Origin of the sequence: Acetobacter okinawensis JCM 25146, assembly GCF_000613865.1 — a bacterium.
Lineage (GTDB): Bacteria > Pseudomonadota > Alphaproteobacteria > Acetobacterales > Acetobacteraceae > Acetobacter > Acetobacter okinawensis.
The window spans coordinates 115344-173014 of the sequence record NZ_BAJU01000002.1 but is presented as its reverse complement, the minus strand read 5'-3'; the positions used below and the strand labels follow the sequence as shown (position 1 = coordinate 173014).

General features: G+C 52.7%; 47 protein-coding genes and 5 pseudogenes (1 of these 52 only partly in view). 22 read left to right on the top strand and 30 right to left on the bottom strand.

Features of this window, described 5'->3' with window-relative positions; genetic code table 11:
• The first annotated feature begins 75 nt into the window (after positions 1-75).
• The 3 genes and pseudogenes from JCM25146_RS16570 to JCM25146_RS16565 all read left to right on the top strand — a co-directional run.
• Positions 76-3266: pseudogene (locus JCM25146_RS16570) on the top strand (efflux RND transporter permease subunit).
• Positions 3266-4462, top strand: a complete 1197-nt coding sequence (locus tag JCM25146_RS02195; protein ID WP_025825557.1) for an efflux RND transporter periplasmic adaptor subunit — start codon at positions 3266-3268, stop codon at positions 4460-4462. The pseudogene JCM25146_RS16570 and the gene JCM25146_RS02195 overlap by 1 nt, the downstream one beginning before the upstream one ends.
• Positions 4459-5957 (top strand): annotated as a pseudogene (locus JCM25146_RS16565) (efflux transporter outer membrane subunit); the annotation flags it as partial. The gene JCM25146_RS02195 and the pseudogene JCM25146_RS16565, both read left to right, overlap by 4 nt.
• A 321-nt stretch (positions 5958-6278) precedes the next feature.
• Here JCM25146_RS16565 and JCM25146_RS02185 read toward each other — a convergent pair.
• The 12 genes from JCM25146_RS02185 to JCM25146_RS02125 form a co-directional block, all read right to left on the bottom strand.
• Positions 6279-7277 (bottom strand): ABC transporter substrate-binding protein, encoded by a 999-nt coding sequence (locus JCM25146_RS02185; RefSeq protein ID WP_025825555.1) that lies wholly within the window; start codon positions 7275-7277, stop codon positions 6279-6281.
• Positions 7274-7891, bottom strand: coding sequence for an ANTAR domain-containing response regulator (locus JCM25146_RS02180; protein ID WP_025825552.1), 618 nt, complete (start codon positions 7889-7891; stop codon positions 7274-7276). The genes JCM25146_RS02185 and JCM25146_RS02180 overlap by 4 nt, the downstream gene beginning before the upstream one ends.
• Positions 7891-11859, bottom strand: coding sequence for a bifunctional nitrate reductase/sulfite reductase flavoprotein subunit alpha (locus JCM25146_RS02175; RefSeq protein ID WP_025825549.1), 3969 nt, complete (start codon positions 11857-11859; stop codon positions 7891-7893). The genes JCM25146_RS02180 and JCM25146_RS02175 overlap by 1 nt, the downstream gene beginning before the upstream one ends.
• 7 nt (positions 11860-11866) lie before the next feature.
• Complete coding sequence (gene nirB, locus JCM25146_RS02170) at positions 11867-14764, bottom strand: nitrite reductase large subunit NirB (RefSeq protein WP_025825548.1); 2898 nt, start codon at positions 14762-14764, stop codon at positions 11867-11869.
• Positions 14765-15156: 392 nt separating this feature from the next.
• Positions 15157-16833 (bottom strand): alginate export family protein, encoded by a 1677-nt coding sequence (locus tag JCM25146_RS02160; RefSeq protein ID WP_025825546.1) that lies wholly within the window; start codon positions 16831-16833, stop codon positions 15157-15159.
• A gap of 33 nt (positions 16834-16866) precedes the next feature.
• Entirely contained in the window at positions 16867-18087 is a 1221-nt protein-coding gene (locus tag JCM25146_RS02155; protein ID WP_025825544.1) for a nitrate/nitrite transporter, read from the bottom strand.
• 1681 nt (positions 18088-19768) lie between these two features.
• On the bottom strand, positions 19769-20596 hold the full coding sequence (locus JCM25146_RS16560; RefSeq protein ID WP_242400852.1) for a tryptophan 7-halogenase: 828 nt from the start codon (positions 20594-20596) through the stop codon (positions 19769-19771).
• Positions 20593-21036 carry an NAD(P)/FAD-dependent oxidoreductase gene (locus JCM25146_RS23235; protein ID WP_242400851.1) on the bottom strand — a complete coding sequence of 148 codons (444 nt, stop codon included), beginning with the start codon at positions 21034-21036 and terminating at the stop codon, positions 20593-20595. The genes JCM25146_RS16560 and JCM25146_RS23235 overlap by 4 nt, the downstream gene beginning before the upstream one ends.
• The gene (fabG, locus tag JCM25146_RS02140) at positions 21033-21752 is read right to left on the bottom strand and encodes a 3-oxoacyl-ACP reductase FabG (protein ID WP_025825541.1); all 720 of its coding nucleotides are present in this window, start codon (positions 21750-21752) and stop codon (positions 21033-21035) included. The genes JCM25146_RS23235 and fabG overlap by 4 nt, the downstream gene beginning before the upstream one ends.
• Complete coding sequence (locus JCM25146_RS02135) at positions 21749-22204, bottom strand: hypothetical protein (RefSeq protein WP_025825540.1); 456 nt, start codon at positions 22202-22204, stop codon at positions 21749-21751. The genes fabG and JCM25146_RS02135 overlap by 4 nt, the downstream gene beginning before the upstream one ends.
• Positions 22198-22632, bottom strand: a complete 435-nt coding sequence (locus JCM25146_RS02130; RefSeq protein ID WP_148298935.1) for a hypothetical protein — start codon at positions 22630-22632, stop codon at positions 22198-22200. Before JCM25146_RS02130 ends, JCM25146_RS02135 begins: the two co-directional genes overlap by 7 nt.
• A 5-nt stretch (positions 22633-22637) precedes the next feature.
• Positions 22638-22937: a phosphopantetheine-binding protein gene (locus tag JCM25146_RS02125; RefSeq protein ID WP_051543907.1), complete on the bottom strand. Its 300-nt coding sequence runs from the start codon at positions 22935-22937 to the stop codon at positions 22638-22640.
• Positions 22938-22953: 16 nt separating this feature from the next.
• Here JCM25146_RS02125 and JCM25146_RS20525 point away from each other — a divergent pair, with 16 nt between their 5' ends.
• Positions 22954-23628: a COG4648 family protein gene (locus JCM25146_RS20525; RefSeq protein ID WP_025825535.1), complete on the top strand. Its 675-nt coding sequence runs from the start codon at positions 22954-22956 to the stop codon at positions 23626-23628.
• Here JCM25146_RS20525 and JCM25146_RS02115 read toward each other — a convergent pair.
• Entirely contained in the window at positions 23570-24298 is a 729-nt protein-coding gene (locus JCM25146_RS02115; RefSeq protein ID WP_025825534.1) for a glycosyltransferase family 2 protein, read from the bottom strand. The two genes, JCM25146_RS20525 and JCM25146_RS02115, sit on opposite strands and share 59 nt — an antisense overlap.
• Before the next feature lie 272 nt (positions 24299-24570).
• Between JCM25146_RS02115 and JCM25146_RS02110 the strand changes: the two genes are divergently transcribed.
• On the top strand, positions 24571-25083 hold the full coding sequence (locus JCM25146_RS02110) for a hypothetical protein (protein ID WP_025825532.1): 513 nt from the start codon (positions 24571-24573) through the stop codon (positions 25081-25083).
• A gap of 100 nt (positions 25084-25183) precedes the next feature.
• Here the strand turns inward: JCM25146_RS02110 and JCM25146_RS02105 are convergent, their stop codons facing one another.
• The 5 genes from JCM25146_RS02105 to JCM25146_RS23230 form a co-directional block, all read right to left on the bottom strand.
• Complete coding sequence (locus JCM25146_RS02105) at positions 25184-25777, bottom strand: alkylhydroperoxidase domain protein (protein WP_025825530.1); 594 nt, start codon at positions 25775-25777, stop codon at positions 25184-25186.
• Entirely contained in the window at positions 25770-26036 is a 267-nt protein-coding gene (locus JCM25146_RS20520) for a carboxymuconolactone decarboxylase family protein (protein ID WP_051543906.1), read from the bottom strand. The genes JCM25146_RS02105 and JCM25146_RS20520 overlap by 8 nt, the downstream gene beginning before the upstream one ends.
• Positions 26012-26407 (bottom strand): hypothetical protein, encoded by a 396-nt coding sequence (locus JCM25146_RS20515; RefSeq protein WP_051543903.1) that lies wholly within the window; start codon positions 26405-26407, stop codon positions 26012-26014. Before JCM25146_RS20515 ends, JCM25146_RS20520 begins: the two co-directional genes overlap by 25 nt.
• A gap of 23 nt (positions 26408-26430) precedes the next feature.
• The gene (locus JCM25146_RS02095; RefSeq protein WP_025825528.1) at positions 26431-27438 is read right to left on the bottom strand and encodes a putative FMN-dependent luciferase-like monooxygenase; all 1008 of its coding nucleotides are present in this window, start codon (positions 27436-27438) and stop codon (positions 26431-26433) included.
• Between the two features lie 277 nt (positions 27439-27715).
• Complete coding sequence (locus tag JCM25146_RS23230; RefSeq protein ID WP_242400867.1) at positions 27716-27958, bottom strand: hypothetical protein; 243 nt, start codon at positions 27956-27958, stop codon at positions 27716-27718.
• On the opposite strand from JCM25146_RS23230, the gene JCM25146_RS23225 reads away from it, so the two are divergent.
• The 11 genes and pseudogenes from JCM25146_RS23225 to JCM25146_RS24750 all read left to right on the top strand — a co-directional run bounded on the left by JCM25146_RS23225 (position 27948) and on the right by JCM25146_RS24750 (position 35295).
• Entirely contained in the window at positions 27948-28283 is a 336-nt protein-coding gene (locus tag JCM25146_RS23225) for a Plug domain-containing protein (protein WP_277909529.1), read from the top strand. The two genes, JCM25146_RS23230 and JCM25146_RS23225, sit on opposite strands and share 11 nt — an antisense overlap.
• Before the next feature lie 98 nt (positions 28284-28381).
• Positions 28382-29269, top strand: a complete 888-nt coding sequence (locus JCM25146_RS23220; protein ID WP_025825524.1) for a hypothetical protein — start codon at positions 28382-28384, stop codon at positions 29267-29269.
• Positions 29194-30237 (top strand): TonB-dependent receptor domain-containing protein, encoded by a 1044-nt coding sequence (locus tag JCM25146_RS23215; protein ID WP_242400866.1) that lies wholly within the window; start codon positions 29194-29196, stop codon positions 30235-30237. The genes JCM25146_RS23220 and JCM25146_RS23215 overlap by 76 nt, the downstream gene beginning before the upstream one ends.
• A 13-nt stretch (positions 30238-30250) precedes the next feature.
• Positions 30251-30466, top strand: a complete 216-nt coding sequence (locus tag JCM25146_RS23210; protein WP_242400850.1) for a hypothetical protein — start codon at positions 30251-30253, stop codon at positions 30464-30466.
• The gene (locus JCM25146_RS16540) at positions 30439-31893 is read left to right on the top strand and encodes a TIGR04028 family ABC transporter substrate-binding protein (protein WP_369347390.1); all 1455 of its coding nucleotides are present in this window, start codon (positions 30439-30441) and stop codon (positions 31891-31893) included. The genes JCM25146_RS23210 and JCM25146_RS16540 overlap by 28 nt, the downstream gene beginning before the upstream one ends.
• Before the next feature lie 16 nt (positions 31894-31909).
• The gene (locus JCM25146_RS16535; protein ID WP_242400849.1) at positions 31910-32626 is read left to right on the top strand and encodes an ABC transporter permease family protein; all 717 of its coding nucleotides are present in this window, start codon (positions 31910-31912) and stop codon (positions 32624-32626) included.
• Positions 32524-32868: an ABC transporter permease subunit gene (locus JCM25146_RS23205; protein WP_369347387.1), complete on the top strand. Its 345-nt coding sequence runs from the start codon at positions 32524-32526 to the stop codon at positions 32866-32868. The genes JCM25146_RS16535 and JCM25146_RS23205 overlap by 103 nt, the downstream gene beginning before the upstream one ends.
• Positions 32869-33540: an ABC transporter permease gene (locus tag JCM25146_RS16530; RefSeq protein ID WP_051543902.1), complete on the top strand. Its 672-nt coding sequence runs from the start codon at positions 32869-32871 to the stop codon at positions 33538-33540. It begins immediately after the preceding gene.
• Positions 33506-34195, top strand: coding sequence for an ATP-binding cassette domain-containing protein (locus JCM25146_RS21860; RefSeq protein WP_369347386.1), 690 nt, complete (start codon positions 33506-33508; stop codon positions 34193-34195). The genes JCM25146_RS16530 and JCM25146_RS21860 overlap by 35 nt, the downstream gene beginning before the upstream one ends.
• A pseudogene (locus JCM25146_RS24755) lies at positions 34078-34419 on the top strand (ATP-binding cassette domain-containing protein); the annotation flags it as partial. The gene JCM25146_RS21860 and the pseudogene JCM25146_RS24755, both read left to right, overlap by 118 nt.
• 150 nt (positions 34420-34569) lie before the next feature.
• On the top strand, positions 34570-35295 hold the full coding sequence (locus tag JCM25146_RS24750) for an ABC transporter ATP-binding protein (protein WP_369347389.1): 726 nt from the start codon (positions 34570-34572) through the stop codon (positions 35293-35295).
• 11 nt (positions 35296-35306) lie between these two features.
• Here JCM25146_RS24750 and JCM25146_RS02055 read toward each other — a convergent pair whose 3' ends face one another.
• Positions 35307-36878, bottom strand: coding sequence for a carbohydrate porin (locus tag JCM25146_RS02055; protein ID WP_025825520.1), 1572 nt, complete (start codon positions 36876-36878; stop codon positions 35307-35309).
• Between the two features lie 600 nt (positions 36879-37478).
• Between JCM25146_RS02055 and glsA the strand changes: the two genes are divergently transcribed.
• A complete protein-coding gene (glsA, locus tag JCM25146_RS02045; RefSeq protein WP_199897670.1) occupies positions 37479-38522 on the top strand; it encodes a glutaminase A in 1044 nt (347 codons plus the stop codon).
• Positions 38523-38724: 202 nt separating this feature from the next.
• Here the strand turns inward: glsA and JCM25146_RS02040 are convergent, their stop codons facing one another.
• The 3 genes from JCM25146_RS02040 to JCM25146_RS02030 form a co-directional block, all read right to left on the bottom strand.
• Entirely contained in the window at positions 38725-39012 is a 288-nt protein-coding gene (locus tag JCM25146_RS02040) for a hypothetical protein (protein ID WP_025825516.1), read from the bottom strand.
• Between the two features lie 13 nt (positions 39013-39025).
• Positions 39026-40216: a glucosyltransferase domain-containing protein gene (locus JCM25146_RS02035; protein ID WP_025825514.1), complete on the bottom strand. Its 1191-nt coding sequence runs from the start codon at positions 40214-40216 to the stop codon at positions 39026-39028.
• 151 nt (positions 40217-40367) lie between these two features.
• Positions 40368-41804 (bottom strand): hypothetical protein, encoded by a 1437-nt coding sequence (locus JCM25146_RS02030; RefSeq protein ID WP_025825513.1) that lies wholly within the window; start codon positions 41802-41804, stop codon positions 40368-40370.
• Positions 41805-42368: 564 nt separating this feature from the next.
• Between JCM25146_RS02030 and JCM25146_RS16520 the strand changes: the two genes are divergently transcribed.
• Positions 42369-43334: a glycosyltransferase family 2 protein gene (locus JCM25146_RS16520; RefSeq protein ID WP_035371774.1), complete on the top strand. Its 966-nt coding sequence runs from the start codon at positions 42369-42371 to the stop codon at positions 43332-43334.
• Positions 43335-43427: 93 nt separating this feature from the next.
• Here the strand turns inward: JCM25146_RS16520 and JCM25146_RS02020 are convergent.
• The 6 genes and pseudogenes from JCM25146_RS02020 to JCM25146_RS01995 form a co-directional block, all read right to left on the bottom strand.
• Positions 43428-44436 (bottom strand): annotated as a pseudogene (locus tag JCM25146_RS02020) (EAL domain-containing protein).
• A 251-nt stretch (positions 44437-44687) separates the two neighbouring features.
• Positions 44688-46631, bottom strand: coding sequence for a diguanylate cyclase domain-containing protein (locus JCM25146_RS20490; RefSeq protein ID WP_025825506.1), 1944 nt, complete (start codon positions 46629-46631; stop codon positions 44688-44690).
• A gap of 238 nt (positions 46632-46869) precedes the next feature.
• Positions 46870-47436, bottom strand: coding sequence for a hypothetical protein (locus JCM25146_RS02005; protein WP_025825505.1), 567 nt, complete (start codon positions 47434-47436; stop codon positions 46870-46872).
• A 374-nt stretch (positions 47437-47810) separates the two neighbouring features.
• A complete protein-coding gene (locus JCM25146_RS21075) occupies positions 47811-47990 on the bottom strand; it encodes a hypothetical protein (RefSeq protein WP_081774710.1) in 180 nt (59 codons plus the stop codon).
• Between the two features lie 105 nt (positions 47991-48095).
• On the bottom strand, positions 48096-48227 hold the full coding sequence (locus JCM25146_RS24385) for a hypothetical protein (protein ID WP_277909528.1): 132 nt from the start codon (positions 48225-48227) through the stop codon (positions 48096-48098).
• Between the two features lie 391 nt (positions 48228-48618).
• Entirely contained in the window at positions 48619-51654 is a 3036-nt protein-coding gene (locus tag JCM25146_RS01995; RefSeq protein ID WP_025825503.1) for an autotransporter outer membrane beta-barrel domain-containing protein, read from the bottom strand.
• A gap of 407 nt (positions 51655-52061) precedes the next feature.
• Here JCM25146_RS01995 and JCM25146_RS01990 point away from each other — a divergent pair, with 407 nt between their 5' ends.
• From JCM25146_RS01990 to JCM25146_RS23195, 4 genes are all read left to right on the top strand, one after another.
• Entirely contained in the window at positions 52062-52649 is a 588-nt protein-coding gene (locus JCM25146_RS01990; protein WP_242400846.1) for a DedA family protein, read from the top strand.
• A 158-nt stretch (positions 52650-52807) separates the two neighbouring features.
• The gene (locus JCM25146_RS01985) at positions 52808-53536 is read left to right on the top strand and encodes a Crp/Fnr family transcriptional regulator (protein WP_148298931.1); all 729 of its coding nucleotides are present in this window, start codon (positions 52808-52810) and stop codon (positions 53534-53536) included.
• 171 nt (positions 53537-53707) lie between these two features.
• Entirely contained in the window at positions 53708-54424 is a 717-nt protein-coding gene (locus JCM25146_RS23200) for a hypothetical protein (protein WP_242400845.1), read from the top strand.
• A 38-nt stretch (positions 54425-54462) separates the two neighbouring features.
• Positions 54463-55566: a hypothetical protein gene (locus JCM25146_RS23195; protein ID WP_242400844.1), complete on the top strand. Its 1104-nt coding sequence runs from the start codon at positions 54463-54465 to the stop codon at positions 55564-55566.
• A 46-nt stretch (positions 55567-55612) separates the two neighbouring features.
• Here JCM25146_RS23195 and JCM25146_RS01975 read toward each other — a convergent pair whose 3' ends face one another.
• Together JCM25146_RS01975 and JCM25146_RS16505 are read right to left on the bottom strand one after the other, a co-directional pair.
• Positions 55613-56905 (bottom strand): NAD(P)/FAD-dependent oxidoreductase, encoded by a 1293-nt coding sequence (locus JCM25146_RS01975; protein ID WP_025825497.1) that lies wholly within the window; start codon positions 56903-56905, stop codon positions 55613-55615.
• Between the two features lie 187 nt (positions 56906-57092).
• Positions 57093-57671 (bottom strand): annotated as a pseudogene (locus JCM25146_RS16505) (NAD-dependent succinate-semialdehyde dehydrogenase) (it continues 811 nt past the right edge of the window).

The window sequence follows — 57671 nt, the reverse complement described above, 5'->3', positions numbered from 1 at the left end:
TCTAAAAGATTTTCAAATAAAAAATTTATAGCGTCAGGCCAATCCCAACCACATTCCATTGAGCACTGGGAAGGCATGAATGCTATAGTCATAACCGCATTGAAACGACCCTACACCTTTGTAGTCCTTTCACTGCTCATTCTCGCGTTTGGTGTGCTGTCAGTATTGCGCGCACCAACCGACGTATTTCCCAACATCAAACTGCCTGTGGTGTCTGTCGTATGGACATATGGCGGTATGCTGCCAGAGGAATTTGCAGGACGCATAACCTATAATTACGAACTGGCTGTGACCTCTACCGTTGAGGGCATCGAGCATATGGAGAGCAGCTCGTATTATGGCCGCAGTATCGTCAATATCTACTTCCAGCCCGGAACGGATATTGGCGAAGCAGAGGCTGAAGTTACGGCTATTTCCCAAACCGTAATCAAGCAGTTGCCTGACAATATTCCCGCCCCCATGGTCATGCGTCTTGATGCATCTTCTGTGCCGGTTCTGGCTTTGCAGGTCACATCGGACAAGCAGACTCCCTCTGATCTATTCAAGATCGCGATGACACGCATCCGGCCCATTCTTGTGACCGTACCCGGGTCTGTTCTGCCACAGGCTTACGGTGGCATGGACAGCTTTATCATGGTCGCACTGAACCAGAAGCAGCTTCAGGCTCACCATCTTTCTGCCATGGATGTGCAGAATGCCTTGCGCAAGCAGAACATCGTCCTCCCCGCAGGGGACCAGAAAATCGACCGCACGGACTGGATGGTTCAGACCAATGCCACACCACGCTCGATGCAGGAACTGGGCGATATTCCTGTTAAACGCGTAGGAAACTCCGTTATTTATGTGCATGACGTCGCCAATGTGTACCGTGGCGGACACCCACAAACCAACCTCGTGCTTGTAAAAGGCAAGCAGGGTGTTGAGGTCATTGTGATGAAAAGCGGTGATGCCTCGACCCTTGATGTTGTGTCCAGAACCAAGGCGCTATTGCCGCGCATCCAGCAGCTTGTGCCACCGGACGTGCATATTTCGGTCATGAGCGACGCCTCGGTTTTTGTTAAAGACGCCATCCGCGACGTGGTGCGCGAAATGCTGACAGCCGCAGTGCTGACTGGTCTGGTCGTGCTGCTGTTTCTGGGATCATGGCGCTCTACCATCATCATCGCCACATCTATTCCCCTGTGCATTCTGGCAGCCATTATCTGCCTGTTGTGGTCGGGGCAGACCATCAATGTCATGACATTGGGGGGGCTTGCACTGGCTGTGGGTATTCTGGTGGACGACGCAACGGTCATGATCGAGAATATCGATACGCACCTTGAGATGGGCAAAGACCTTGAAAATGCCATCATAGATGCCGCCAATCAGATAGTCATTCCCACACTCGTTGCCACTTTATGCATCTGCATTGTGTGGACTCCACTCTTCCGCCTCAGCGGTGTAGCGGGCTGGCTGTTTATGCCCATGCTGAGGCCATTGTTTACGCCATGCTGGCATCATTCATCCTGTCACGCACACTGGTGCCGACCATGGCCAAATACCTGCTCGCAGGGCAGGTACATCCCGGCCTGCATGGTGACGAGCACGAGGCACTCCCCAAAGGATTCTTTGGACGATTCCAGAACAAGTTTGAACACGCCTTCCATGCCTTCAAGCTCCGTTACGGGCGGGTTCTGGAACGTGTGGTCAACCAGCGCCGCAAATTTGTTCCGCTATTTCTGGGGCTATCTGTCATATCCACGGTTCTGTTTACAGTGGTGGGGCAGGACTTCTTCCCCGAGGTCAAATCCGGCGCGCTGCAGATGCACATGCGTGTGCCCCTTGGTACCCGGATAGAAACTACAGGACGTATCGCCAGTCTGGTGGACGACCGCATTGAGCAGATTCTACCCAACAAGGTGGAAGGGATTATCAACAACTGCGGCTTACCTGAAGGCCCGCATAATCAGGCCTTTATTCCCACCCCCTCCATCGGCACGCAGGATTGCGACCTGAGCATTACGCTCAAGGACGAAGTCTCCCCCGTATGGGATTACCGCGCCCTGTTGCGGCGCAAGCTTTCGGCCAGCTTCCCCGGTACGGTCTTTACATTCCAGCCGGCTGACCTGACCGAGAAAATTCTTAACTTTGGCTCGCCTGCACCGGTGGATATCCAGATTTCCGGTCCGGATATCCGTGACAACTACCGCTATGCCCGCCTGCTGGTTAACCGCCTGAGAGGCATACCCGGAGCGGTGGATACGGTCATCCAGCAGACCATGCGCACGCCAACACTGTTTGTGCAGGGTAATCGCACCTTCGGGCAGGCTACCGGCATGACAGAAGGAGACATAGCCAGCAACGAACTGATGACCCTGTCCGGCAGCCAGACGGTGGACCCACAATACTGGCTTGACCCCAAAACCGGCATAACATTCCCGCTGAATGTCTATGTCTCGCAGGACCAGCTGACGCACTACAACAACCTGCTGACCATTCCTGTTGATAAAGGTGATAACGACCCCGAGGGCAAGGACATGCAGCTTCTGGGGAGCATCAGCACCATTACTCCTGTCGGCACACCTGGTCAGGTGTCCCATTACAACTCCATGCCCGATATAGATATTTATGTATCCACCGAGTTTACGGATCTCGGGTCGGTTCTGGCACAGGTCAAGCGGGACATTGCTGCGACAAAGGGCGACCTGCCACGCGGTGTTGCCGTGGACATTCGAGGGCAGGCCACCACCATGCATGGCGCATATGTGGAACTGATAGCGGGCCTTATAGTGTCAGTCGTGCTGATCTACATGCTGATTGTGATCAACTTCCAGTCCTGGATTGATCCTTTCATTATTATCTCGGCCCTGCCCGGAGCACTGGCAGGCATTGCGTGGAGCCTGTTCCTGACCCAGACGCGCCTCTCCGTTCCTGCGCTAACGGGTGCGATCATGTGCATGGGAACAGCCACGGCCAATTCCATTCTGGTCGTGTCCTTTGCCAAGGAGCGCTTTGCCCTGCACCGCAGTGCTGTGGTCGCAGCGGTCGAAGCAGGAATAGGTCGTATCCGCCCCGTTATCATGACAGCTTCAGCCATGATTATTGGCATGGTGCCAATGGCGATCAGTAATTCGCAGAATGCTCCTCTGGGCAAAGCTGTTATTGGCGGGCTGATAGTCGCGACCTTTTCCACCCTGCTTTTTGTTCCCTGTGTTTATGCAATTTTCCATCATCGTCCGGAAAAGCCATCCAGCACGGATGTGACCGACCGGCAGGAGGCTGTCTGATGTCTGTTCCTAGCAAAGGCAGAATTTTTGTTATTCTTCTTCTGGCTGTCATGGTGGCGGATATTGGATACCTGCTTGTCCAGCGCGCCCGGAATGCCGTGCGCATCCAAAACGACGCAGTCTATGACCGGATCCCCGATGTGGCTCTGGTACACCCCAAGCCTGCACCACCAACCTTAACCATGACTTTGCCTGGCACAGTCAGCGCATGGTACGAAGCGCCTATTTATGCGCAGGTCTCCGGCTACGTGAAAATGTGGTACCGCGATTACGGCGCAGTTGTTAAAAAAGGTGACCTTCTGGCCGAAATCAACACCCCTCGGCTGGATGCGGAATATGCTCAAGCTCAGGCAGACCTCAAGGTTGCACAGGCCAAATATGGTCTAGCGACTATAACCGCCACACGCTGGCGGGCCATGGGGCAATCTCAGGCTGTGTCCGGTCAGTCCGTATCCGTACAGAATGCGAACGAGCAGTCGGCCAAGGCAGAACTGGAAGCAGCCGAACACAAGGTTGCCCAATATCAGGCCATGATCCACTTCAAAAATATTGAAGCCCCATTTGATGGTGTGGTTATCGCCCGTAATATCAATGTGGGTGATTATGTCGGGGCCGGCAGTGGCAGCATGAACGCAAACGGCACAGCCAGCGAGCTGTTTACCGTAGCCGATACCCATGCCATGCGTCTGTTTGTGTCCGTGCCGGAAACATTTTCCTCGCTCCTGCGGCCGGGGCTGGTGGCAAAGGTTACGGTCCCCCAGTTCCCCAACACTGTGTTTGAAGCCAAGTTCCTGACCATTGCAAAAGGCTTTGACCCAAACACGCGTACTGTGATCACGGAATTCTCGATCGACAATGCGGAGCAGAAGCTGTGGCCCGGCAGTTTTGCCTCCGTCACCCTGAGTGCTCCAGCTGACAAGGGGGTTTATACGATCCCTACCGGCGCACTGGTGTTCCAGGAACATGGCATGCAGGTGGCCACTGTCGACGCACAGGACACAACACATTTCCACAACATAACCGTGGGGCGGATGTCGGACGCCTATACGGAAGTCAGTGCCGGACTCTCTGCGGATGACAGGATCATCAACAACCCACCCGCAGATCTGATGGAAGGCGGTAAAGTCCGGTCCGTAGAGCCTGAAAAAGGATATCTCAGCACACCAGCCGCAGAAAAGGAGGAAGATGACGAATGAAACAGATCCTCTCGCATTTCCGCACATTGTCCCCGCGTCGTCTGACGGCGCGGGGTGGTCTGCTGCTCTGCCTGACAGCACTGAGCGCATGTGACCTTGCACCAGCTTATAACCCGCCACACTACGTTGTGCCTGTATCGTGGCACGGGCAGGGACTCTTCAAGGATGCAGCACCCGGCACCATTGCTCTGAAGCCTGACTGGTGGACGCTGTTTGGGGATACCACCCTCAACGGGCTGGAACAGCAAGCGCTTGCCAGCAACGCGGACCTTCAGGCCGCAGCGGAGCGCTTTTCCCAATCCCGCGCAATAGTCATGGAAGCACGCTCAGAGTTGCTGCCACATTTTGGTATGGCATTTGGTGCCAGCGACAACAAAAGCTCGACCGATCGACTGTTCCGCTTCAAAGGCCCCATCACAGCAACGGACGAGTTCTATTCAGGTCTTGCAAGCTGGGAGCCGGACATCTGGTCGGGTATCCGTAACCGGGTACGGGTGCAGAAATATTATGCGCAGGAACAGGCTGCAGACTATGCCGCCGCACGACTGAGTTTGCAGGCAGAACTGGCAACAGACTACTTTGCCCTGCGCGGGCTGGATGCCCAGCATGCCATTTACACGCAGTCCATCGCCTATTACCAGCAGGCACTACACGTAACCCAGACCCGGCTGGATAATCAGGACGCAACCGGCATTGACGTGGCCAGAGCGCAGAACCAGCTTTACATGACACAGGCCCACCTGCTGGATGTGCAGGCCCAGCGTGAGGTGCTCGAACACGGTATTGCCGTGCTGGTCAATGAGCAGCCCTCCACATTCCATATCGCACCCGCCGATGACCTGACCAATATAGAACCGATTGTACCCACCGGCCTGCCATCTGAGTTGCTCGAACGCAGGCCAGACATCGCCTCAGCAGAGCGGCGCATGGCACAGGCCAACCGGGCTATTGGCATTGCCCGCGCCGCGTTTTATCCGCATGTGTTCTTCAGCGCCAATGGCGGGTTTGATTCCAATGGGTTCAACCTGGCTAATCTGGCCAACAGCATGTGGTCTTATGGCGCATCGGTTTCCATGCCCCTGTTTGAAGGCGGGTTACGCCGCGCGCAATTGCAGCATTCGTGGTCTGTTTACCGTGAAACACTGGACAATTACCGCAAAACGGTTCTCTCCGCTTTTGGGGATGTCGAAAACGGGCTTTCACTCACCAATCGCTTGCGTGCAGAATCCGAACGTCTGGCACAGGGAGTGGCAACAGCACAAAAAGCACAGACGCTGACAATGACACTGTATAAAGGCGGTGCAGACAATTATTTGGATGCGCTGATCGCACAGGTCAACACGCTGGATGCGCGGATCGACCGTGTGCAGGTACAGGCCCGTGCCTTACAGAGCACTGTTGGCTCATCCGCGCTCTGGGTGGAGGATGGCGTCAGAATGACCTGCCTACCCCCGATGCCACAATGACATTCGGGGTCATGCAGTATTCAGGCTTGCAAACCCCCAAGGATACACTGCAACAGCTTAGCAAATACTAAATTGCCTTCCGCAAACCTTATGTAAGCACTTTATCCGGTAGAAGCGCCCTAGTGTCTTCAACCGGATTTTCCTTAACCACGTCCAAAACCCATAAGGCTGCCTGATATCAAAACTCCATACTGTCTGTCTTGATAAAATCTACTCAGCTTACCTTCATATACCGACATGGTAGGCTCATGGTTACATGAGGTGGCCATGGTATACTGGGGAGTGTGCCAGACAAACAGAAGATACCCCCTGCATTCCAGCACAGACAAAATGCTTCAATCGATTGGACTTTACTTAAAAGTCTCCAAATTTGTAGAACGTGGCACCGACAATGAAGCATTCCATTTTGTTTCCAGAATCTTGTATTCCTCTTTATCAATCCAGTCCAACCCCAGCATGTCATCCAGCATCCACGTAACATTTTCCTTTTTGCCGGAAGCACGCATATAATACGTTCTTTCAGCCATATCCTCACCACTTAGAGCCCTCAATGTTGCTTCCTCGGGTAAGTCCAGTCCTTTGTTTTCCAGAGATGCAGACAGATCATGCGCAATACTCTGTCTGTTTTCCACGGCATGTAACGGTAGCATTGCATCGTCCAAAGCACTGACGAGTGCATGACATACGTGGTGGTTGTCATACACCACTTCTGGAACAACAAGCTGTTTTTCAATATGGCGTGGCATAACGGTCTCCGATCCCCCGGCCAGAAATGCAAGATTACGCAAACATGCTTCCGTTCCCCATGGGGGGCCTACACATCCACCATCCACTGACCCTTCAATCAAGGCATTTATAATATCTGGTGGTGGCATAACCTGAATCTCAACGTCATGCTCCATATGAACACCTATGGATAACAAGAAGCGCTTGAGAATCAGAAAATGTGTTGAATACATATGCACGACCGAAAGTCTGGGACGGCGGCCAATTGTGGCACGCCATTTTTCAAAAGCCTCCCGCCCCTCCTCCCCCACGGGCCACAAACCCGTTAATGGGTTGTTGCCGCGCAATATGACCGTGTTTCCACCGTAGCTTAGTGTTTTAAGTGGTTTTAGGGAGGACGTATGACCACGCCGTCCCAGAGACGTCATCATCGCCAGAGGGGCAAACATGATTGCCGCATCGAGCGTCTTCCATACCAGACCATCTGCAATATTTGCCCATGAAGGAGAAACCACCAGTTCAGTCTCAAGACCATGGTGTGCAAACAGGCCCGCATTATGCGCAATCATAACTGGCGCACTATCGGAAAGGCGCAGCAACCCAATACGAAGAGGTCTGGTCATGGTGAATCGCTTTTCTGTTGAGCGGCAAGGTACTGCATGGCAATGGTCACAATACGTTGGGATGTCTGCATCGCCCGCCCCCTGAACCAGCGATAGGCCTGCATCTCATTCGTTTTTTCATTTTTCATGAAAAGCTTTTTTGCCTGATCTATAATTTTCCGCTCTTCAATTTCCTGCTGTGCGGCATTCAGTTCTGCCCGCGTGCGCTGGAAACGTGCGTACAGGGCAATGGCCGCCCGCAGCAAAGGTTTGACATCGTCTGGAGGGGCATCCAAAACATTATAGGAACATACCCCCGTATCAAACGCGGTTTCCATCAGATTAACATCATCTTCATCTACAAAAAGCGCTATCGGCCTTTCCAGCGCGGGGACGGATAGCGCACGCACACTGTCCAGCGCATCCCGGTCAGCCCGTGCCATATCTACCAGCACAACATCGGGGTAATACTGGTGCACGGCATCAATCAGACTCATGCCAACGGGGACAGACTGAACGTGCAGGGAAGGATCGGCCCGCAGCGTATCAGACAACGCCTTTGCCCGTCTTGGGTTTGCATCCGCGACCAGAACATTAATAGGTGCGCGTGCAGAAGATAAGGCAGGTTTATCCATTAATAAATATCTCGCAGGTAACGCCCACCTCTGGTCAGTCCGGCCACATACTCATCAGCCTGACTTGCAGGCATATCCCCATGCCGCGCAACAATCCGGCGCAATGCGGCATCCACATCACGCGCCATACGCGCCGCATCTCCACAGATATAAAGGAAAGCCCCTGCCTGCAACCAGTTCCAGAGTTCTGCACCCGCCTCTTCCATGCGGTCCTGCACGTATATCCGCTTGGGCTGATCGCGCGAGAACGCGGTATCCAGCCGTGTCAGGCACCCGTTTTGCACAAAATGGGTCAGCTCCGTCTGGTAGTAAAAACTCTCCTGCGCGTGCTGCTCACCAAAAAACAGCCAGTTCCGCCCTGTAGCCCCGCAGGCTTCGCGCTCCTGTAAAAAACCACGGAACGGGGCAACCCCTGTGCCCGGGCCGATCATAATCACATCCATCCCGTTATCGGCAGGCAAACGGAAGTGGGTGGTCGGCTGAACAAAAACAGGCACATCCGCCCCGGCAGGCAACCCGGCAAGCCAGTTTGTGCACACTCCCGGCCAAGGGTCGTTATTGATGCCAACAGTCAACTCCACCACCCGCCCCGATACCAGAGGAGAAGATGCCGTGGAATAAAGCCGGGGCTGCATCCTGCGGAACAGGGACGGCACGTCCTGTGCGGTGACGGCAAGCCTTGCGCTCGACAACAGTTCTGGCAGGTAACCACCTTCGGTTCTGCCCAATGCATGCAGCATTGCGGGGTTGGGCCGCGCCAGGTCGAAGTGCCGCAACAGGGCATCATGCAACCCCACAGTGCCCGCTCCCTTGAGTGTGACGGGTGTATCCTCCGGCAGGTTCAGGGCTGCCAGCGTAATTTTGACCACCTCTATGGCGTTGCATGGCCAGATACCCAGTGCATCACCCGGCCTCCAGTCCAGAGCACTTTTACCCAGGTCCAGACCAATGCGGCGTGTATCCTTACTGGCAGCGCCCTGACACAAGCGCTCATTCAGCACCAGACGGGCAATAACCGGCGCGTCCCTTGTGCCAACTCTGGGTTCAGCTGGAACAGTTGCCACCCCACCCGCGGCTGGCATTGCAGAAGAGGTGGATGCCTTGTCCAGCACACTCAACAACTGACCACGCCAGACTTCTACCGTATCCTCAAAATCAGGCTCGCAATCCATACGCGGCATTATCATATGCGCGCCAAGTTCTTGTAAACGCTCATCAAGCGCGCGCCCAAAACCGCAGAAACTCGCATAGGAGGAATCCCCCAAAGCCAGAACAGCACAGGACAGATCATTCAGGGCATCCTTGCGGGCTCGCAGAATATCCCAAAACGATGTTGCGCAGTCTGGCGGGTCTCCATCCCCAAACGTGGAGACAACAAAAATCGCCTTACCCTGCCCAAAATCCGCATCTTTACAACCGTCCAGACAGGCAAGTTCCACCACGTACCCTGCCTCACGCAACCATGATGCAACAGTGGCGGCCAGAGCCTCCGCACGTCCCGTCTGCGATGCCCACCAGACCCTTATCGCCTGCCGCCCCACAAGGGCCGCCTGCGGCACAGGCTGAATCGCTCCTTCCCCCACGCGGCTGTACAACCCTGCCAGCAAACCGCTCACATAACTCCGCACACCAGTTGGCAAGGGTGCGTTAGCTGGTACATCTGGCACCATACCGGGTTGCGGCGGCACCATACGCAACCCTTCCAGAAAACCCTTCAGCCATATTCTGCTCTGTTCAGGCAACTCTGGCTGAAGAGCAGGTTCATCCAGAGCAAAATGGCGTATCAGGGTATCAAGCGGCATAGGGGCTCTTCCTTCTTCCTGACCGGTTGGAGGTGAGACGGACGCAGCGGGCGCAACCCGCTCCAACCTAACGGCACAGAGCTTGAAGCCCGGCTGAAGAGAGAGCGGGTCCACGTCGTCCGCAGTTACCGCGTTAACGGCCATGTCCGGGCCAAAGCGGTCATTCCAGTGGAATGGTGCAAAACATTGCCCTGCCTGCACACGATCACTGACCTGAGCAGGCAGAACCAGATGTCCACGCCGGGAGGTGACCTTAACCTGATCACCGGCCTGTAACCCAAGGGACTGGGCATCCTGCAAAGACACTTCCACAAACGGACCGGGGTTCAGGCGGTTAAGACTGGCAACACGGCCCGTTTTGGTCAGGGTGTGCCACTGGTGTTGTAATCGGCCACTGTTGAGCACAAAAGGGAACTGCTCATCTGGCCATTCCTGCGGCCGCATCCATGGCCGTGCATAAAAAATCGCACGCCCATCCGGGGTAGGAAAAACCGGCAACTCCTGCCCCGCAGGCACATAGCGCACCGGATGGCGGGCCTGTACATCACCCACAGGCGCAGGCCACTGCACCGGACCCTGACGCAGACGTTCATAAGTCACGCCAGCACAATCATAACCGGTTTTGGGGTTTGTAAACCTGCTGGCCTCGGCAAACACATCGGCAGCAGAGGTAAAGGAAAAACCCTCCTCAAACCCCATTGCACAGGCAACACGGGCTATCAGTTCCCAATCGGCCAGTGCCTCCCCCGGTGGAGCAACAGCCTTTTGTGCCAGCGTCATGGTCCGGTCGGAATTGACCTGCACACCATCCGCTTCCGCCCATAAGGCGGCGGGGAGCACTGTATCAGCAAATTTTGCGGTTTCACTGTCGGCAAAAGCATCCTGCACAACCACGTAATCCGCTTTTTCCAAAGCCCGAATAACATGCGCACGGTTAGCGACTGTTGCCACGGGATTGGTGCAGATAATCCAGCAGGCTTTGATCTTCCCTTCTTCCATGGCACCGAACATGGCAATTGCACCATTGCCCCCCACATCACGCAAGGTGCCGGGGGGGAGGCGCCACTGGCTCTCCACAAACGCTCGATCTTCAGCAACCAGCGCGCTGCGCTGGCCGGGCAAACCTGGCCCCATGTAGCCCATTTCGCGCCCACCCATGGCATTGGGCTGCCCGGTCAGGGAAAACGGACCGCAACCAGGTTTGCAAAGAGTGCCAGTTGCAAGGTGCAGATTGCACAATGCGTTGGCATTCCACGTTCCTGCCACACTCTGGTTCAGCCCCATGGTCCAAAGGCTCATCCACTCTCCGGCCTGTGCAATCCAATGTGCGGCTGTCAGAATATCCGCCGCGGGCAGGCCCGTTATCTGCGCAACATGGTGGGGTGTATACTCAGCAAGAAAAGCAGGCATAACCTGCCATTCACGCGTTGCCTGTGCAATAAATTCTTGATCTATGGCGTTATTTTCAACGAGAATATGCAAAATGCCATTCAGCAGAGCAAGGTCTGTTCCCGGTCGTATGGGCAGGTAAAGGTCAGCTTTTTCCGCTGTAGCTGTTCTGCGTGGGTCTACAACAATCAGCTTTGCGCCCGAGCGCTTGCGGTCCATCAGGCGCAGGAACAGGATAGGGTGACAATCGGCCATATTGGAGCCGATAACAAAAAACAGATTGGTACAGTCAATATCCTCATAACTGCCCGGTGGTGCATCTGCCCCGAGCGAGAGCTTATACCCCGTCCCAGCCGCTGCCATGCACAAGCGGGAGTTAGATTCTATATACTGGCTTCTGATATATCCTTTTGCCAATTTGTTAATAAGATACTGCGCCTCCATCGACATTTGACCAGAAACATAAAAAGAAATGGCATCTGGTCCATACGCCTCCAGAATCTTACGTAATCTTTTCGCTGTTGCTGCAATCGCCTGTTCAACTGGAACCGTTATGGCCTCTGCTGTGCGCAGCGGGCGCAGCATTGCTGTTTTTAAGCGCTCCTGTGCATAGAGCGGTTTATCACACGAACTGCCCTTGGTGCACAGGCGACCGGCGTTGGCAGGGTGCGCTGCATCCCCGCGCACCCTGCCAATTTTTCCATCCCTAACGTCCAGAATAATACCGCACCCTACACCACAATACGGGCAGACAGAACGGAATTCGGATTCAGGCATAGCCACGTCAGGCAGTTGTCAATTCTGGTACGCCCTGATCGGCCCGTACCCTGATTTGCACCTTGCCCTCAACCAATCGTGCATCCCATGTGCGCAGCCTTACCGCAGCATCCTCCAGACACTGTCCATCTTCCAGACGGAAATGCTGCTTATACAACGGAGATGCCACAACGCGCTGCCCCCTGATCTCCCCTATGAGTCCACGACCAATAATATTGGCATGCGAAAACGGGTCATGGTTATCCAGCGCGTACACACATGCAGGTTTATCCTGCGTCTGTGGCACATAGAACAGGGCGACCTGATTGCCCTCACACCATGCAACCACACCAGATTTTTCTACAAGATCGGTTTGTGCACATAGCTCCGTCCATGCCTTTGGACCTACAGAAGTTCCTTTCTCAGGCAGGTTGGCCGCAGGCTTGACCTGATCGCGCTCAGCCTCGGTACGAATATTGGGGTCTGGGCGTGCATCGTTTACAAATGTGCGGAACCGCTTGAGTTTATCTTTATCGCTCAGCGCATCACGCCATTCGCAATGGTAGCGGTCCACCACCAGTTGCATCTGGCGCTCCAGTTCCTCTGCAATACCAAGACTATCGTTGATGATAACGTCTTTAAGATAATCCAGACCACCCTCAAGATTTTCACGCCAGACAGAAGTCCTCTGAAGCCTGTCGGCTGTGCGGATATAGAACATGAGAAAACGATCTATATATTTTATCAGTGTTTGAGAATCTATGTCCGTTGCAAACAGTTCCGCATGGCGCGGCCGCATGCCGCCATTGCCACAAACATAGAGGTTCCAGCCATTTTCTGTTGCGATGACCCCCACATCCTTGCTCTGTGCCTCTGCACATTCACGCGTACAGCCTGAGACTGCGAACTTGAGTTTATGAGGCGAGCGCAATCCCTTGTACCTGTTTTCCAGATCAAGGGCTTTTCCAACACTATCCTGCACACCATAGCGGCACCATGTGCTGCCCACGCATGACTTTACGGTACGGGTAGATTTGCCATAGGCTTGCCCTGTCTCAAACCCAGCATCCAGCAGTTCACCCCATATTTCCGGCAACTGGTGGAGTTGTGCACCGAACAGGTCAATTCTCTGTCCACCGGTAATTTTGGTGTACAGATCATATTTTTTAGCCACCTGACCAAGCACAATCAGCTTGTCTGGTGTAATTTCTCCTCCGGCAATGCGCGGCACAACCGAATAGGTGCCATTCTTTTGCATATTGGCCATGAACGTATCGTTCGTGTCCTGCAAAGGAATATACAGCGGGTCCGTTATGGGTTTATTCCATGCAGAAGCCAGAATGGAGCCAACGGCAGGTTTGCAGATGTCACACCCCAGACCACCATTGCCGTACTGCTGCATCAGCTCTTCAAATGTCTGGATACCATGCACCCTGACGAGCGAATACAGCTCCTGCCGGGTGTGGGAAAAATGCTCGCACAGGCTACGATCAACCGTAATACCCCTGCCTTCCAGCTCTGTTTCAAAAACACTTTTCAAAAGAGCTGCGCAGCCTCCACACCCCGTGCTGGCTTTTGTGGTCTGCTTAAGCTCTGCAAGGTCCGTGCACCCGGCATCTATGGTCGCGCAGATCGCGCCTTTGGTCACATTATGGCATGAGCAGACCATGGCCGTATCGGGTAGGGCATCTGCGCCTAACAGTTCTGCCCCTTCTCCACGTGGCAGAATCAGCACCGCCGGATCAGCCGGGGGTTTAATGGCATTCTGCACATATTGGAGAATGGTATCGTAATAGGAATTATCGCCCACAAGCACGGCACCGAGCACCTGCGTACCATCACCCGACAGCACAAGGCGTCGGTAAGTGCCATCTGCTTCACCAATAAAGCGGTAACTTCTGCTCCCCGGCGTGGCGCCATAGGCATCTCCAATGGAGCCAACATCCACACCCTGCAATTTCAGCTTGGTGGACATATCCGCACCGGTAAACGCGGCTTCCTCGCCCGCCAGAATAGCAGCGACCGTACGGGCCATGGCGTAACCCGGTGCAACCAGACCAAAAACCTGCTCCTGCCAGGACGCACATTCCCCAATGGCAAAAATAGCTGGGTCTGACGTGCGGCAGCTTTGGTCAATCACAATGCCTCCACGCGCAGCCACCTCCAGACCGCAGTCGCGGCCCAGTTGGTCCTGCGGACGAATACCGGCGGAGAACACCACCATATCCGTCTCAAGAGTTGTGTCGTCCGCAAAAATCAGGCGATGTCGGCAGTTCTGCCCGGGCACAATCTGTTTTGTCGCATGCGATGTGCGCACATCAATGCCCAGCGCCTCAATCCGGCATTTCAGGGCATCTCCGCCTTCCTTATCCAACTGAGCGGACATCAGGTGTCCCCCAAGCTGGATAACGCTGGTGTGCAGGCCTAGTATGCGCAAGGCATTGGCTGCCTCCAGCCCCAGCAACCCTCCCCCTATAACCGTGCCATGCCGCGCCCCTTGTGCAGCGGCGCGTATAAAGTCCAGATCCTCCAGATTACGGTAGACAAGCCCTGCCGTGCCGGTATTGCCGGGAACGGGAGGTACAAAGGGCAGGGAGCCAGTAGCCATAATCAGGGTTGTGTAGGGCAAGGTACCTTCCGTGCTCTGCACCACACGCGCCTGACGGTCGATCCCCGTTACGCGCACACCCCGGTGCAGCGTAATACCATGCGCGGCATGAAAATCCTCCGCGTGCAGGCGCAGGGCCAGCGCGTCCTGACCGGTCATGTAATCAGTCAGGTGCACGCGGTCATATGCATCGTGCAACTCCTCACCAAATACATGAATGGCATAATGTTCATGTAGACCGTGCATAACCAGCTGTTCGGCACAATAGTGCCCCACCATGCCATTGCCGATGATAACAAGAGTGCCGGTAGTGGTCATGGTTCGTAACTCCTCGCAATTTGGGGGTAGAGGGGGGCAAAGCCTGCGCATGAGCAGGTGCGTGCGTGCCAGACAGGCTGTAACGCCAGATCAGGAAAAATCCTGCACAGAACAGAAAAATCCAAATAATGGAAAGCAGGATGGGTAAAACACTGCACCATTTTGTAACGGTTCCTGCATTTGCAGTATATGCAAATGCGCCCTGTTCAGGCCAAGGAGCCACCGTTGGCCCCTGAATCACGCGCCGTTATCCTGTTACCGCCGCCGTTGACGGTAACTTTGATGGGATGCTTCTCAATAGTTCCTTACACGAAATAAAATCAATAGGGAACCAGATATCGTAATTATGTCTGACATCCCCTCTCGTTCGCACCAGATACAGATATCATCGGTCAGAATTTGAATTCCATTGTCTGCATGTAAAACATACCACTTTTGGCACCCGCATCATGCATACCGTGAGACGCTGCAAAGCCGGCAAAATCGTGCGTCCATGTCCAGTGTGGCGCAAAGCTCCATGCAATCTGTGCCTGGGGAGAAACGCCAACAAAACCCCCATGCAGATTATCACGCCAGGCATAGGTTTTGCCCGTGCCGTACACGGCATCCTGCGTGCTTTCCCGCCAGAAGGCAGGCACGTGGAGCCTCAGGCGCAGATTGGGCCGGGGTGCTGCCGTAAGCAGTGGACCAACCCCCACAAGGTTCTGCGATGTCAGGGCAAGTGTGACGTCATTATAATAGGGGAGTGCAACATAAGGCGTTGCAAAAGTCCCCACCGCACCATTCTGGCTATGATAATTCCCGCCAGAAAATACATCTGCCTGAATACCAAAAGAGGGTTTTCCTGGCAGGTTTTTTGCATTCCAGCTTATACTGCCGTTCACGGCAAATGCACGGACAGGACGGCTCTGCGCCGCTTTTTGCGCAGGGCGGAACTCCCCTCCCTGAAAAACCCCGGTCAGACTAACATCAAACGGACCGGCATTTCCCCACAAGCGCCCCCCTATATTGTCCCTGCGGGTTGAGCCCGCCTCCGTTTTGCCAGCCTGAGCAAGGGGCAGCGCCGCATTGGCCCCATTAAACAGATAACCAATAAAAAAAACATCCGCAAAAATCTGGCTTTTTTGTCCCATTAAGGAAAAAGACGGCAAAGCGGTCGATGTATAAGCCCCATACATGCGGGCATTATAACTGGTACCGTCTGAAAAAACATCAATCGGCTGTTTATTGGTCTGCATAAAATCAAACAGATCAACACGAAAAGATTTCCACACCGCGTAACCGCGCACACCATCCCATGTCTGCTGCACGTTTGGCAGGTCCCGCGCAGATTGCATGGAAACAGGAGCATCCACAAACACCTGCCGCCCGCCAATGACACCCATTCTGGCCCCAAGCAACTGCCCTTTTACTTCCAGAATACCCTGTTGCAGGTCCAGCCTTTCGCGCTGCGTGCCCGCCTGATACCCATAGTAATTGGAGCCCCCGGCCACACCCCATAAAAACTCCGCGTAGGCACGTACATGCTCCCCCAGATGCAGGTCAGCACCGTACATGTTGCGCAACAGCACGCGATTGGCGTTGGTCTTACCCGCTGTGCCCATTGTCGGCTGATTTTCAAACACATAACGCAAACGCTCCTCCCCGTTCAGGGAGAGCCAGATACTGCCTGTAGTATTCAGGCGTATATATTTAAGGCGGTTGAACCAGTCCTTGTTCCTTTTTTCGGTCGGAACGCTGGCAAGATCGCTCCAGTCCTCCGCCCAGCGGGCCTGCCCAAAACCCGCTACTGTTCCAAAACCGCTGGCAGCCTGTTTACCGGCGTTGAACACCCCCCAATCCTGTGTATGAGGGGGACGTTCCGCAGTTTTAGCCGGTTTGAGCGTATTTTTTTTCTCCACCGCCATAATGGTCTGGCCGGCGGTCTGAGGCGCGGTAGAAGTTGAGGAACTGGCCACCTGGGCCAAAGCTGGGTGCGTAATCACAATACCCACCAGTACAACCGCAGGAGCCGAGACGGACAGGCTACGAAAAAGAGCGCATCTGGAGCGCACGTGGATCTTGTTCAAGGTCACGTGTTATAATCCGTGTCTGAAAGGAAATCAGGAAATGGCGGAAAAGCTGGCTGGATCAGCCCCCTGCGCACTGGCTGTTTTTTTCCAGCTTTTGCGGCAAAGGGAGACACAGACAAGCGCCAGCAGGGCAATGCCGGCAAAGGCCATAAAGCCCAGGTTATAAGAACCTGTAGCCTGCCGTGCGGCCCCCAGAGAGGACGCAAGGTAAAAACCGCCCACCCCACCACTCATGCCAACCAGACCGGTCAATATGCCGACCTGCTGCGGAAAGCGTGTTGGCACAAGCTGGAAAACGGCACCATTGCCCAGACCCAGCACAAGCATGCCGATAAAAAATGCAGGAAACGCGAGCCAGATTGTCGGAAGCCCCAGACCAATCAGGCCAAAAATAACTGTTGCTGCCCCATAGAGCATGCACAGCGCCCGCTCCCCGCCAATGCGGTCTGCAAACGCACCACCCAGCGGACGGATAAAAGACCCGGCAAATACAACCAGCGCAGTACAACTCCCAGCAATTGCGGGAGAAAGTCCGTACTGGTCATTAAAATAGATGGTTAAAAACGAGGCCAGTCCCACAAAACCACCAAAAGTGACCCCGTAGAAGAACATGAGTGCCCAGCAATCAGCTTTTTTCAACACAGGCAACCATGCCACCAGACCAGCACCCGGGCGGCGGGGTGGTTCTTTGGCAAGATAGATAAAGGCGCACAGCACCAGAACAAGCGGCACGGTTGCCAGCCCGAATACGTTGGTCCAGCCATAAAGAGCAGCAAGCCCCGGAGCAAAAAGGGAAGCAAGCGCCGTACCCGAATTACCCGCTCCGGCAATGCCCAGTGCCGTGCCCTGATACTGTGGAGGATACCAGCCAGATGCCAAGGGTAGAGCCACAGCAAAGGAAGCTCCCGCAACCCCCAGCACAAAAGCGACCGGAAAAAGACCGACATATGTATGCGGTGCCAAAACCCACGTCGCAGCAAGACCCGCAATAACAAAAGACTGCATGCCAATGGCAACACGACGTGGCCCATAATGGTCAACCAGCGCACCAGCCACAACCCGCAGCAGTGCCCCGGCCAGCACTGGCATAGCCACCAGCAGACCTTTTTGGCCAGGATTCAGGTGCAGGTCATGTGATATGGCTATACCCAGAGGTCCAAGCAGAACCCAGACCATGAATGACACATCAAAATAAAGAAAAGCGGCAAGAAGAGTGCGGGGATTACCTGCTTTGAGAAAACCCTTATCCATCACCAATACCTAGTGCCGGACTGTACAGTCAGACACGCCCACCACAGGCAAGAAGACCGTCATTGGACTTCAATCGTAGATATTTATTATGACCCTATGGACCGAATGCCAGCGTTGACACCTCCCAGATCTAAGCCAAGGATGGCGGCATATTATTCCGATGTCAAAATGTTTTTCGGGGCAGGCTGCATATCCGGGATATGTCCATATTCCTTTGAATATAGACAACATTCCTGATGCCGGAAAGCTTACGACCACCTCTTCTGCCACGCATAGTATGGGAGATGATCCTCCCGGCCCATGAAACCCCCTCGGTTCAGAGGCCTGTTGTTCCAGACTGCAAAGCACTTTCTAAGCTCACACTTTTAGCCATGCACGCCCATGTGGCTTGCATTAGCCTGCGGGACAAGCCAACGTCTGCTATGTAGCGTTGTTGTTGCTCTAGGAATTCGAGATTTTTGTGTCTCCTTACAAACTGTCATCCTTCTGTTGCTTGCCGTATTTGCGTTTGCAGGCTGCACGCCGCCGGACTTTCGCACTCCGGGGCCATTAAAGCAGGAAAGCGCCTACAACGCCCTTTTCCCACAGTGGGCTGAACTTTGCGCAGTTTCCCAGATTTCCAAAAAGCCCGGTTTTGGCGCAGACATAGCAGGGGGGCCGGGAGGGCATGCCGTACTGTTCCTCCATGGAGCCTGCCTTGACCCCACATCCACCTACCCCATACTGAAAACCTGCCCTCAGGGCGAAACCGGCGTGAGCATGAACGCCCATTTTGTCAACGCAAACTGGGTTGGCGTCTCCGGACGTATGTTTTTTTATAATGGCATTCTCAAACCAGACGAGGGATTGACGCGGGAGGCTTATACAGCCACCCAAAATGCAGCCAAACAGCACGGGCTTTACAGCGCCATCTCTTTTCGGGACTGGGCTTTGGCAGACAAACCACCCGGCACCCCGGCCGAAGACTGGAAATATGAAGTCTCGATCGGCACGGATTATGCAGTCAGTTACGGGCGCGCACGCTATTGCGCACGTCTGCCTGTAACAGCCACCCAGATGACACAGATTGTAGACTTCCTGAACACACGCAACGCTTTGTACCAACATGGTCCCGGAACATTTGAGACCAATGTTTTACAGGATAACTGCAACCACCTTATCCACAACGCGCTCGCGGCAGCAGATTTCTGGCGGGACTTACCGGTTCATCAGTTTATTCTCAAGGCCGCGCTGACCTTCCCTGTGCCCAAAAATGAAGTTCTCAACCTGCTCGATCGTACCAGACGGCATGATCCGGGTGACCTACATGCCCTCTACCATGACCCCCTGACCCGCCATACCCTGCTCCACGATGGGTGGCTACCGGGTGAGCCCGGCGTTATTCTGGACTCCAACACGGTACAAACCCCCAATGCTGTGTATAATACCAGATTATCGCTTATTTTTTACGATGACCCGCTCCTTGGTCATTATAACCAGACCTTCCAGCACTATCTTGACCAACCACGCTACCATGACCTGCATGCAAATCTGCTGTGGTACAGCACACTTTACACACGCATTGCACATGAACGCCGACCACTTTCAGAATGGCTTAAAAAAGAACCTTCTGATTTCATAAATTTTTATAACGCGTACTACATATGGCTAGAGGTGCAAAAAAGCCTGGTTGACAAAGGGCTTACCCTGCTCTCCGCTGCCGCGCCCACTTCCAGCGCATGGCCCCCAGCACCGCCCGGAACGCAGCAAGAGGAGCCTGCACGCGCCAACGCCCAACAAAATCCCCTGCCAGAAGGGAAATAATGGCATCACGCATCCGCAGGATATTGCGCGGGTTAAGGAACAGTGTGCGCAGAACCGGATCGTTAATCCCATAAATCAGCCATGCTACCCGGCGCATTTCCGCACGGGTGCAGCACTCTTCATGTCGGGCGACCTTACGCCCCTCCGCCTGACTCCGCAGCCATGCCTGCGCTACTCTGGCGCCGCGGTAGGCACTCTTCATGGCCAATAGTACACCGGAGGAAAAAACAGGGTCAAGGAACGCAAATGCATCCCCGATCATATAATACCCTTCACCCCAGCTCGTGTTGGCGCAATAGGAGTAATTGCCCGTAGTTGTCAGCTCACCCAGAAGTTCAGCCGGTGCCAGACGTTGCGCAACACTGGGGCTTTGCGCCACCTTTTTCCAGAACAGGTCCGTTTTGAGGCCGGTGTGCGTGCTGAACGCGTTTTTATCCCCGACAAAACCTACGCTCATAATATTGTCCCGCAGGGGAATCATCCAGAACCACCCGTCTTCTACAAGATGGATGGAAATATAGCCTTCCATATCGGCCTCACGCCGCTGCACATTGTGGAAATGGGCAAAAATAGCCGCCGTGGAATTGTTTTTATCCGCATGCCGGGTGTGATGGCGGCGGGCCAGAAACCCATCCCGCCCGGATGCATCCAGCACAAAGCGGGGGGTAAAGGCATATGTCTGCCCGGCCTCGTCCTGCGCCGTCACCTGCGTGGGCTTACGGGGGGCAAAACATGCCTCGTTACGCGTAACCCTTCAAAGGTTTTTACCCCATGCGACTGGGCGTTACGGAACAGAATTTCATCAAACTCGGAACGCCTGACCTGATAGGCGTGAGTGTCCTTCGGGCTGATGGCATATCGGAACGGAAACGCCAGTCGCCCCTCCCCCCGGTCAGAGACAAATTCTGCACCGGGTTTGAAGACCCCGATCTCGCGCACCTTATCCAGCACACCCAGGTCCCGCAGCAAAGGCAAGTTACAAGGCAGCAGGGATTCACCAATATGGAAGCGCCGATGCGGGTCTTTTTCCAAAAGGATGACAGACACACCCTGCCGGGCTAGCAATGTTGCCGCTGTACTACCCGCAGGACCGCCGCCAATAACCAGTACATCACACACGTGGGACGCTGTATCCGAACCGTTCACGCCATTCCTCCATTGACCCCGATAATCTGCCCGGAAATATACGCCGCGCGCTCCGATGCCAGAAAACCAACCAGATCAGCCACTTCCTGCGGCTGGCCTGCCCGGCGTGCTGGAACCATGGCGGCAATGTCTGCCTCCGTCATCACTGCAGCAGTTGCGGGGGAGGCAATAACGCCCGGCGCTACGGCATTGACCGTAATCCCCCTGCTGCCAACCTCCCGCGCAAGAGAACGCACAGCCCCCTCCAGCCCGGCCTTGGCAGCAGCGTAATTCACCTGTCCCCTGTTCCCCATCCGTGCGGTTATGGAGGAGAGCGCAATAATCCGCCCCCAGCGGGTGCGGGTCAAAGGCAGCAGCAATGGCTGCACAACATTGAAAAAACCATCCAGCGAGACGGACAGAACATCACGCCACTGTGCAGTACTCATGCCCGCCATGGTCACATCATCATGCGTGCCAGCATTGTGCACGATTACCTGCGGCACCCCTGCCATCAGCACAGGCTCTAGCGCCTGCCCTGTGGCGCTTCCGTTAGCCAGATCACAGCACCAGACCTCCGCCGAGCCACCACCGGCCTTGATCTGCGCAACAAGGTCTTGCGCCCTGCCAACGGACTTGTGGGTGTGCACCAGAACATGCAGGTTCTCTGCGGCCAGCCGCAGGCAGATGGCCTGACCAATGGGGCTGCTTCCCCCAGTCACCAGAGCGCGCCTCATACCGCTGCATCCGTTGCGGGAGGGATCAGACCAAACATGACTGTTCCCCGCCCCTGTAGCAGCAGGCCCCCCGGCTCGGAATGGATGGTAAAACCGTAAACCATGCCAGCGCTGTCCATCTGCTCGCGCGTCACGTCAATCTGCAACTGACCGTATTCCGGGCAGTCCAGCCTGTCGCACTGGCTCAGCAAGTCCCGCAAGGCAGCCAGATAACCGCCTTTATGGCATGTCTGGCTCCCGGTCAGGGCGCCATGGAGCGCTGCGGCCTGCATGGCCATTTCCGCCCCGACCAGAACATCCAGCCGCCCGCCATAGCGGTAGGGATTGTCCGCACACAAATGCGCCATGGTGTGCGCGCGCAGAACCTCCGTGGACCATGATGAGCACGTTTCGATCAGGCAACTTGCCCCCTGATGCGGAATACGCGCCATAATCTCCGCACGCCCTAACATGGCTGCACCATAACCCGAAGCGAACCGGGCTGGCTGGCCAGATGCACCTCCCCTGTCTGAGCGCTGGCAATCTGCTGGAGCAGCGCCAGCCCCGCAGCCGCAGTTGGCATACGCAAGCTGGCGGAGCCCGGCACAGGCAGGCGCGTCATGCGCGATGCGTCCGGGGTCAGGCGCGCAGGTGTGCGCTCACTGCACAGCAGAACATGCTGGCCACGCAGCAATGTGGCGGCAAACAGCAGGGTAAAATGGCCTACGCATGAGCAGACAGGCACAACAGGCGCATCTGGCAGCAAGGCTGCAAGCTGATGGGCCGCCCACAAAAAGTCACGCCCGCCAATAGCGGCGTCCCCGCTCAGCAGCAGGAGGCGATCTGGCGCATGGACAAGAGAAAGATCAGGCCAGTCATGACCCCATACGCCATCTGGCATAAAACTCATCTTGCTGCGCGGTGAGCCTGAACATACTGGCACAAGGCGCGCAGGGAACTGAATATCTGCCGGTTATCCGGAGCATCCGAGCGCAGGGTAACGCCATAATCCCGCCCAACAAGCAGAGCAATCTCCAGCGCATCAATGGAGTCCAGCCCCAGCCCTTCACCAAACAGGGGAGCTTCCGGCGCAATCTCCTCCGCTGTCACTTCCAGCTGGAGTGCTGCGACAAGACGTTCAGCAACTTCATGCTCAAAAGGCGTTTGTGATGTTGTCGAACTGGTCGTATTCACAGCATGTCTCATATTTAATGCGGGTCAGATGGTTCAGCTAACACATACATCCATGATCGCAAAGCCGACCTGGCTGCAAAGGTACCCCTCTGTACGCCGGGGAGTCGCGGCTGCACTTCTCTCCTGTTCCATTCTGGTAGGGCACACTTCTGCTGCAACGCTGGCCTGTGCCTTTTCACTCCTGTTGCAGTGCATCGCAGCCGCCCTGCTGACCCGGCATGCGGGAGCCTTTGCCCTTATGACCGCCCTTGTGGTGCCGGTTGCACTCTACTGGCCGCCACAGGCTCTGGTGGTCGATCACTGCGCCTTGTATGCGCTCTCCATGGGAATCATGCTGTTTGTTTTTGCACATTCTCTCCTGCCGTCACGCCAGCCTCTGATAGCTGTGGCCGCCAGCAGGGTGCATGGCCCATTACGTGCGGATGTAGCCCTGTACACACATGCGTTGACCATTTTCTGGACCCTGTTTTTTGCTGCAGCCCTGCTGACCCCGGCACTCCTGTTCTGGCTAGGGCCGCAAGGAACATGGCGCTGGCCACAAAGTGGGGGCACCTTTGCTGCGGCCCTAACACTCATGCTGCTTGAGGCAGGCGTCAGGCGCATTGTCATACGCAATTTTAAACACGCCTCACTCAGAACAACTGTTACCGCATTTTGCAGCGCACGCGCCGCAGCCAACCGAACAACAACCTCAGATGCATAAAAAACAGGCGCACATTGTCCCGCACATAATGGAAGTGCGAAATCCCTCCCTGTGCGGCATCAAAATATTGCACTGAGGCGGGTTTATTAAGCACTGGCACGCCGCGCCAGACCATGCGCACGGCCACTTCGGGGTCAAAGTCAAACCCACGCATAAAGCGCGACTCCCTCAGCACCGCCACCATCTGCTGTACAGGATAAACCCTGAAGCCGAACAGGCAGTCCCTGACCGCCCCCTGTGTTTCCACCTGCACCAGTATGTTGGACAGCTTACGCCCCCAGACACGCAAAGCCGGAGCATCCGGCCCAAACATGGGCACACCCAACACCATGGCCTGTGGCGCACAACGGGCCGCCGCCACAAAATCGTGCACGGCGGCAACGGGGTGCTGGCCATCGGCATCCATGGTCAGCACATGGGTGTATCCATGCTGCAATGCCCATTCCGCACCATGCAGCACAGCCTCCCCCTTGCCTCCATTCCGGGGCAGGTGGAGCACGTGCAGCCCTGCATGCGTGGCGAGCATTTTCTCTACCGCTTGCCCGCTCCCGTCCGTGCTGCCATCAATCACCACAACAACATCTGCCCAAACCGCCAGAACAGCCAGCACGGTCCTGTGCAGTAATGCTCCCGAATTATAGGAAGGAACAAGGACAATACAACGAAACATGGAGGATATACCTAAAGCCTGACTCTGATAAAATACAGCAAGGCTCTTCCATATACCGTAATATCAACAAAACCCGAAGACCAAGTTCCCTGCGTGCATGGACCACTCCATGAGGAACCACCTAGACACGCACAAAATAGTCAAAAAACATGGCAGTCATGACATTGATGACCGAACACTCTGGAGAATGGCAGACATGCTGGCGGCCCCTTCCTCCTCTTTATTGTTACGGTCTAGGATAATTTTTAGCCTTTACCAGAAACAGGAAAGTCATGAGTATTTCTTGGGGAGATTTTCAAGCAATTATCCAGCTTTCCGCTGGCCTGAATGTGGCTATTCTCAGTTTTGTCGATATCAGTATCCCTGCGATCAAGGAACGCAGGCGTGTTTTTACCAAGGCACGGCAGGAGCTTGAAATCTACCGTGCAAACCCGCACAAAATCACCACGGAAGACAAAGAAGCCCATGCAGGCATGGTGGGAGAAATAGACCGCCAGCTTTTTGATCTGTGGCGCAATACATCCGAATTTGAAACGGTGGAAGATTCCATGATCAAAACCACAGGTGTCTTCGGTTTTATAGGCGCTATTCTGAGCATCAGCCTGTTATGGTATTCCGGCCTGCATTATGATGATCCCATTCGCATCATCGGAGAGATTTTAACCCTGCTCTCTTTTTTCTCTCTTGCTGCTGCATTTTTTGTCAATTTTCTAACAGCTTCAAAAGCAGCGCATTATACAAAACGCTGCAACGATCTCCGCCAGAAAATGCGTCAGAAATTATAAAATTTCTTTATCAATACATTTATAATTCAAAAATCATTACAGGCGTTTATTCACTGGGCCGATATGGAAGTGAATAAAACGCCATGGTCGACCATATACGCTATTCTGGTGCTGCCTCCCCCAAAGAGAGCATCAGACGGTTTGCCCAGTTAAAAAATGCTGCGGCCTGAATCAGGTCCAGAATTTCTTCTTGGGAAAAACCAGCTGCCTGCAACCGATCAATATCTTTTTTACCAAACTTGTTGCCATTTTCTGTCAATGTCACAGCAGCATGTACAATTTCGGCATTACGCCCATCCGTAATGCTCTTTGTCCCATGCTCCAAAAGAGCATTGACGTCTTTATCATCTTTAGAAAACTGCACGGAGAATCTAGCATGGACGGATGCGCAATAAATACAGCCATTTAAGCGCGATACCGCAGCAGCAGCCAACTCCCGCTCGGCTCTTGGCAAGCCACCAGTTGAATAAAAAATATCCTTATCCAGCCGTGTTCTGGCCCCCAGTACATCTGGATCACGCGCAAGTAGGCGAAAATAAGCAGACTTTGCCCGCGCACGATCCACCAGCCCGTCATAATGTTGCTGGGTCAGGTCCTGTGGGTCCAGCGGAGCAATCCACGGCAGCCAATCAAGCTGGCTGAGCGTAAAAGTGTTAACCGGCTTGGCATCGGGGTAGGAGAGAATGTCAGGCATGATGTGCACTTTCTGTTGTCTGCGCAAAAGACGCCGCTACAAGAACCGAAAAACCCGAAACAATACGAACCTGAAAGCTCAAAAATGCAATAAGCTGAGACAGAACAACAAGGCCGTCTTCATCCCATCCCGCAGCCGCAAGGCGGCCAAGAGCCGCCGGGTTGGCATCGCGCGGGTGCGTGACCAGCAGATGCGCATGCTCCAGTGCTGCCGCCAGTCGTGGACCAAAAACACCTACCTGCTCGGGGGTGCTGTGCACGGTGTGCCGCCCACATCTTCCACACTCAACGGCCCTTGCGGATACGCGCCCCAAGGACCATGCGTGCTGGCCTGTTGCAAAATCTGTTCAAGACTGTGAACAAAAGCAGGAGCAACATCCTGCAAAAGCCCAACATAATGACGCCGTGTTGCAGGCTCCTCATAAAGTCCCGCCACAAACGCGGCAATAACACGCCGCTCCTCCAGACTGACAGACCCTGGCGCTTGCGGGTGTAGCAAAAGCTGGTAGCTCAGTTCGGCCTGTTCCCGCGCGATTGCTCTGCGCTGGTAATTTTTTGCAACCGGACTATCAGGCTCTATCCCGGCAAGCTGTTCAATAATGGTTTGTGTTACCGCAGAATTGTGAACCATATTTTTACACCTTTTCGGGCACATCAGCCACCGTTAGGCTTACCCCACCCCAAAGCGGGTACGACCTGTGTTGCAAACAGTTCCAGAGAACGCAGAATAAAAGGATGTGGCGGGTCAACAGAATGTACCTGAATGCTCACTTCGGTCGCATGCTCCAGGGTGCGGTCCGCAGCCAAAGAGCGCACAACCTCCTCTGGCGTGCCCAGATGCACATCAAATGTGCGCAGGAGGCTGTCTATGCTGCTGTCGTCAATTGTGTGACCGCTGGCACGGAATTTTTCCACCTGCCGCACCAGACCGTTACGGGCAAAATCCAGCGCCTGAGCGCGGTCATCTGCTACAAAAACACTGCGTGATGCCATAATCCGTGGTGCAGCCCCAACAGGCAGACTCTCAAGATACGTTTGCACCAGAGGCAACTGTATATCTGCAAGGCTGGCATTCCCCTGTCCCTGAGGGCGCGGCTGAGTGCGGGAGAGCATGAGCCCGTCGCCGGCCTCCCCTGCCTTTTGCGCCCCGACAGCTGAAAAAGTCGCCTGCCAGCTCCGCTGCTCCAGCCCCTGCCCATCTGGCCATAAATGGTTACGGCCTGGCAGGCTCTCCCCCTTCCATGCAGCTTTGACGACCCCAAGGTTACGGTCCATCAAGGCATGTCGTTGGGCGAACTGGTGACCAAAAGCCTCGTATGAACGCGGTGTACCGCCGGAACCAAACCCGACTTCCAGCCGACCGCCCGACAGAATATCCGTCACAACCGCATCTTCAGCCACACGAATGGGGTCTTCCATGGTCAGGGTCACAACGCCTGTGCCCAGACGAATCCGCTTTGTGCGCGCCGCCACATAAGACAAGAAGGGAAAAAGTGCTGGCAGGCCACCTTCATCACCGTGGAAATGATGCTGGGCAACCCACGCCGTATTAAACCCCAGAGATTCGGCTTTCTCAATCTGCTCAACAGCCAGAGCATACCGCTCACCCGCCGGCACATCATCCAAAAGCCGTGTAAAAAACCCTATGGATTTTACGCTCATGCTCAATAACACCCTGAATAATTAAAAATTTCCATACAAAGAGAATATTCAATTTTATATTTTATGATTTTTCCATAAATTTCATTCCAAATATTCCAATAGACGTATTTTTTACTGAATTCCAAAAAGAACATATCCCCCGGACCATAAGGTGCGTCGGGGCATATCGGATTAAAACCGCACTGAGTCGTAAAAACAACAAAAAACGGATTTTATAAATATAATTTTTTTTAAACTTGACGATAATGTGCAATTATATTCATCCTATTTTTTATAGTTAAATTAGGATATCCACATGAACACGTTGTGCATATGTTGTCCGCCCGAGCATGACCCCAAGGCCGAAAAAACAGATTTTTTGATTATAGTCAGTGGAAAAAATGGCAAACTTAAAACGCAAAAGCCGCATTAAAGCAGGGCTGTCTCTTGCAATCATCTTCCCGTCATCTGCTTTTTCCATCACGGCACATGCGCGGACGACTGCTGTTTCCGCAGCAGCTGTGGAAGAATTGACGGTCACCAAAGACACAACCGATATTCCCCCCGCTTTTCGCACATCCACGCCCCGGCATAGTACAACACGCGTGACTGTCATCACTGGGGCGGAACTGCTCAAAACCGGGCAGACAAACATCATCAACGCGTTGCAACAGGCATCGCCCGAGATCAATGCCCCACCCGGCGGCGGTGGGGGGGGATATTCAACAACCCCAACCCAGACCGTCATCCTACGCAACCTTAACGCGGACGAAACTCTGGTGCTGGTCAATGGCGTGCGCCGCCACTCCAGTGCACTGGGCAACTGGAACTACGGCCCCGCACAGGGGACTGAGCCTGCGACCTGAGCCTGATCCCGCTCAGCGCTATTGACCATGTTGAAATCGTAACCGAAGGCGCTACGGCCCTGTACGGGCAGGATGCAATTGGCGGGGCCATTAACATTGTGCTCAAGAGCGGCACCCGCAACGGCGGCACCGCAAATTTACAAAACAGCGGGTACTATAAAGGCGACGGACAGGGCATTACCGGCTATGGCGATATCTCGCGCACCATTGGTACCAAAGGGGGCGGCATGGATCTGGCGTGGCAAGTCCAGAACCAACTCCCCACCCACCGGGATGGCATCAATCCGTCCTTGGGCGATGTAAACCGGATTGAAGGCGTCAGCCGTACGCTGTCTGAGCTTTTTTCCTTTAACGGACATATGCCCGTTACACGTTCCATCCGGTCATATCTTACGGCAACACTCGCGCACCGACTCACGGACCGTGTGGGGTTTGTGCGTGGTGCAAACAACATCAACAACGTACAGTCCCTGCACCCTAACGGGTTTGAACCGATTGAAACCTTTGATGAAATGGATTTTCAGGTCAATGGTGGCCTGCGTGGCACATTAGGTGGGGGTGTCGCATGGAACACCTATGCTTCTTTTGGTCGTGAACAGGTGAATCAGGAAGCGTATGACGACAACAACCCAACCTTTGGCCCGGAAAGCCAGACACGCTTCAAAATGGGCAAGATCATCAGCACCGAGTTGATTGGCGGCATCAAGTTCTCCAAAAACTTTACTGTTCCGACGCTATCAAAACCTGCGGCTCTGGAATGGGGGCTGGAATACCGGCACAATACCTACCAGATCGGCGCGGGGGATTATCAATCCTGGGCGCAGGGACCGTATTACAATGGCCTGAACTCCCCGGGCTCCACTGGTATAATGGTTTTCAGCCCAGCAATGCGGGTAACTGGTCGCGGGACATTTTTGACGGGCATGTCGGGCTTGATTTTTTTGTCACTCCCAAATGGGAGTGGACGCTGGGCGGCCACGTCGTAAACTATTCCGATACGGTTACCGCGCCCACCGGTTCCATTGGCACACGCTATAACTTTACAAAAACATTTGCAGTACATGCCAATGTCAACACAGGGTATCGCCCTCCCACTCTGGGGGCAATCCATTACGATGCCACATCCTCTGGTCCGGGATATACGACCGTCAACCTGTCCGAAACCAGCGAAGTTGCACGTCTGCTGGGGGCACATGCACCCAAAGGCGAATACTCACGCAGCTACAGCATCGGAATCGATTACAAACCCATACCAAGCCTACAGTTAACGCTGGATGCTTACCGCATAGATATTAATGACCGTATTGAAAGCACAAGCGCTTTTACCGGTTCTACCATGGCAGCGTATCTGGCCGCGCAAGGCGTTGGCAGCAACATTACCTATGCCAGCTACATGACCAACATCGGCAATACGAGCACCAACGGCTTTACCGCCAAAGCCACTTATAAATTCCCCATCAAACCCGCTTATGGGGAGCTGGTAGGTTCCGCACAGATTAACGCAGCCGATACGGAACTGACACATTATGCAGACACACCTGCCATTTTGACTTCCCTTGGGCAGAGCTATTTTTCCAAGGCGGCGGAAACGGAACTGCTCCGTTCCTCCCCCAAGAACAAGGAGTCCTTCTCCCTGAACTGGAGCAAAGGCCGCTTTAACGTGTTTGTGCAGGAACAGCGCTATGCAGGTGTTGCCTGGCTGGTTTATCAGAGTGATCCAAGCAGCTACTGGACGCATGTGCGCCCACAGGTTATCACCAATCTGGAAGTCTCGGCCCAGCTTGGGCATGGCTTTACCGCCACACTGGGTGCGAACAACCTGTTCAATAAATATCCCACCCACACGAACCACAAAGCGTTACAGGAAAGCAGCGGTGTTTTTGCTTACCCCATGACTGCACCCGGTGGTTATGAAGGCGGCTATTACTACGCCCGCATGGGCTACACCTTTTAAAACGATGGATTGCATGCCACTTTTGCGCCGCTCCTTTTGCGCGACACTGGCCGTGTCGGCCCTGTTTGTGGGGAATGTGGGGGGATATACCCCCCCACTGTCTGCTGCCCCCGTGCAGCAGAGCAGAACCCTTCTGTACCTTGAAAAACAGGCCCACAAGTCACTCTACCCCCAGCAGGGGGGTTTTATCCCAATGGTGGCATTCTCGCCCAGATTACCGACCGGCTGACATGGCAGAACACGCAAACACTGTGCATGGAGCCATGGATTGCCACGTCATGGCAGATCAATGCCGATAATACCGTGTATACTTTTACGTTACGTCCCGACGTAACATTCTCCGACGGTACACCTGTCGATGCCGCAGCCGTGGCCCTTAATTTTGATACATACGGCAAGGGCAACAAAGCCCTGCATCTCCCCCCTTCCGAGGTCATCAACAATTATGACCATAGCGAGGTGCTGGACTCGCATACGGTGCGTTTCTACTTCAACAAACCCTCGCCCGGCTTCCTCCAAGGCACATCCGTTATCGGTTCGGGGCTTGTCTCCACCCGTCTTTTGCACAAACCACTGGAACAGTGGGGGGATGGCCGCAATATTATCGGTTCCGGGCCATTTGTTGTGCAGGGTGACGTGCCCGGAAAATCCATAACATTACGTGCCCGCCCCGATTACGCATGGGGCCCACCCGAACTGGCCCCACAGGGCCCCGCAAGGCTGGATGCAATCCGTATTCTTGTTGTACCAGAAGACAGTATTCGCATTGGTGCTTTTCTAAGCGGGCAGGCGGACTTTATCCGGGAAGTGGAAGCCTATGATGAAGGGCAGATCACGCGCAGTGGTAACAGGCTTTACGCCCCTTCCACACGCGGCGTGAACGACAGTGTGGTTTTCCGCCCCGACAACGACAAGGTTGCAGACCGGCGCGTGCGTCTGGCCCTGTTACGCGCAACTGACAGGGAAGAAATCCTGCGCACGCTCTTTTCCCCCCGCTACCCGTTGGCACGCTCCATTCTGGCCTCCGACACACAGGGTTTTCAGGATCACAGTGCCGAACTTGGCTACGACCCAGAACAGGCCAAACACCTGCTGGACGAGGCAGGCTGGCTACAGCACCCAGATGGCTGGCGTTACAGGAATGGCCAGATACTCTCTCTTGGCATTCATGTTTCTGCACCACACCCGCAAAGCCGCAGCATGCTTGTCCTTCTTGCGCAACAATGGCGCAAAGTAGGTGTCAGGCTTGATATTCTGACTGGCAGCCCGGCCATGGTCGTGCTGGATGATCTGGACCCACAAACCACCCCGCTGTATCAGGCCGAAGTCGGACGCGCCGACCCTGACGTGCTCAAAAGTGCCTATTACCCGACAAACCGTAATGTTCTGCTGCAAAAAGGTGGGCAGAGCCAGCATGTCCGGCACTTTACCGACCCCGAGTGCAACCGTCTGCTACTTGCCATTGCCTCCGAGACCGACCCAAAACGGCGGCTGGACCTTGTCGCAGATGTACAAAACGCCATCCTCACCAATGCCTACAGCATACCCATTTTTGAAGAACCACAGGTCTACGCTGGTAGCGCCCATGTCCATGACATGCACTTTGAAGCCGTAGGGCGGCCCGTGTTCTACCGCGCATCGCTCGACCAGCCCTGACAGGATGCAAATTTCCATGATCCGCTACCTGTTTACCCGGTTTTTACATGCGATTTTTGTCCTGTGGGGTGCTTTTACGCTCTCCTTTGTCCTGCTTCAGGTCATGCCTGGAGATGCGGTTCTGGTAAAGTTTCAGGACCCCGAACTGGGCCTGAGCCCACAGCAGATCGCAGATATGCGCGCAACCTATGGGGCGGACGAATCTGCAATAACACAATATGCGCACGTGCTTGGCCGCACCCTGCATGGCAATCTGGGTTATTCTATTGAAACAGGCCTGCCTGTAGGGCAGATGCTCCATGCTGCGTACCCAACCACACTCCGGCTGGCCATTGTCAGCTTTACGGGGGCTCTTGCCCTTGCCGCCATATGCTGCGCTCTGGCCATCCTGCTTTCCGGCAACCCGGTTGGGCGGTATCTGGCCGCAGCAATTGGCGCTATTCCCGGCATTACCAGCGGCATCCCCGTTTTCTGGCTTGAAATTGTTGCCATACAACTGGTTTCCTTCCACTGGAAGCTGATACCCGTTGTCGGGCTATCCGGGTGGAGTGCTGTCCTGCTGCCCGGCCTTGCACTGGCCATTCCCATTTCTGCGCCGCTGGCTCAGGTGTTTATGGCTGCGGCACATCGGTGGAAGCACTGCCCTTTATCGATGTGCTACGCGCACGCGGTGTTTCCCCCTTCAGGATTCTTTACGCCCATATCCTCCCCAACGCCCTGCCCCCGACACTGACAGTCAGCGGGCTTGTGTTTGGTGAAATTCTGGCCGGGGCCGTTGTGACCGAAACCGTGTTCGGGCTGGATGGGCTGGGGCAACTGGCACAGCAGGCCGTCGCCAGCCAGGATGTTGCGGTCCTGCAAGCCATTATTCTGATTTCCGTAAGCGGCTTTGTATCCATCGGCTTTGCAAGTGAAATTATACAACCTCTGCTTGACCCCCGCATAGGCCGCAACGCCCGGCAAAGGAAATACTAGATGCCGCACCACATTACGCCCACACGGCTGGCTGTGGCGCTACCGATTACTGTGCTGGCACTGGCGGCTTTCTGGCCTGCGCTGTTCAGCCCCCAAAGCCCTCTGACTGGCCTGCCAGTGGAATATCTGACTGCTCCTTCATTCCATCACTGGTTCGGTACCGACCAGTTCGGTCGGGATGTGTTTGCACGTGTTGTTTACGGCAGTTTTTCCACTCTTTCCTCCGCTGTGCTCGCGGTCGGCGTAAGCCTGCTATTGGCTATTCCTGCCGGGTTGTTGGCAGGTTTGGGCAGTCCACGTGTAGAACGGGCCATACGGGCCTGTGCTGATATTGTATTGTCCATACCCGAAATTTTTCTCTCCCTCAGTATCATCACCCTCATAGGTCCGGGTGCCATTCATGTTGCACTCGCAGTTGGTATCAGCCAGACCGCCGGCTTTGTGCGCATGATTCATACTGAAGTTGCACGCGTACAGGCGACAGAATACATGGAGGCCGCCATCGGGATCGGCGGGACGTTCAGCCAGGTGGTTCTACGGCACGTATTGCCAAACAGCCTTGCACCCGCGCTAGCTTTGGCATCCCTCAGGCTTGGCACAGCTATTCTGGCAATCTCGACCATCTGCTTCCTGGGGTATGGCCCACCACCACCCACGCCCGAATGGGGCTGATGATTACAGAAGGACGAGATTACCTTTCCACCGCATGGTGGATCACCACGTTTCCCGGTCTTGCCATTATTTTTTCAGCTTGGACTGCAAGCCTTGTCTCCCATGCCATCAGGAGTACGCCATGACCCAGACATGCCTGAGTATCCATGATCTGGACATCAGTTACACCCGCCATGGCAGCACCCATCAGGCTCTCAACCATGTCTCACTCGACCTGCATGCGGGAGAAATGCTGGCCCTTGTGGGGGAATCAGGCTCTGGTAAATCCACTCTGGGGCGGGCTGTGCTGGGTATTCTGCCGCCCAATGCCAGCGTGCAGCACGGTAGCATCCATATTGGCGCGCACAACGTAACCCATTTGTCCGAGCGGGCATGGCGGCAGATTCGTGGCAAAAAAGTCGCCCTGATTCCCCAAGACCCCGCTCATTCACTGGACCGGTGCGCACGATCGGTGCGCAATTGGCGGAAGCACTGCGCCCACACAAGTCGAGTTTCCTCAAGCGCTCTAACACGCGGGCAGAAGCGATCGCCCTGCTGGACCAGATGGGTATCTCCCGCCCGGCACAACGGCTTGGGCAGTACCCGCATGAGTTATCTGGCGGTATGCGCCAGCGCGTACTTATTGCAGCCGCCATTGCCCAGCGCCCAGCCCTGATTGTTGCTGATGAACCGACCAGCGCTCTGGATGTTTCCGTGCAGGTGCAGATCATGGCACTGCTGGCAACACTCCGGCGGGAATTGGGTACAGCCATTTTATTTATCACCCATGATCTGGCACTCGCCAGTGAGCAGACTGACCGTGTGAGTGTTCTCAACCACGGCATTATTTGCGAAACCGCACCGACCAGACAGATTTTTTCTGCCCCCCAAACAGCATACACACAGCGCCTGATTGCCAATCTTCCTGTTTTTCACCAAACGCCAGCCAGTGTGCCAGACCCCGGCGCCCCCACGCCTCAGGACGTGATTAAAGTGGCCAGTCTAGGGTACAGCTATGCCCAGACCACCCGTTCTGGCTACCGGCATGCCATGCAGAATATTACCTTCACTGTTCCCAAAGGAAGAACGCTAGGTATTGTGGGCGAATCTGGTTCTGGCAAAACCACGCTTCTCCGCTGCCTGCTCGGCCTGATTACCCCACAGGCTGGTACAATAGAGCTACTCGGCCAGAACCCCAGCAGGCTTAAAGGGCAGGCTCTGCGCAACCTGCGCCGCAAAGTGCAGTTTGTTTACCAGAATCCGCATGTGTCTTTTGATCCCCGTTACAGTGCACTCAAGGCACTGGAGGAGCCCCTTATCAATAGCGGGCTGCATCACCGCGCACAGCGCCGTAAACTCATAGATGACGTGCTCCAGAAGGTACGCCTCAGCCCCACACTATTGGCGCGCAAGGTGTCTGCCCTGTCGGGTGGGCAGGCACAGCGGCTGGCTCTGGCACGAGCCCTGCTCTGCCAGCCAGAGATACTGATTCTGGACGAAGTTGTTTCCGCCCTTGACGTTTCCATCCAATCCGAAATTCTGACTCTTTTGGAAAATCTCCAGAAAGATCTTGGATTAACCTATATTTTTGTCTCACACGATCTTTCTGTCATCAAACGCCTTTCGCATGAGGTTCTGATTCTTAAAAACGGGGAACAGATCGAGTATGGAAAAACAGAGCAAATATTTTCAAAACCGATGACTGATTATACAAAACGTCTGATTGCCTCCATACCCGGCTTAACCTCATCCCCCCCAAACAGCAGAAAGCCCTGATCAAACCAACACTACAGGGCACTAATCACTTTAAGCCCGGCCAGAACGGCATTCGGAATCACCGATGTTTCTCCCGGTCGCATCATATATTCAAATTCCGGCGTCACCACGAGACCGGGCATAATGGGAATGCCGTAATAAGCCTCCAGAATAGCGGAGTGCGTTTGTGGGGCATTGACATACTCGCCCATAGACATCCCTGCCATCTGCCGCAACTGCTGGCCATAGGTCGTGCGGGGGCTTAACTGGTAATAGGAATACATGACGCCAAACCGATCAAACGGTCGTCCCGGAATAATGCCCAGAAGGGAAGCGCCTGCATAAAACTCGTTGGAAAATGTTGAATTGCTTGGGGTGTTATGAACAAAACCAGCCAGCACATAGCCACCCGCCATCTGATGCTGGCCATGACTGCGATAAACCATCTGATCCGCCTCTATATAAAACGTGTCTCTGGCTTTTTCCTTGTGCTTGTGCACAACTCCTGCAAAAGCAGGGGGAATGGTCCCGATCATATCGGCATAGGGCGATGTATCATGCCCATATCCAATTTTATAATGCCCCGGTAAATTCCGCGCTCCAAAAAAGGGTTCCCACGTCAGTTCCACCGGTGTTTGAATACCGGTGGAAGGTTCACTCCCCCACGCCCAGCCGGTATTATCAGCCGCCTTGGGGCCAATACGATACACTCCTGTTCTTAATATCAGGTCACGCGTAGGCCGTATGCGAAATGTGCCCCCCCATGAGGTTTTGGGGTAAACACTCCAGCCCGCAGGCTCACGGATGGCCATAGGTGCCGAACACATGGTCATAAACGTACAGAGCAGCACTGAGGTCGAATACGTATGCGTCAGTGCAATACGCCCAAGATTGATGTTGATCCGGTTATTCAGGAATGACTTTTCTGCGTAAAGATCAGCCAGACGGGCTGCCGCAGGCCCATGAATACTCCAGACTTCGGTCAACAGAACATTGCGCTCCCCCACATGGTCCCATCCAACCTGACGTCCCTCCCGGTTCATGACAATACCATGCAAAAACCAGCCGTTAAGCGGCTCCCATTTTGTCAACCTGCCTAAGTCAAACAGCATGGCAATACGGACTTCATGTGTATAATCCATGCCTTTTGACAGACCACCACTCATGTTGCCCATGGCCTCCCCCTTATAAGTCAACTCAAAGCTGAATCCATGATTAGCCAGGCGTTCACGCAGCGGTTTGAGTGCGGGCACCAGATTGCCAAATGCCTGTTCGGCCACATAATAACCGGCACTGACATCCCCCCGCCGCAATGCATCCTCATTATGGTTCAATAAGTAGGAAATGCTTTCGGTATTAAACAGGGATTCAAGCCGTTCCTCCGCAATCGGGCGCTTATGTTTTGGCAATAGCACAACGGAAGACGTCTGGTTTTGTCGGGCTGACTCGCCCGACGTGATCTGCTTTGTCTCTTGCGCAAGGACGTGGGAGAAGGTCCCCACGATCAGAACGCCTCCTACCGCAAGAACAATATACGACAGCCCCAGCAGGGACATCGCACGTAAAAAAACGAGTTTATGGGCATGATAAAGGAATTTGGACATGATTTTATCCAAAGCTCTTCCTCTCCACCTCAGATAATACTGAAATAGAGTGACCGGATTTCTGGTTGGAATAAAAAGACGTAATTAAGGCTTATGTGCCACACGCAGTGGAACATAAACCTTGCATTGCCCTTTAGGGTCCGGTGGCATGCGGTATTGTGTTATATCAGACATGTTTTTGTTTTTCTTATGACTGTTTTTTTCTGAATAAAACGGATTTACAAGATTATCAATTCACGATCTTGTCTTCTTTTTGTCATAACAAAAATATTTTGCTCGATTTTATATTATCTTATAGTGCAGGAGTACCTGCCCTTAATCCGATGCAAAAAATTGTAAAAAATTAAATATTATGAAGTACATCTCGAACAATTCAGTGGGAATCACGCTATTATTATTTAATTTTATTCATATTTTGTTAGAAATTTGTATATTTTTTTTACAATATGCGCATCAAGAAAATCAATTAAATATTAACCATCCACAAAGCATCCTTCTAATTTTATTTTTTGAGACTGTTATTATTTTCATAATTCATATATTTTAGAGAACATATATACTTGGAAAAGGTGAGAAACATGATGAACAAGAAAAAAAATTTTGCAACTTTGCACATTTTTGGTTCTGAGCAGTACCTTTTTAACAACTTTCAGTAACAATGCCACAGCGCGAGAGAAAGTCCCTCAGGTTCAGCCCAGTATTATTCAAAAAACAATCGAACAAGCCTATACAAAATTCAAACCTGTTCTGGATGGGCAAAATGCAAGCTACATTCCCTACCTAGCCAAAGCAGATAGTGCTCTTTATGGCATTGCTGTCGTGACTGTTGATGGTCAAATCTTCAAGGTTGGCAATGCAGACCATGATTTCCCGGTAGAATCTGTCTCCAAAATCTTTACGCTGGCAGATGTTCTTCAAAAAAAGGGAAGCGATACCATCCTGCATAAAGTTGGCGTCAACGCGACTGGCCTGCCTTTCAACTCCGTTTTGGCAATTGAACTGAATAACGACAAACTAGGGGGCAGCCCCCCCGCAGGTAACCCACTGGTCAATGCTGGCGCTATTGCAACCGCCAGCCTGGTTGATGGCAAGACGCTAGACGCAAAATGGAAAAGCGTGCTCGATACTGCATCAGCCTTTGCCGGGCACCCACTGCACCTGAATGAAGATGTCTATCAGTCAGAAATGGCCAGTAATCAGCACAATCAGGCCATTGCTGTGCTCTTGCATAGTTATGATGCTCTGTATGCTGACCCAGTAGAAACTGTAGACCTGTACACCCGTGAATGTTCTTACGATGTCAACGCCCTTGACCTTGCCACTATGGGAGCCACACTGGCTAACGGCGGCACAAACCCGCGCACACACCTCCCTGTTGTTGACGCCACAACAAGCGCACATGTTCTGGCTGTCATGGCTACAGCAGGCCTTTACAATACAACAGGTGAATGGCTGTTCAAGGTTGGCTTGCCTGGCAAGAGCGGTGTTGGCGGAGGTATTGTGGCAGTAGTTCCCGGTAAGCTGGCGATTGGTGTTTATTCATCCCAGCTTGATGCTGCGGGGAACAGTGTACGCGGCCAGTTGGCCGTACAATTTATTGCTGAGACCCTGGGAGCTAATATTTTCTCCTCCAAAGCACAGTGAGAACCCACTTTTGAAGACCAGTATATTACGGGATGACAGAACACAAAACCGATACAGATCTATCTTACAGAGTGCCTGATAAAATACTGCAACACAGGCCTAAATACAGGATCAAGCAGGCGCGGATAAAACCACGCCCTGCCCCCGGACCTGCCACACATCAGGGCAAGCCCAACTCACCATCGTCCTCCAAAAGCGGCTGTTACGCTTTAGGGCGAAGTTCCTGCACACAGAACGTATGGTTGATATGAAATACTGCAAAATCAGATGATACATGCACGCGATATTCTGGTTTAAGGCACGTACGAGCGTTGCCCCATTCCTGTGCAGTATGTTCGCGCCCTTCTATGCCGCGCCCACGCAACAACGAATATCCAAAAATATCGTCTTCATGGATTCCCTGACGGGGCATTAACCTGCCAAGCACAGGCATAGCGACAATAGCGTTATGCACAATGGGGGATTGCACCTCATCACCGTAAAGGAACAAGTCATCCCCAGCCTCAAACCCAGCATCTTCCAGAACTCCTGCAATACGTTCTATGTGATATGTTTGAAAATGGGCATTTTCTTTGAGAGCATTTCCATAACTGAAAGAAATGACAAAAAAATACAGTATCGGTAACAACCCGACCCATCGAAACTTCTGTGCAAATGGCTGCAAGAAAAAAAAGACTAGCAAAAATAGCACATGTCGAAAAAGACACAAATGTACGTGGAACACTATAGGGATTTTTCAATAAAAACATAATTCCAGATAAAAGAAATAGAATTGCAAAAGGTATTACAAAAATAAACAAACCTGAGACAATATTTTCCTTTGATTTTTCCTTTAAAATCTGAAAACCCAAGAAAAACGTCACCAGTGTTGATACGGCATACAGAGCAAGAAAAATTGGTTTTGCCCCACCTGATAACAGGGCATTCAACAACCCCAAGACTTCTGCCGCATTATTTTTAAACTGTATCAAAGATACATCACGCAGACTCACAGCCACAGCATGACTGCTTTCAAAATCACCATGCACAAAATAGCGCACTATGACTGCTTTATAAAAAAGCCCAGCTACAACAAGCGATGCAACTTTTATCCCTAAAGAACGCCATGCTCTGGCACAATTTTCATGCTGGCAGTCTGCAAGGAAAACAATGAGAGAGAGCCCTAAAAATGTATTCAAGCTCGGTTGATAAAAAGCCATAATGCTAAAAACAAGAGCAATACATACTCCCAGTTTCCGGCGTATTGACCAGTCTAATGGCAAAGCACACGCAAAGACTGCACAGGCCTGAGCCATAAGCATGGGTAAAGCATCAAACCTGTAAGACAGATTTTCAAGAAAAAAGGGCTGTGCAGCCAGAGGCACACCGCATATGCTTAAAGAAACCCAATCTGGCGAAGATTGGCGCGTTACTCTCTGTGTAAAAAAGACAGCGGAACACGCCAGAACTGCCAAACCAAGAATCTGTCCCAACGGTGCGCAGTCAATAATATTATTCAGACGCAAATCAAGGGCATTCATGATGAAAGTCGAAAATATACGTCCGCTTCGGCTCCAAGTGTACCCATATAACGCACGGGCATTATCATCCATATAATATACATTGGCCAAAAATATGGGGAGCGAAAACAATATATATGACATAAAAACAAAAAAGAAGCTTCTGTTTTTAAAATTATCATTTAGTTTATGCATATATTTATAACTCTAACTCACATTTAAGGTATGTAAAATCGTCTCTGAACACGATCTTATACCCTTTCCATGACAATGCTTTTGGTACTACCAAGGAAAGCCCTTACGTTTCCACTCCGGATCTGTCAGCTCATACTTTGTGGCCGCAGCACTATTTTAGTAGCTCATATAATTCATAATACCTCCCACTGTTGTTGTTAGGGTTTTTCTTGCTGTAGGACACAAAATCCAGCTTGTAGTTTTTGAGAATAAATGAGCAAATACTCTTATCTACCGTGTCATCCACACACCCTCGATACGGTAAAATTACGAACTTTGGTTTATCCATTAAATCTTTCATGTACATATCATTGTAATTATCTTTATAATAAATTTCCATTTGTCCTTGAAAAGAAAATTTTTCAAATGGTTCCAAATTCGCGAGATAATATAGAGAATGGTCTGAATTTATGTTCAAAACCTTTTCGTGACCAACCAACTGGGTAACAAGAGCCGGGTTCTCCCTTGCCGTATGCTTCATACTATTCACATTAGAGATAACAGCCAAGATCATGGAAATTTCGACATATAGAATGAAGGGTATAAGCACAGAAGGATACTTCAACTTACCGTCATGATATAAAATCACGAGCATCATTATAGCTGGGACATAAAACAACGAGAAATAATGTGTATAACCATGGCCCGATAACGCTGTTGCCAGAACCGCAAACACAAACCAAAAAGAAAGAACTTTATATTTTATATCTGAAAAAAAGTATCTTCCTGCCACCCACGATATGAGGATAGGCAGTAAAAATAGCAAATCGCAAAACAAATATGCAATACCAGCAATTCGGTCCCTAAAGCTGGATGCATAATTATGAAGGAAGTGATGCTGCATGAAAAAATATTCAACAATGTTTCCATGATCCATAACAAAAAATGGCAGGAATATCACAAAAAGTGATGAAATTATTCCAAATAAAAACCATGAAATTCTACGAAAATTCAAATTTGTGCAAATGAAAAAGGCACCGGAGATCAGCGCCAATATAAACCCAGATAAATAATTTATATTTGATGAAAATGATAAAACGCATCCTGATAGAAAAAGGTTTATATCTTCATATAATTTTAGGCTTTTTGTAATTAAATAAACAAATAAAGATATCAATGCTGCCTGAATTACCTCTGTGTTTCCGTCAAAGTAATCACAGAACGCTGAGAAAAGGCAGAGAAAAATAAATATCCTCCATTTACTGGCTTTATATACTTTCCCCAGAAAAAAAGAAGTCATTCCAGCACAGGCGAGCGTCAGGAGCATAAAGCGCCCATTAACGAGCGGCTCCACCCGACACCAGAGATAATAAAGCACGTAAACAAGGTAAGGCTTATGATCAAACAGGTAGTTATACGGCAAAAGATGATGTTCAAATATCCCCCGTCCAATAACTGGATAAAAACTGACATCCCAATCATTAAAGGGTGCCAGAAAAAAACTGGATGAATAAACTAAAAATGTCGAAAGAAACAAAAACACGCACATTCTGAGAATGTTTTTTTGTAATTTTGTCTTTTCTGTGATTTTTTTTATCAAATTGTCCATAACCAACCACCCACTCCGTATGGGCGTTCCATACCGAAAAATAGCTTGAAAAGCTATATCATAAGCTAAATTTTTACAAACACTACAACCCCAATAGAGTCTTCACGGTACGATTTTAAATATTCAATACCACTCTCACTCAAAAAATAACATTCTTACCGCATGAACCCCACAGATGAAGAATGATAAATATTAGCCAATCTACGCAATATTGAGCTTTTTAGGGCTCATATAGATTTCAACAATGGGTAACCATGACAGCAGCGCAGTTCGGTACATTCATACGGCACGATAGGCTAAGGCGGCTGCAGGCATGGCCGCAGAACCTTGCGTAGTAGACTGCGCAACGGCTCCAATGGCGCGGAACCTTGACGCATCTGGTGCATAACAGCAGTTGACCGCAGGAATAAAATCCCACGGAATCTTTAACACCACATCTAGGTCCATACCCCCATAAAAATAGGGTCTGTCCCGCTTCTGGTGGATACAAAATGGCGCACACATCCTATATAGAGCCTTAACAATAGTTTTCGATCGCGGTTCTTAAGGGGTTGGCTCTCATAAATGCACACGTTTCCTCCACAGCACAGAGACGATATTCCATCTCTTACGATAGTTGTTCCTTGCTATAACGAGGAGGAGGTTTTTTCTTTCTGTGTGTCCGAGCTCACGTCTCTTCTGAACACCGCTATTGAAGAAAAAAAAATTACAGTACAGAGCCACATCCTGTTTGTGGATGATGGCAGCCGTGACAAAACCTGGAGCCTGATTGAACAGGCAGCCCAAACAGACAATCTGGTGCATGGAATCAGGCTTTCCCGCAACCGTGGCCACCAGATTGCCTTGATGGCTGGCCTGTCCTGCACGGAAACAGATATTAGCGTTAGTATTGATGCCGATTTGCAGGACGATACGGCCTGCATTCCCCAAATGGTTGCAAAATACATGGAGGGGAACGAGATTGTTTATGGCGTCCGCTCCGACCGTTCCTGTGACAGTTTTTTTAAAAGATGGAGCGCCAACAGCTTTTATAAGCTGATGGAAGTTATGGGCATTCAGCAGGTTGCCAATCATGCGGATTTCAGGTTGCTCAGCCGCCGCGCCCTGCACAGCCTCTTACAATTTGAAGAACAGAACATATACCTGCGGGGTATGATCCCTTTGTTGGGGTACAGGAGCACTCAGGTTTTTTATTCCCGCAAGGAACGCTGTGCTGGAGAATCAAAATATCCCTTTTATAAAATGCTCTCACTTGCCATCGAGGGCATTACCTCCCTTACAATAAAACCATTACGCCTGATATCGCTCCTTGGCGCATTTACCTGTCTTTTTTCAATATTTATCAGTATTTTTGTTATTATAAAAAAGTTTTATGGTCATGCTATTCTTGGATGGGCGTCCGTAGAAATTTCAATCTTCTTCCTTGGCGGTGTTCAACTTCTTTGCCTTGGCGTTATAGGTGAATATATTGGAAAAATTTACATGGAAACCAAGCATAGACCTAAATTTTTTATTCAGGACAAAATCTGACCAGACCTGCAACATTGCATAGGATAGCAGCATAGCCCGCCCAATGCCGTACCCACTCCAGATACGGCAACTTCCACCTCAGGCGTGCATTGACTAACTGCCTTGCGCACTTTGTGCCAGAATTTGACGCTTAGCATTGGCGTCCGTCACTCTTTTGACCAACCAGCCAATAAATTTGCGGGATGCCTCAATAATATCCTCTCCGCCGTGGCATTGTTCATGCCATTGTGCTGACTCCGACCCTTCCAAACCCTGCGCTGCCAGCCAGCGCGTTATAAGACATGTATGCAAAGAGTGTTTGCTGGCACTTTGCCCACCCCGAGTGGACAACCAATGATAAGCCAACACACCAAGGTCACTGACCAACTCCGTGCCATACGCACAGGCATGTGTTTTTAGGCGATATGCGTCATACCATTGTGGAAACTGCTCTGGCGGCATGGGAGGCGAAATGCCATAGCCCTGACCGTAGCGGCACCCCAGATGATAAATGGCTTCAATAACATCATCATCTTCCAACCCTTCCACAATAACCAGTTCGTGGAAATCCACCCCCATATCCAGCACGGACTTGACCATACTGAAGGTCTGAAGAGGAGCTGTACGAATGTTGCGCAAAAGCCCCTGATCCACTTTGATAATATCAAAAGGGAGGGAAGAGAGGCGCAAGAGGTTGCTATACCCCGACCCCAGATCATCAATAGCGATTTTAACCCCTGTCGCCTTGAACTTCTGGATGGCTTCATCCTGTATGGCCGGTCGATCATCTGGGTTTCCAGCAGTTCAACCGTTAACTGCTCCGGCTGAATATTGTAGCGCTGCAACGCCCCTGCAACCCAGGCGGGCCCATCCTCATTCAGCAGGTAAGTCGGGGGCATATTGATGGCAAGGTTAATAACCTGCCCATCCTTCTGCCAGCGCTCCAGCAGGGCCAGGCAGTCTTCAAGCCCCATATGGAACAGCCTGTCCAGTTCGTTCTGCCTAGCAGGGACAAAAAACTCCCTGGCTCTATGATGCTGCCGTTTGTATCCTGAATACGGACAAGAGCTTCCACCTCCAGTAGAGCACCTGTACGCAAATTCACAATAGGCTGCACGTACATACGCAACCCATCACTGAACAGCCTGTCGCGTATGTAACAGGACTGTTCTTCAGCAACGCCGGAACCACGCTGGAAGCTGCACCGCAGCCACATCTGTTCCCAACGGTGCTGCAGGCTGCGGGCAAACTGCTGCATCCGCTGTGTTTCAAACTGATTGGGGTACGCGCCAAACAATGCCAGCACGACTGCAACCTGTTCCTCCTCCACGGAAATTGGAATGCTGATGGAAGAGCTGATACCCAATGTCTCCATCATCCGCGCCAGAGCTGGGCATTTGGGTCAGTCGAATAGGAAGCACAGCTCTGCTGCTGCCGTGTCCGCCAAGCCAGACCGGTAACCGTATTACCAAAAACCGACTGGGCATTGACAACAGGCTGCGAAATCTTCTCCCTTAATGTCTGCGTCAAATGCGCACCGACGGTGCCACCACTATGTTCAACCACCAGTTCGCCGGCCGGATTCATACGAAAAAGCAGAACAGCGCGGATGCCAGGCAAGCGGCCCAATGCTTCCACCCCCTGTTCGCTGACATCTGGCCAGACACAACCCGCTACCGGCAAACGGGTTGATAAAAGAGAGAAGTAGTGCTCCTCGATCTTCTGACCCGCCTCAAGCTGTGCGCCTTTATCATCCTGTAAGCGCATTTCTGTTGTCAGCAGAATATGGTACCGGTCATAGGCACGCAGCAGAGCTTTATCCAGACTGTCAATCAACAAACGCCTGTAAATACTATAAGCTTCTCCCAACAATGCGGGCGAAATACCACATAATGTATGAATAACGCCAAGGCGGCGGGCCTGTTGTAGAATTTCCTGTCGCTGTGTCTGAGCTCCTAACAGAAAATCCAGATGGGCTGCCTGCTGGCTTTTCAGCCGCTCAAGCTGCTCTGGTGCCAGAGCGGACAATGCGGTGCGGGCATCAGGAAGTTTTGCAAGGCTGTCATAAAAACATTCAATAAAATTCTGCCGTATGCGGGTGAGGAAAGCCTTGGCCCGGGTCAGCAGTTCCGCCGCTTCTGCACCGTAGGGATTGAATGCAACCTGCTCCACACTCTCCTCAACAGGCAACTGCCGGGTATTGCTGGCCATGCACCACCAGGTTTTGCGCGTGGATTTGTTCTGCTTGGACAAATACATAGCCGCATCCGCACGCCGTAACAGCGTGTCCGGGTCCTCCCCATCCACCGGGTAGAGTGCCAACCCCAGCGTCATACCCACCATGGCAAAGGCATCGTTGGAAATGGGGAAAGGCGTTTCCACCGCCTTGTGCAGAGTGTCCAGAATTTTCGTGGCTTGTGTTACCTGCAAAAGTGGGTCGAGATTTTCCAGAATAATGACAAACTCATCCCCCCCAAGCCGGGCGACATAATCCGTATGGCGCACATGCTCTTGCAGGCGCCGCCCCAGTGTTTGCAAAAGACGATCGCCAGCCTCGTGCCCATACCCGTCATTAACCAGCTTGAAATCGTCCAGATCCAGCATGCCCACAGCCACTGACGAGCCCTGACGTACTGCCCGGGCTATGGCCTGCGGCATATACTCTTCAAGCGCCAACCGGTTAGGCAGCCCGGTCAGCGGGTCATGGCGTGCACGACTTGCTTCCTCATTCTGGAGTTTTTCCAGCCGTTTCTGACCATCCAGCTTATCCAGCGCATGCCCGAGCAGTTCAGACACTTTCTGGCATAAACCAATGCACTGCTCATCAAACATATCGGTCTGGGCAGAAACAAAAGAGATGACCGCCCAGCGCTCCCCTCCGCGCCAGATAGGCACAGCCAGCACAGAGCGCCATTGGTTGTGGCACAGAAAATCATACCACGGCGCGTTTTTCTGGTCGTTCAGCTCATCATTACTATAAACAAGGGTCTGCCGGTCCCACGCTTCCACTGCGACGGGGAACTGGAGAGGGTTGTTATCAAAACTGAACTTCAGGTTAGCAAGGCCCTGCGTTCCCGCTCCCATGCAGGAGAGAACGTGTAACGTGTCGGATTCATCCTTGCGCCCGATCCACACAGCCTGAAAAAGTGCATCATACACCAGATCGGTGCATGTCTTGTCGCACATTTCGCGTTCAGTGGACGCCTGAAGAACCGCGTCCGCCGTATTGAGAAGGGCGCGATAGAGCCTTTGTACCAGATCCGGGCTTGCTGCATTCCCCATAAAACCGACAAACCCTTCCTGAAACCCAAAAACCATGCTGCGCTACGGCCCCAGACTGCCCCACAGCATGGGTGAGTTTTTACTCCCAAAATAAGAAGATTTTATAGAACAATGGCGAAAAGCGATGAATAAAATACATTTATTTTGTGTATATATCGGGAATTAAAAGACCATCTGTTGGCAACTGGGGCTGACGCCCCGTCAGTGCTCTGACTGACCTGCCAGTAAGCCGCTCATGATGACCCTAAGGCTCCAGAGTGTTATGAAGACGATGTCAGGCCTCAGGCTTTTTGTCTTTGGGCATTTCCAGCACCCGGATGCAGCTGGTCAGGATCTTCCCGTTCAGGAAGCTGTCACGAACCATGCGTCGAGACAGATCTGTGGATTTGTGCTGGCCACCCGTGCGGCGCACGTTGTCATCAAGCACCACATTACCGGTTTTGGGGTCAAAATAACCAAAATCACACAGATGCGGGTTTCTGATATCTGCCATAATATCAAACAGATGGCATTTATATTCCCCAATCCAGATTTCCGCTCCCTTGCGGTTGGAAATATCAGGATAGTTGAATGTCAGTCCACGTGCATGAAAAAAGTCAAAAATACCCCCCATCAGACACTGGGTTGCCTTGACCTCGCGCGGATTGAATTCAAAGCCATAGTAAAAATGCTTCTGGTAACGAATCTCGTCTGTAGGCAGGTACTTCTCGTTAAACAGGCCCATGAATTTTTGAAAACCACTGGGGTTGGCCTTTACCTTGACCGGGTCCTCGTGGAAGAGCGCAGTTCCACGGTAATTGAAGAACACGGGAACAATAATATGTTTTGGGTTTTCCCACATGGGAAATCTCCTAAAGACCTGACCAAACAATAAATAATCTGAGTTTGTTACGATTCTACCAGCTTTGACAAGTCAGCCATGCCCGTAACCCTCAACCAAAATCACCAGCACCCAGTATCGGCGCGAGAGGGCACACCATGCAAGTCACCTTCCATAATCCGCCATACACCTTTCCCTTACGCCATGCAGCGTGGCACCATGCACATTCAATTACATTCTTATACACTTTTAGCATAGAGTGTTCATGCCACGGCCCAAATGCACGCTGCTCCCAGAAGGAAAAAGAGCGGGGCAGACAGCAAAAGCATCTGTTGGCAGACTAACGTGCAGCCTCCCTTCCCCAAACTCCGGGCGACCCAAGGGGGCACTCACATTTACGTATGCTCCAAGGCCGCCGCATGATCAGTGCTCGAGGATGCAGCAGGCGGCGGCGTAGGCGATGATGGGCGCATGGCCCCGACCTGCGCCCCTGTTACGTGATGATCACCACTACCAAAGCGCTGGGTCAGGCACTTGACCAGTCTGGCAATCTCATCATCACTCAGGCGCTGCACTGCGATCCGTCAGACAATGCGAGACATCCATAAACCGGGCAACGCCGAGGTCTTGCACTGGCGCGGGCGAGGTATCCGCCATTACGGGGGCCGCACCCACGCCCCTCACACAGCCAGAGCACCAATACCGGACAGCAGGAGATCGCGGCGCATAAACCGCGCAGACTGGTTCAGCCTGATCGCACTGGGCGAGGCACGCCACGAGCCCACACCCAAAGAACGTCTTTCCTGCGTCACAAACACTCACTCCAAAACCATCAGAACCCGAAGCGGGAGCGTGAGACATCCTTGCGGTATCCACCCAACAGACGCTCTGCCTTGGATTTAAGAAACCAAAGCTTACGCCCCGAGGGGTGACAAAGACGAATAACTCCCCTGAAAAGACTATATCAGCCTTAAAAAAGAGCAGCTTTACCCGCCTGCAGCACGATTTTTGGAAAAATATCAGAACAATAAAAATATTCATGTGTTGAAATTTTTGCCTATACAGGAAAAACTGAAGTGTTATATCAAGTACACCTTAAAAGCAGAGCGAATGGGACTTTCCAGATATCCCATTCGCGTAAGCAGTATTCTTTACAATAGTGTCGGGCGTGGTTCTTATGCCTCACGCCGGACCGGGGCACGCCTAAAAGCGGAACGTGACACGCCCATGTGCGCCGCTACTGGTAAACAGCCCGCCATACTGCCCCATATAGGACAGTCCAACGTCAATCCTGTCGGTCAGCTTTACCGCCACGCCAGCATCCACCACTGCGGTATCACGGCTGAGGGCAATGCCTGCAACATCCATGTCATAGGTTTGTGAGCCTGCGGCAAAACGCTCGTGTGTTGTAGCGGTTGTCAGCCCAAAGGCATGCCGGTAACCCAACGTGGCATGCGGTGTAAGCAGCGCACCATACGCATGGAATGTGGAGGAAGCCCGCAACCCAAAGGTTGCAAATGTGACCCCAGTTTGTGTGGCCTCACCAACAAGTGCCGCTGCCCCGCCATGTTCGGTAAAATGACCCGTCCGCTGGCTGACATACGCCACATTGCCAAACGGCTCGAGCATGGCACCACGCATGCGCAGGCGGTACCCCAGCTCCCCAAACCCCTGCGCTGTGCCACCATTGTAATGGCTCGATAACGTGTTACCAAACCCGGGAAACGCCACCGTACGGTTCAGGGACAGCATGTTCCACGTATAACTGGCCCCCAGACGCAGGTTCCACCTGCCCCAGTGCGTGCCACCATAACCGCCCAAGGTCACATTATTGCTCTGACCGGAAGAACTGTGCGTATCCCCCTCCATCATGGATCGGCCGTAACTGAGCACCCCACCCATGCGCCACCGGCCATCTGCCCCCAAGGGTGTATCCACCCCCATAACAAACCCGGCGGTGGAATGGTGCAGGCCCGCAGCATTGCCATCCCCCCCATTAGAACCAAAGCCGCCATAGGCCTCACCCCACAGGGCAGCACGCTCAGGTACACATTCTCCCTCATCCACCACATGACCATGGCGAACCTGCACGACCCGCTGGCCAGTCCCTGCAAAGCCTCCATCACACAAAGCCCCCGCCAGCCTGTCCACCACAGCCTGACGTACGTAAAGGGAATCCTGAATAAGAACCGTGCGCGCCGAAGCATGAATTTCGCCCGACAGGGCATCCAGCGCACCATGGATTTCACCCGCCCCACTAAGCTGAACCACCGCCTGAACAACAGGATTGGCAACACCTACACTTTGCAGACCATTCCCCGCAGCCTGCTGGTTGCGGGTCTGGGCAAAAGCGGAAAAGGGAACACTGTTACGTAGCAACTGCAAATTAACGGAATCGGATGTGTAAAGAAGAGTTGGGCTTAAAAAAGGATACTCACCATACTGGTCGTATTTCACCGTATCATACCGACCTGTCACGCCATTGGCTGCAGTGAGCACTTTATATTGCTCGCCATACTGCAAACGCTGGGAACCCAGAATTTGTACAGTGCCACCCGAAAGGCTGGCTGTCCCCGTTACATGTACCAGTTCCTGTGTGCTGGACACACTGTTGGCCAGCAGGGTGGAACCCGCCTCCATATTCAGGTTTCCCGTAACGCTCAGCATTCCCCCGGTTGCAGTACTGCCGGGCAGCAGACTTGCGCCGGAGTAAACGGTTGTCTGCCCCACACTCCCTTGCCCAGCCAGAACAGCCCCACTGCGTACACTGACCGGACCCGCCACGCTCCCGTCCACCTCAAGCAGACCGGCCTGCACATCCGTCCCGCCGGTATAAGTGTTCTGCCCCGTCAGAAAAGTTGCACCACCAGAGAGCGTCAGCCCACCACTACCCGCAATGACGCCACTATACGTATTAGCCGAACTGCTGCTGTTATCCAGAAGGTTAAGGGTTTTATTCCCAAGGACAATGCTGCCACCACCATTCAGTGAGTTAAGCGCAACGGAAGATCCAGACACATCTGCAATATCCAGAACGCCACTATCTTGCATACTCACGGTCTGGCTGATCGTCCCTGCACCAGAAAGTTTGAGAGTACCAGCCTGAATATCGGTCGCACCCGTATAGGTATTACTCCCTGAGAGCGTGAGAGTACCCTCCCCTGCCTTGGTCAGCCCCCCGTTCCCAGACAGCACGCCCGATAAAAGTGCCGCTTTTCCGTTGGTATCCACCGTAGATTGCACACCACCATCAAGCTGAATGGACATAGCCGTGCTAAGCCCGGAATTGATAAGTCTGATGATCCCACCAGACAACACAAACTCCGAATGTCCACCAGTGCCTTCCTGATCGACCAAAGCGCTGACCGTTTGACCATTGGCCGTGGTATCCCCCAGTTCCAAAATACCACCGGACTGAATGGCAAGCCTGCCGTCTCCATCGGTTCCATCGCTACCAAAGTAGATCTGCCCATTTACGATCAACTGGGCGCCATTGCTGACAAGTGTTGAACCGTTACCACCATTTTGCGAGGACCCGCCATTTACGTAGTAATCATGAGCAACATACAAAAGGGAGTTTGTACCATCGACCGTTATGCTGCCCACCCCATGGCTATATAACCCCGTGGCAACAGTGCCCACAAGAACATGCCCTCCATCGGAAATAGTCATGGTCCCATATGTTATGTGTTCTGTATTATAAACAGAACTGTAGCCATTGGTGTTATCGCCGGTTCCCACCACAAGCAGACTGTCCGCGGTTGTCGTCATTTGCGACCCTGCACCAGAAACAGTCATCTGTCCGTCCCCACCACTCCAGCCGATTTGTGTGACGGAAGAGTACAGGCGCAACTGCCCGCCATCTCCAATAACAAGATTACTGACGCCGGATTGTGTGTAGCCGATAAAAACCTGTCCCTGTGACAAAAGCGTATTGCCTGATCCCACGATTTTAAGTGTTGCTCCTCCATCCACACACAGGGGAGAGACCTGACCAGTAGAACACTTGCCCGCCGAAGACAGAAAACTTTGCTGACCATTGACCGTGTACAGCGCGTTGCTACCAACAAGATTCAGACTGTCATCCGCTCTGGCGGCGCGTAGATTTGTGCCAGCAAATACCAGCATAATGCCCAACATGCGCCCCAACACGACTGGGGAGCACACTCCTGCTGGAAAAATCAGCACCATATTTGTCCTGTTTTTTCCAGCAAAAAACCGTGCACGATCAAAGGTCATGCGCACATTCCTTTATATGCTTAGTTAAATCAGACCATGAATTTATGTTAATTCTAAGCACATATAAAAATATAAGGACCGTTAAAAAAACGGTTATTATAGGTTTTTAAATGTTATTCCTGATTTTATTCCGATAGTTAATAGTATATGAATATGTTTGTTTTCTATTTATTGACATTTTTTGTTTTTAATTTTTAAACTATTAGCTACCATACCTTATACAAACTCATGCAGGTCACATCACCAGCCCCTTCAACAACCTACCAGCATCTGGAAACGCAGCCATGCAACAGAAACCCTTTCCACCACGAACACTCTGGCTGCATCAGCAATACGGAAACACCTGAAAGGACGCTCCCCTGCTACATCATCTGGATACGCTGCTTCAGCACTACGGCTATGGTATCGTGACCCTGCTTGTTCTGATGGAAAGCATGGGCCTGCCCGTTCCTGCTGAAACCTGTATCATCACCGCATCGCTCTACTGCCTCAAAACCCACCATCTGGCTATTCAGGGGGTCGCTCTGGCCGCCATTGCAGGAGCAATTATCGGGGATAATCTGGGTTATCTGATCGGGCGTCATTTTGGCCTGCCCCTGTTGCAAAAGCATGGCGCAAAAATAGGCCTGACATCGGACAGGCTGGTGCTTGGCCAGTATCTGTTCCGCCACCACGGCAGCGCCATTGTTTTTTTGGGGCGATTTGTTTCTGTCCTGCGCGTTTTTGTGGCCCTGCTCGCCGGCGCTTGCAACATGCACTGGCAACGCTTCATGCTGTTCAACGCGCTGGGGGGCACATGCTGGGCAGGGGGATACGCAATGGGCACCTACCTGCTTGGGCGTAAAATATCGGAAGTCTCCGGCCCCACGGGCATGGCCATAGGTGTGCTGACCGTTGTTGGACTGCTCGGGTCTGGCCTCTTCTTACGCAAAAACGAAAAATACCTGACACAACGTGCCCTAACGGAAGAAAAAACCCTCTCCCGCACTGCATAAAACAGACTGGTTGGTGCGCACGCCCTCCCCTGCCTGAAGGTATTTCTGGCGATATTGTGAAACGGTTCCGTTTCGTTTATTTATAAAGCCGACTTCACCCCGCCATCATGGTGTGAGTGTTTACCAGCAGGGAGAGCACACCTTATGGACAGGACCATTTGCAGCATATTCTGCTGCCATGCATGACACTCCATAACGTGCCGCACACTTTCCCTCATCACCGTCAGAGCTGCTCTGGAGCATCTGGCACACAGACCTCTGGTGTTTTGGCACCGGATATTCTCTCGGTGCTTGACCGTATCTGCACCACGATCCGAAAGCCCGCAAAAAGCGTGATATTTCGGCAAGGGGAACCGGCAGATTTTATTTATTTCCTTCAGTCAGGCGCACTACGCATTGATTGCCAGCTTGAAGACGGTCGCAATCTGGTGCTTGATTTTTTATGGCCGGGCAGGTTTTTGGGTATTGTTGAAAACGATGTTTACGCATGGTCGGCCACCACCCTTGTGGACGTACATCTCAAACGCCTGCGCCGAAGCACCGTGCAATCCCTGGCACAGGATTATCCACGCATTATGGACCTGCTGCTCCAGCAGAAATCAGCCTCCCTTATGGCTGCAAAAAACCACATTATTCTCATGTCCTGCCCGACAGCCACACACAAGCTGATCGGCTTTTTACTCGATTACAGCAAACGTCCGGAATACTACAACCCGACCACGCAGGTGCTCACACTGGTCATGAGCCGCAAGGATATTGCTGATTATCTGGGCATGACATTTGAAACAACCAGCAGGGTCTTCAAATATCTGGAGACACATAACTACATTAAAAAAATCAATCACCGGCAGATCCAACTCACCCCTCAGATATTGCAGGTCTCATAAGCCAGCACAGAACAACCACCACAGATTACACACACCAATGCCCGCCTCTGTATGGATGGGTCATCAAATTGGCATATCTACACTGGAGCAATACCCGTTAAATCACTGCTTCGTTACCGGCAAGGCGCTGACAACACATGCGCACATGACCGGCACACGAGGATGGGCCGGGTGAAAACAGTTTTTCCATACAGACAACAGTCTCAACCTTGGCGCTACATGCTGACCTGCGCCATAGGCAGCCTGCTCTGCACACCCCACCTCGCACAAGCAGATAGTAGCACCGAGATTGCACAACTACGCAGCATGGTTCTGCAACTGCAAGCACAGGTCAAAGACCTGCAAAAAAACCAGCAACGCTCCCACACTCCCCTCAACCACCAGCATGGCGGGCAGCCGCAAGGGCGGGCGAACAGATATGGCACAGTAGCCCAGTCATCCGCCAGCTCTCAGGAACGCGCACCCCTCCGCACCAGCAGCCCGCAGAGCGGGGAACTGGCGGGGCCAGTCCGCATTAACGACCAGCCTGTCGCACCTTTTTCGGTCGATCCGGCTCCCGTGGATGTGGCTCAAGACCAGCAAAACGTCAAAAGCATCAATCTGTCCTCTTCCAGTCCCACAGCACTCACCCAGACGGAAGTGGACAGCCTGCCCCCAATTTTTAAAATTGGTTCGGTCTCGGTAAAGCTTGGTGGGTTTGTGGACATGTCCAACATCTACCGCGACAAGAACCTGACCGCTGGCCCCGCCACCCCGTGGGGGGCATTCCCGTATTCCGGCAACCCCAATGCCCATGCATCGGAATACCGCCCGACTGCCCAGCTCAGCCGCTTCAGCCTGCTGATAGAGGGGAAACCGGCAAAAGGCGTAACCGTTGAAGCTATGTAGAAAGCGACTTTGGTGGCTCTGGCAGCAACTCCAACGCCGTGCAGACCAACAGCTACGTACCCAGAATGCGACAGGCCTATCTAGCGGCAGATGACCGTGACCTTGGGCTGCACTTTCTGGCAGGTCAGGCATGGAGCCTGACCACCGGCTACACCAGCACCCTACTGCGCAGGCATGAACAACTCCCACCTGTTGTAGATAGCAACCTTATCCCAGGCGTGACCTTTACCCGGGTGCCGCAGGTACGGTTTATCAAAGACTTTCATCGCAAGTGGTGGCTTGGCCTGTCGGTAGAAACACCACAGGCCACTCTTGGGTTTGATGACTCAACTCTGGATTCAGGCGGCAACATTCCTCCCGCCATGGGACAAACCACAGGGCCACACGTCATCTATAACAGTACAGGCACAGGGATGCTCGACCCTGAGGCCCATTACAGTCTAGATGCCGCACCTGATATTGTGCTCAAAGGTGCTGTCGATACCTCTGTCGGACATTACGAACTGTATGGTCTGGCCCGGCGGTTCAGGACCATTGTCGTCACAGGGGGAAGCAATGGGGGCGTGGGTGGTCAGGCGCACTCCCATGTCGTCTTTGGCGGGGGTGTCGGTGGCTCCATGGCCGTACCGCTGCTGGGGGGCAAAATGCAGCTTGTGGGGGATGTTCTGGCAGGCAAAGGTATCGGTCGGTATGGCCCGGGCCAGCTACCAGACATGACCCTAAGCAGTACTGGCGCACCAGCCCCCCTGCACGAAATTATTGGATCACTCGGGCTGATAGGCCACCCCACCGACAACCTCCTGCTCTACGCTTATGGCGGCGTAGAAGCAGCCCACCGGAGCGTTTATGAGGGAGCGGATGGCAATTACTACGGCTATGGTTCACCCAATGCCAAACTTTCAGGCTGCTCGGTCATGCTGGGAACATGCAACGCCCAGACCCAGTCTCTGGCCTCCTACACAATGGGGGGATGGTGGCACCTGCTGGATGGGCGTTACGGCAGTGTCATGACCGGCGTGCAATACACCTACGTTCGCAAATTCGCTTTCCACGGGGTAGATGATGGAGGCAATGTTTCCCGCCCCACGGCAAACGGAAACACGGTTTTTGTGACATTCCGTTACTACCCCTTCCAAAACTGAGCGCGAGAGAGTTTGTCAGAACCTCAAGCGCCCACCGGTTCCGAAATTAATCCAGTCGGACAGGGGGGCGAATAAATGTTTCGATCCGGTCTGCAAAAATGGACGCAAGCCCGCGCAGAAGACCATACAATTCAACCTGATGTTTTCTATACAGCATAATGTGACCAATTCTGGCAGACAGCCCTCGCATAAAGCCACCACCCAGCACCCGCCCACCGGGCAGCGCCGCCCAGCCATTATAATTACCTAAAGCAACAATAGCGCCCTTGTTCTGGAAAATACAGGACGGCACCTCCTGCGCGTGCTCAATCCATGCGGGCAAATGCTTTGCAAGGTGAATAGCCTGCTGGCGCGCTACCTGCGCCGTTGCAGGCAATGGGTCATCTACAATAAAAGAGCAGTCTCCCATTGCAAATATCCGGTTATCATCAACGGAACACAGGTTGGGCTTAACCTGTATCTGCCCCGAGCGATTGAGCGAGAGCCCACCATACGCCTGTGTCACCTCCGGCGCCTTAACGCCCGCAGCCCATACCCGCAGCGCTGCGGGCACATGCGTGCCATCCTTGAGAATAAACCCGCTCTGGTCAGCCCCCGCCACTCTGGCTGATGTGCGCACCTTAACCCCAATCCGCTCCAGTTCCTGCTGCGCCGCAGCAGAAACAGATTCGGGGAAAGCAGGCAGAATACGTGCACCAGACTGAAGCAGAGTAATACTGAGCTTGGGTGGTTCCTTGCCAAAAGCATGCAAGCTGACCGGGTCCACAATTTCAAGCGACTTATGGAGTTCAGCTGCAAGCTGGGTGCCGGTAGCGCCTCCCCCAACAATGGCTATGTCCAACTGGGATGTATTGGCAAATGCCTTGAGCAGCTCCATACGAAACTTCTCGTTAAATGCATTTGCTTCCACAAGATTATCAATAAACAGGCAGTTTTCCTTAACACCGGGAGTGCCAAAGTCATTGGCGCAGCTGCCTACAGCCAGCACTACGGCGTCATACGTCAATGTCCGGCTTTCCAGCACCGGCGTGCCATCAGATGCATGAAAAGGGCTAAGTGTTACTTGTCTTTTTTCCCGATCAAGGGATACCACCTCACCAGGCCAGAATTCAAAGTGGTTGCCACTGGCCTGAGACATGAAACTGATACGATCATTTTCATTCATGACCGTGCCAGCGGCAAAGCAATGCAGCATCGGCTTCCATACATGGCAGAAACTCTTGTCCACCAGCGTAATACGAGCCTTGCCCTGCCTGCCCAGTGTTTTGCCAAGACGTGTTGCAAGAGCCAGACCGGCCACACCACCGCCGACAATAAGAATTTCAGACCTGGATGACATCGGTTTTACAAACCTCTTTTAAAAACATGCACAATGGAGACCTGACAAAGCAGACTTTGCGTAAGAAAACGTGCCAGAATTTTTTTGAAGCAGGGATTTTTGCGAATACTCTCATAACAAAGTATTCATTGTATTCAGTATATTTTAAAAATACCGGTGGACATAAGTGCCCACCGGGATGTTCCGCTCAGAACGGAGCGTCAATATCAACCGTATTGATCAGCTTGTGGTTCACAAACTCCTTGATCCCCAAGCCAATCAGTTCACGGCCATAACCAGAGCGGGCAATACCGCCAAATGGCAGATCAGCCTTTGGCACCAGAGGATGGTTGATAAACACCATACCCGTACGGATCCGCGCAGCTACACGCGCACCGCGTGCCTCGTCCCGCGTAAAGACAGAACCACCCAGACCATAGGGTGAATCATTGGCAATACGCACTGCGTCATTTTCATCCTTTGCACGGTAAAGCTGCGTTACCGGGCCAAAGAATTCCCAATGCCGGGCCTCATTATTTTCATCCAGACCGGTCATCAGCAACGGCTGGAAAAATGCGCCTTTGCCCGGAACAGGGGCGCCAATGACTTCCACCTTCGCACCATGCCCCATGGCCCGTGTTACCTGATCGTGCAGGTCGTCCTTGGCTGCCTGGGAAGAAAGAGGTGCGAGCGTCGTGGACGGGTCCATCGGGTCCCCTGCCTTAAGCTCTGCCACGCCTTTTTTGTACAGTTCCACAAAGCGGTCATACACGGCATCAGCACAATC

Excerpts from the sequence above, each read along its gene's own strand:
- JCM25146_RS02180 (WP_025825552.1), bottom strand. The coding sequence starts at position 7,891 with ATGGATAAACCTGCCTTATCTTCTGCACGCGCACCTATTAATGTTCTG.
- JCM25146_RS02105 (WP_025825530.1), bottom strand. The coding sequence starts at position 25,777 with ATGCCTGACATTCTCTCCTACCCCGATGCCAAGCCGGTTAACACTTTT.
- JCM25146_RS02175 (WP_025825549.1), bottom strand. The coding sequence starts at position 11,859 with ATGCCTGAATCCGAATTCCGTTCTGTCTGCCCGTATTGTGGTGTAGGG.
- JCM25146_RS02115 (WP_025825534.1), bottom strand. The coding sequence starts at position 24,298 with ATGTTTCGTTGTATTGTCCTTGTTCCTTCCTATAATTCGGGAGCATTA.
- JCM25146_RS02130 (WP_148298935.1), bottom strand. The coding sequence starts at position 22,632 with ATGCCAGATGGCGTATGGGGTCATGACTGGCCTGATCTTTCTCTTGTC.
- JCM25146_RS02035 (WP_025825514.1), bottom strand. The coding sequence starts at position 40,216 with ATGCATAAACTAAATGATAATTTTAAAAACAGAAGCTTCTTTTTTGTT.
- JCM25146_RS16530 (WP_051543902.1), top strand. The coding sequence starts at position 32,869 with ATGCCGCACCACATTACGCCCACACGGCTGGCTGTGGCGCTACCGATT.
- JCM25146_RS02125 (WP_051543907.1), bottom strand. The coding sequence starts at position 22,937 with ATGAGACATGCTGTGAATACGACCAGTTCGACAACATCACAAACGCCT.
- fabG (WP_025825541.1), bottom strand. The coding sequence starts at position 21,752 with ATGAGGCGCGCTCTGGTGACTGGGGGAAGCAGCCCCATTGGTCAGGCC.
- JCM25146_RS20490 (WP_025825506.1), bottom strand. The coding sequence starts at position 46,631 with ATGGTTTTTGGGTTTCAGGAAGGGTTTGTCGGTTTTATGGGGAATGCA.
- JCM25146_RS02185 (WP_025825555.1), bottom strand. The coding sequence starts at position 7,277 with ATGACCAGACCTCTTCGTATTGGGTTGCTGCGCCTTTCCGATAGTGCG.
- JCM25146_RS02135 (WP_025825540.1), bottom strand. The coding sequence starts at position 22,204 with ATGTTAGGGCGTGCGGAGATTATGGCGCGTATTCCGCATCAGGGGGCA.
- JCM25146_RS16520 (WP_035371774.1), top strand. The coding sequence starts at position 42,369 with ATGCACACGTTTCCTCCACAGCACAGAGACGATATTCCATCTCTTACG.
- JCM25146_RS01995 (WP_025825503.1), bottom strand. The coding sequence starts at position 51,654 with ATGACCTTTGATCGTGCACGGTTTTTTGCTGGAAAAAACAGGACAAAT.
- JCM25146_RS02095 (WP_025825528.1), bottom strand. The coding sequence starts at position 27,438 with ATGAGCGTAAAATCCATAGGGTTTTTTACACGGCTTTTGGATGATGTG.
- JCM25146_RS02055 (WP_025825520.1), bottom strand. The coding sequence starts at position 36,878 with ATGTCCAAATTCCTTTATCATGCCCATAAACTCGTTTTTTTACGTGCG.
- JCM25146_RS02155 (WP_025825544.1), bottom strand. The coding sequence starts at position 18,087 with ATGGATAAGGGTTTTCTCAAAGCAGGTAATCCCCGCACTCTTCTTGCC.
- JCM25146_RS20515 (WP_051543903.1), bottom strand. The coding sequence starts at position 26,407 with ATGGTTCACAATTCTGCGGTAACACAAACCATTATTGAACAGCTTGCC.
- JCM25146_RS02195 (WP_025825557.1), top strand. The coding sequence starts at position 3,266 with ATGTCTGTTCCTAGCAAAGGCAGAATTTTTGTTATTCTTCTTCTGGCT.
- JCM25146_RS24750 (WP_369347389.1), top strand. The coding sequence starts at position 34,570 with ATGCAGAATATTACCTTCACTGTTCCCAAAGGAAGAACGCTAGGTATT.
- JCM25146_RS02110 (WP_025825532.1), top strand. The coding sequence starts at position 24,571 with ATGAGTATTTCTTGGGGAGATTTTCAAGCAATTATCCAGCTTTCCGCT.
- JCM25146_RS01975 (WP_025825497.1), bottom strand. The coding sequence starts at position 56,905 with ATGTCATCCAGGTCTGAAATTCTTATTGTCGGCGGTGGTGTGGCCGGT.
- JCM25146_RS20525 (WP_025825535.1), top strand. The coding sequence starts at position 22,954 with ATGGTTCAGCTAACACATACATCCATGATCGCAAAGCCGACCTGGCTG.
- JCM25146_RS02005 (WP_025825505.1), bottom strand. The coding sequence starts at position 47,436 with ATGTGGGAAAACCCAAAACATATTATTGTTCCCGTGTTCTTCAATTAC.
- JCM25146_RS16535 (WP_242400849.1), top strand. The coding sequence starts at position 31,910 with ATGATCCGCTACCTGTTTACCCGGTTTTTACATGCGATTTTTGTCCTG.
- JCM25146_RS02030 (WP_025825513.1), bottom strand. The coding sequence starts at position 41,804 with ATGGACAATTTGATAAAAAAAATCACAGAAAAGACAAAATTACAAAAA.
- nirB (WP_025825548.1), bottom strand. The coding sequence starts at position 14,764 with ATGACCACTACCGGCACTCTTGTTATCATCGGCAATGGCATGGTGGGG.
- JCM25146_RS21860 (WP_369347386.1), top strand. The coding sequence starts at position 33,506 with ATGGCCCACCACCACCCACGCCCGAATGGGGCTGATGATTACAGAAGG.
- JCM25146_RS23210 (WP_242400850.1), top strand. The coding sequence starts at position 30,251 with ATGCCACTTTTGCGCCGCTCCTTTTGCGCGACACTGGCCGTGTCGGCC.